This is a genomic window from Frankia sp. Mgl5 (assembly GCF_023242985.1).
GTDB lineage: Bacteria > Actinomycetota > Actinomycetes > Frankiales > Frankiaceae > Parafrankia > Parafrankia soli.
Genome location: NZ_JALKFY010000003.1, coordinates 57,672 through 114,828, shown reverse-complemented (window position 1 = coordinate 114,828; position 57,157 = coordinate 57,672). Strand labels below are relative to the sequence as shown.

At 73.9% G+C, this 57,157-nt stretch carries 52 protein-coding genes (1 of these 52 running past the window's edge); 24 read left to right on the top strand and 28 right to left on the bottom strand.

Annotation, left to right across the window (positions count from 1 at the left end):
- Positions 1-118: 118 nt before the first annotated feature.
- The 3 genes from MXD62_RS02655 to MXD62_RS02645 all read left to right on the top strand — a co-directional run bounded on the left by MXD62_RS02655 (position 119) and on the right by MXD62_RS02645 (position 1,531).
- On the top strand, positions 119-319 hold the full coding sequence (locus tag MXD62_RS02655) for a hypothetical protein (protein WP_248827832.1): 201 nt from the start codon (positions 119-121) through the stop codon (positions 317-319).
- A 179-nt stretch (positions 320-498) separates the two neighbouring features.
- The gene (locus tag MXD62_RS02650) at positions 499-1,146 is read left to right on the top strand and encodes a TetR/AcrR family transcriptional regulator (protein ID WP_248827831.1); all 648 of its coding nucleotides are present in this window, start codon (positions 499-501) and stop codon (positions 1,144-1,146) included.
- Positions 1,147-1,303: 157 nt separating this feature from the next.
- Positions 1,304-1,531 (top strand): DUF3107 domain-containing protein, encoded by a 228-nt coding sequence (locus tag MXD62_RS02645; protein WP_020458563.1) that lies wholly within the window; start codon positions 1,304-1,306, stop codon positions 1,529-1,531.
- Between the two features lie 166 nt (positions 1,532-1,697).
- On the opposite strand, the gene MXD62_RS02640 is transcribed toward MXD62_RS02645, so the two are convergent.
- On the bottom strand, positions 1,698-2,345 hold the full coding sequence (locus MXD62_RS02640) for a ferritin-like fold-containing protein (protein ID WP_368862302.1): 648 nt from the start codon (positions 2,343-2,345) through the stop codon (positions 1,698-1,700).
- Positions 2,346-3,022: 677 nt separating this feature from the next.
- Here MXD62_RS02640 and MXD62_RS02635 point away from each other — a divergent pair.
- Entirely contained in the window at positions 3,023-4,693 is a 1,671-nt protein-coding gene (locus tag MXD62_RS02635; protein WP_248827829.1) for a DEAD/DEAH box helicase, read from the top strand.
- Between the two features lie 44 nt (positions 4,694-4,737).
- Here the strand turns inward: MXD62_RS02635 and MXD62_RS02630 are convergent, their stop codons facing one another.
- Together MXD62_RS02630 and MXD62_RS02625 are read right to left on the bottom strand one after the other, a co-directional pair.
- Complete coding sequence (locus tag MXD62_RS02630; protein ID WP_248827828.1) at positions 4,738-5,154, bottom strand: hypothetical protein; 417 nt, start codon at positions 5,152-5,154, stop codon at positions 4,738-4,740.
- Positions 5,151-6,023, bottom strand: coding sequence for a ParA family protein (locus tag MXD62_RS02625; protein WP_248827884.1), 873 nt, complete (start codon positions 6,021-6,023; stop codon positions 5,151-5,153). The genes MXD62_RS02630 and MXD62_RS02625 overlap by 4 nt, the downstream gene beginning before the upstream one ends.
- 297 nt (positions 6,024-6,320) lie before the next feature.
- Here MXD62_RS02625 and MXD62_RS02620 point away from each other — a divergent pair, with 297 nt between their 5' ends.
- Both MXD62_RS02620 and MXD62_RS02615 read left to right on the top strand, forming a co-directional pair.
- On the top strand, positions 6,321-7,709 hold the full coding sequence (locus tag MXD62_RS02620; RefSeq protein ID WP_248827827.1) for a hemolysin family protein: 1,389 nt from the start codon (positions 6,321-6,323) through the stop codon (positions 7,707-7,709).
- Positions 7,706-8,803, top strand: coding sequence for a hemolysin family protein (locus MXD62_RS02615; protein ID WP_248827826.1), 1,098 nt, complete (start codon positions 7,706-7,708; stop codon positions 8,801-8,803). The genes MXD62_RS02620 and MXD62_RS02615 overlap by 4 nt, the downstream gene beginning before the upstream one ends.
- Before the next feature lie 76 nt (positions 8,804-8,879).
- Here the strand turns inward: MXD62_RS02615 and MXD62_RS02610 are convergent, their stop codons facing one another.
- Positions 8,880-9,293 (bottom strand): antibiotic biosynthesis monooxygenase, encoded by a 414-nt coding sequence (locus MXD62_RS02610; RefSeq protein ID WP_248827825.1) that lies wholly within the window; start codon positions 9,291-9,293, stop codon positions 8,880-8,882.
- Positions 9,294-9,419: 126 nt separating this feature from the next.
- Here MXD62_RS02610 and MXD62_RS02605 point away from each other — a divergent pair, with 126 nt between their 5' ends.
- Entirely contained in the window at positions 9,420-10,136 is a 717-nt protein-coding gene (locus MXD62_RS02605) for a hypothetical protein (RefSeq protein WP_248827824.1), read from the top strand.
- Positions 10,137-10,190: 54 nt separating this feature from the next.
- On the opposite strand, the gene MXD62_RS02600 is transcribed toward MXD62_RS02605, so the two are convergent.
- Positions 10,191-11,399: a pyridoxal phosphate-dependent aminotransferase gene (locus MXD62_RS02600; protein ID WP_248827883.1), complete on the bottom strand. Its 1,209-nt coding sequence runs from the start codon at positions 11,397-11,399 to the stop codon at positions 10,191-10,193.
- A gap of 73 nt (positions 11,400-11,472) precedes the next feature.
- Complete coding sequence (locus MXD62_RS02595) at positions 11,473-12,330, bottom strand: hypothetical protein (RefSeq protein WP_248827823.1); 858 nt, start codon at positions 12,328-12,330, stop codon at positions 11,473-11,475.
- Between the two features lie 337 nt (positions 12,331-12,667).
- Between MXD62_RS02595 and MXD62_RS02590 the strand changes: the two genes are divergently transcribed.
- Both MXD62_RS02590 and MXD62_RS02585 read left to right on the top strand, forming a co-directional pair.
- The gene (locus MXD62_RS02590) at positions 12,668-13,543 is read left to right on the top strand and encodes a helix-turn-helix transcriptional regulator (RefSeq protein WP_248827822.1); all 876 of its coding nucleotides are present in this window, start codon (positions 12,668-12,670) and stop codon (positions 13,541-13,543) included.
- Complete coding sequence (locus MXD62_RS02585) at positions 13,540-13,761, top strand: DUF397 domain-containing protein (protein WP_020458551.1); 222 nt, start codon at positions 13,540-13,542, stop codon at positions 13,759-13,761. Before MXD62_RS02590 ends, MXD62_RS02585 begins: the two co-directional genes overlap by 4 nt.
- 133 nt (positions 13,762-13,894) lie before the next feature.
- Here MXD62_RS02585 and MXD62_RS02580 read toward each other — a convergent pair whose 3' ends face one another.
- Both MXD62_RS02580 and MXD62_RS02575 read right to left on the bottom strand, forming a co-directional pair.
- Complete coding sequence (locus MXD62_RS02580; RefSeq protein WP_071059337.1) at positions 13,895-14,125, bottom strand: DUF397 domain-containing protein; 231 nt, start codon at positions 14,123-14,125, stop codon at positions 13,895-13,897.
- Between the two features lie 175 nt (positions 14,126-14,300).
- On the bottom strand, positions 14,301-15,131 hold the full coding sequence (locus MXD62_RS02575; protein ID WP_248827821.1) for a PD-(D/E)XK nuclease family protein: 831 nt from the start codon (positions 15,129-15,131) through the stop codon (positions 14,301-14,303).
- Between the two features lie 327 nt (positions 15,132-15,458).
- Here MXD62_RS02575 and MXD62_RS02570 point away from each other — a divergent pair, with 327 nt between their 5' ends.
- Positions 15,459-15,818 carry a chorismate mutase gene (locus tag MXD62_RS02570; protein WP_071059336.1) on the top strand — a complete coding sequence of 120 codons (360 nt, stop codon included), beginning with the start codon at positions 15,459-15,461 and terminating at the stop codon, positions 15,816-15,818.
- A gap of 20 nt (positions 15,819-15,838) precedes the next feature.
- Here MXD62_RS02570 and MXD62_RS02565 read toward each other — a convergent pair whose 3' ends face one another.
- The 3 genes from MXD62_RS02565 to MXD62_RS02555 form a co-directional block, all read right to left on the bottom strand.
- Positions 15,839-16,471 (bottom strand): DUF1003 domain-containing protein, encoded by a 633-nt coding sequence (locus tag MXD62_RS02565; protein WP_248827820.1) that lies wholly within the window; start codon positions 16,469-16,471, stop codon positions 15,839-15,841.
- Positions 16,468-17,892: a CBS domain-containing protein gene (locus tag MXD62_RS02560; protein WP_248827819.1), complete on the bottom strand. Its 1,425-nt coding sequence runs from the start codon at positions 17,890-17,892 to the stop codon at positions 16,468-16,470. Before MXD62_RS02560 ends, MXD62_RS02565 begins: the two co-directional genes overlap by 4 nt.
- A gap of 244 nt (positions 17,893-18,136) precedes the next feature.
- On the bottom strand, positions 18,137-19,495 hold the full coding sequence (locus MXD62_RS02555; protein ID WP_248827818.1) for a TerD family protein: 1,359 nt from the start codon (positions 19,493-19,495) through the stop codon (positions 18,137-18,139).
- 64 nt (positions 19,496-19,559) lie between these two features.
- On the opposite strand from MXD62_RS02555, the gene MXD62_RS02550 reads away from it, so the two are divergent.
- A complete protein-coding gene (locus tag MXD62_RS02550; RefSeq protein ID WP_112108117.1) occupies positions 19,560-20,243 on the top strand; it encodes a suppressor of fused domain protein in 684 nt (227 codons plus the stop codon).
- Between the two features lie 54 nt (positions 20,244-20,297).
- On the opposite strand, the gene MXD62_RS02545 is transcribed toward MXD62_RS02550, so the two are convergent.
- The gene (locus MXD62_RS02545) at positions 20,298-21,737 is read right to left on the bottom strand and encodes an aldehyde dehydrogenase family protein (protein ID WP_248827882.1); all 1,440 of its coding nucleotides are present in this window, start codon (positions 21,735-21,737) and stop codon (positions 20,298-20,300) included.
- Positions 21,738-22,487: 750 nt separating this feature from the next.
- On the opposite strand from MXD62_RS02545, the gene gabT reads away from it, so the two are divergent.
- From gabT to ctaD, 3 genes are all read left to right on the top strand, one after another.
- Positions 22,488-23,969 carry a 4-aminobutyrate--2-oxoglutarate transaminase gene (gene gabT, locus MXD62_RS02540; RefSeq protein WP_248827817.1) on the top strand — a complete coding sequence of 494 codons (1,482 nt, stop codon included), beginning with the start codon at positions 22,488-22,490 and terminating at the stop codon, positions 23,967-23,969.
- Positions 23,970-24,430: 461 nt separating this feature from the next.
- Positions 24,431-25,060, top strand: a complete 630-nt coding sequence (locus MXD62_RS02535) for a DUF6758 family protein (protein ID WP_248827816.1) — start codon at positions 24,431-24,433, stop codon at positions 25,058-25,060.
- 231 nt (positions 25,061-25,291) lie between these two features.
- A complete protein-coding gene (ctaD, locus tag MXD62_RS02530; RefSeq protein WP_248827815.1) occupies positions 25,292-26,977 on the top strand; it encodes a cytochrome c oxidase subunit I in 1,686 nt (561 codons plus the stop codon).
- A 38-nt stretch (positions 26,978-27,015) separates the two neighbouring features.
- Here ctaD and MXD62_RS02525 read toward each other — a convergent pair whose 3' ends face one another.
- Positions 27,016-27,966 carry a diacylglycerol kinase family protein gene (locus MXD62_RS02525; protein ID WP_248827814.1) on the bottom strand — a complete coding sequence of 317 codons (951 nt, stop codon included), beginning with the start codon at positions 27,964-27,966 and terminating at the stop codon, positions 27,016-27,018.
- Positions 27,967-28,163: 197 nt separating this feature from the next.
- Positions 28,164-29,792 (bottom strand): alkaline phosphatase, encoded by a 1,629-nt coding sequence (locus MXD62_RS02520; protein ID WP_248827881.1) that lies wholly within the window; start codon positions 29,790-29,792, stop codon positions 28,164-28,166.
- Positions 29,793-30,508: 716 nt separating this feature from the next.
- On the opposite strand from MXD62_RS02520, the gene MXD62_RS02515 reads away from it, so the two are divergent.
- From MXD62_RS02515 to MXD62_RS02505, 3 genes are all read left to right on the top strand, one after another.
- Entirely contained in the window at positions 30,509-33,244 is a 2,736-nt protein-coding gene (locus MXD62_RS02515) for an ATP-binding protein (protein WP_248827813.1), read from the top strand.
- Positions 33,245-33,366: 122 nt separating this feature from the next.
- Entirely contained in the window at positions 33,367-33,759 is a 393-nt protein-coding gene (locus MXD62_RS02510; protein ID WP_248827812.1) for a hypothetical protein, read from the top strand.
- A gap of 114 nt (positions 33,760-33,873) precedes the next feature.
- On the top strand, positions 33,874-34,722 hold the full coding sequence (locus MXD62_RS02505; RefSeq protein ID WP_248827880.1) for a PHP domain-containing protein: 849 nt from the start codon (positions 33,874-33,876) through the stop codon (positions 34,720-34,722).
- A gap of 49 nt (positions 34,723-34,771) precedes the next feature.
- Here MXD62_RS02505 and MXD62_RS02500 read toward each other — a convergent pair whose 3' ends face one another.
- Positions 34,772-35,245, bottom strand: a complete 474-nt coding sequence (locus MXD62_RS02500; protein ID WP_248827811.1) for a MarR family winged helix-turn-helix transcriptional regulator — start codon at positions 35,243-35,245, stop codon at positions 34,772-34,774.
- Positions 35,246-35,839: 594 nt separating this feature from the next.
- Here MXD62_RS02500 and MXD62_RS02495 point away from each other — a divergent pair.
- Complete coding sequence (locus tag MXD62_RS02495; protein ID WP_071059322.1) at positions 35,840-36,982, top strand: Mrp/NBP35 family ATP-binding protein; 1,143 nt, start codon at positions 35,840-35,842, stop codon at positions 36,980-36,982.
- Positions 36,983-37,304: 322 nt separating this feature from the next.
- On the opposite strand, the gene tatB is transcribed toward MXD62_RS02495, so the two are convergent.
- Both tatB and MXD62_RS02485 read right to left on the bottom strand, forming a co-directional pair.
- Entirely contained in the window at positions 37,305-37,841 is a 537-nt protein-coding gene (tatB, locus tag MXD62_RS02490; protein WP_248827879.1) for a Sec-independent protein translocase protein TatB, read from the bottom strand.
- Positions 37,842-38,075: 234 nt separating this feature from the next.
- Positions 38,076-39,140, bottom strand: a complete 1,065-nt coding sequence (locus MXD62_RS02485) for a S1C family serine protease (protein ID WP_248827810.1) — start codon at positions 39,138-39,140, stop codon at positions 38,076-38,078.
- Positions 39,141-39,960: 820 nt separating this feature from the next.
- Between MXD62_RS02485 and MXD62_RS02480 the strand changes: the two genes are divergently transcribed.
- On the top strand, positions 39,961-40,170 hold the full coding sequence (locus MXD62_RS02480) for a hypothetical protein (protein WP_248827809.1): 210 nt from the start codon (positions 39,961-39,963) through the stop codon (positions 40,168-40,170).
- A gap of 1,068 nt (positions 40,171-41,238) precedes the next feature.
- On the opposite strand, the gene MXD62_RS02475 is transcribed toward MXD62_RS02480, so the two are convergent.
- Both MXD62_RS02475 and sigE read right to left on the bottom strand, forming a co-directional pair.
- A complete protein-coding gene (locus MXD62_RS02475; RefSeq protein WP_248827808.1) occupies positions 41,239-42,051 on the bottom strand; it encodes an anti-sigma factor in 813 nt (270 codons plus the stop codon).
- Positions 42,048-42,965: an RNA polymerase sigma factor SigE gene (gene sigE, locus MXD62_RS02470; RefSeq protein WP_308301183.1), complete on the bottom strand. Its 918-nt coding sequence runs from the start codon at positions 42,963-42,965 to the stop codon at positions 42,048-42,050. Before sigE ends, MXD62_RS02475 begins: the two co-directional genes overlap by 4 nt.
- Before the next feature lie 91 nt (positions 42,966-43,056).
- Here sigE and MXD62_RS02465 point away from each other — a divergent pair, with 91 nt between their 5' ends.
- The 3 genes from MXD62_RS02465 to MXD62_RS02455 all read left to right on the top strand — a co-directional run bounded on the left by MXD62_RS02465 (position 43,057) and on the right by MXD62_RS02455 (position 45,795).
- A complete protein-coding gene (locus MXD62_RS02465; RefSeq protein WP_020458528.1) occupies positions 43,057-43,719 on the top strand; it encodes an O-methyltransferase in 663 nt (220 codons plus the stop codon).
- A 353-nt stretch (positions 43,720-44,072) separates the two neighbouring features.
- Positions 44,073-45,335, top strand: coding sequence for a hypothetical protein (locus tag MXD62_RS02460; protein WP_248827806.1), 1,263 nt, complete (start codon positions 44,073-44,075; stop codon positions 45,333-45,335).
- 88 nt (positions 45,336-45,423) lie between these two features.
- Entirely contained in the window at positions 45,424-45,795 is a 372-nt protein-coding gene (locus tag MXD62_RS02455) for a hypothetical protein (RefSeq protein WP_248827805.1), read from the top strand.
- Between the two features lie 69 nt (positions 45,796-45,864).
- Here MXD62_RS02455 and MXD62_RS02450 read toward each other — a convergent pair whose 3' ends face one another.
- The 3 genes from MXD62_RS02450 to MXD62_RS02440 all read right to left on the bottom strand — a co-directional run bounded on the left by MXD62_RS02450 (position 45,865) and on the right by MXD62_RS02440 (position 48,729).
- A complete protein-coding gene (locus MXD62_RS02450) occupies positions 45,865-47,721 on the bottom strand; it encodes a leucyl aminopeptidase (RefSeq protein WP_248827804.1) in 1,857 nt (618 codons plus the stop codon).
- Positions 47,722-47,779: 58 nt separating this feature from the next.
- Complete coding sequence (locus MXD62_RS02445; protein ID WP_006544345.1) at positions 47,780-47,947, bottom strand: DUF3117 domain-containing protein; 168 nt, start codon at positions 47,945-47,947, stop codon at positions 47,780-47,782.
- Positions 47,948-48,120: 173 nt separating this feature from the next.
- Positions 48,121-48,729: a DivIVA domain-containing protein gene (locus MXD62_RS02440; protein ID WP_248827803.1), complete on the bottom strand. Its 609-nt coding sequence runs from the start codon at positions 48,727-48,729 to the stop codon at positions 48,121-48,123.
- Positions 48,730-48,929: 200 nt separating this feature from the next.
- Here MXD62_RS02440 and folP point away from each other — a divergent pair, with 200 nt between their 5' ends.
- Complete coding sequence (gene folP, locus MXD62_RS02435; RefSeq protein WP_368862301.1) at positions 48,930-49,742, top strand: dihydropteroate synthase; 813 nt, start codon at positions 48,930-48,932, stop codon at positions 49,740-49,742.
- A gap of 50 nt (positions 49,743-49,792) precedes the next feature.
- Here the strand turns inward: folP and MXD62_RS02430 are convergent, their stop codons facing one another.
- The 6 genes from MXD62_RS02430 to fdxA all read right to left on the bottom strand — a co-directional run bounded on the left by MXD62_RS02430 (position 49,793) and on the right by fdxA (position 55,781).
- Positions 49,793-50,389 carry a TIGR00730 family Rossman fold protein gene (locus MXD62_RS02430; RefSeq protein WP_248827801.1) on the bottom strand — a complete coding sequence of 199 codons (597 nt, stop codon included), beginning with the start codon at positions 50,387-50,389 and terminating at the stop codon, positions 49,793-49,795.
- Positions 50,386-51,234, bottom strand: a complete 849-nt coding sequence (locus MXD62_RS02425) for a TIGR00730 family Rossman fold protein (RefSeq protein WP_308301184.1) — start codon at positions 51,232-51,234, stop codon at positions 50,386-50,388. The genes MXD62_RS02430 and MXD62_RS02425 overlap by 4 nt, the downstream gene beginning before the upstream one ends.
- Positions 51,235-51,431: 197 nt before the next feature.
- Positions 51,432-52,550, bottom strand: a complete 1,119-nt coding sequence (gene dapE, locus MXD62_RS02420; RefSeq protein ID WP_248827799.1) for a succinyl-diaminopimelate desuccinylase — start codon at positions 52,548-52,550, stop codon at positions 51,432-51,434.
- A gap of 5 nt (positions 52,551-52,555) precedes the next feature.
- A complete protein-coding gene (locus MXD62_RS02415) occupies positions 52,556-53,374 on the bottom strand; it encodes a 2,3,4,5-tetrahydropyridine-2,6-dicarboxylate N-succinyltransferase (protein WP_041253676.1) in 819 nt (272 codons plus the stop codon).
- 113 nt (positions 53,375-53,487) lie between these two features.
- Entirely contained in the window at positions 53,488-55,398 is a 1,911-nt protein-coding gene (gene dapC, locus MXD62_RS02410) for a succinyldiaminopimelate transaminase (protein ID WP_248827798.1), read from the bottom strand.
- Between the two features lie 59 nt (positions 55,399-55,457).
- Positions 55,458-55,781 carry a ferredoxin gene (gene fdxA, locus MXD62_RS02405; RefSeq protein ID WP_018502185.1) on the bottom strand — a complete coding sequence of 108 codons (324 nt, stop codon included), beginning with the start codon at positions 55,779-55,781 and terminating at the stop codon, positions 55,458-55,460.
- A gap of 558 nt (positions 55,782-56,339) precedes the next feature.
- Between fdxA and MXD62_RS02400 the strand changes: the two genes are divergently transcribed.
- A protein-coding gene (locus MXD62_RS02400) for a transglutaminase-like domain-containing protein (RefSeq protein WP_248827797.1) crosses the window boundary here: on the top strand, positions 56,340-57,157 show its 5' portion. The gene runs 199 nt beyond the window's last position; only the first 818 of its 1,017 coding nucleotides appear in the window; it begins with the start codon at positions 56,340-56,342; its stop codon lies beyond the right edge, outside the window.

Genomic DNA, 57,157 nt, shown 5'->3' with positions numbered 1-57,157 from the left:
GTCGACGGGAATCGACGCGGTCGGTGGGGGTATCGGTGACACGCACCACCGGAAGACACCGAACACCGGAAGACACCGACCAGCCCAAGAGACCGACCAACGCCGAGGGAGACACCCGATGAGGTCACCGACCGACCCCCCGCTGGACGTCCCGGACGCCGACGCCGCCGAGCAGTGCCGGGAGCTTCGCCCGTCGGGGACGACGCAGGCGGGGCTCGTCGAGGGCGCTCAGGGCACCCAGGCCCGCGAGGTCGACGAGTTCGACGCCGTCGAGCAGAGCATCGTGGTCGACCAGGACGACGAGGAGGAATACAGGTAGGCCCCGGTCGGAGCCGGCATCCGGGGGGGCGGCCGACCATCGCGGGTACTGTTGGCCACATGTCTGCGCGGCCGCGCACCGACGGCTCGCGCCTGATCGACCTAGCGCCTGATCGACCTAGCGTCTGATCGACCTAGCGTCTGATCGACGATGCCGGTGACCGACGGGGAGGTACGCCGGTGACAGCCGAGCCCGCGGCGCCGCAGTCGCGGCCGGGCCGAACTCCTCGGCTCCCCCGCACAGCGCGCCGCTTCCAGCTGCTTGGGGCCGCCCGCGAGGTGTTCGTCGCCCAGGGTTACCACGCGGCCGCGATGGACGAGATCGCCGAGCGGGCCGGGGTGAGCAAGCCGGTGCTCTACCAGCACTTCCCCGGCAAGCTCGACCTCTATCTCGCGCTGCTCGACGAGCACTCCGAGAAGCTGGTCTCGGCCGTGCGCGCGGCGCTCGCCTCGACCGCGGACAACCACATCCGGATCGAACGCTCGATCCGGGCGTACTTCGACTTCGTCGCCGACCCCAGCGGCGCGCACCAGCTCGTCCTGGAGTCCGACCTGCGCAGTGAGCCGGCCGTCCGGCAGCGGGTGGAGAACACCTCGGCGCAGTGCGTGCGCGCGATCGCCGCCACCATCGTCGCGGACACCGGGCTCCCCCAGGAGGAGGCCGACCTGCTGGCGATGGGGCTGGTCGGGCTGGCCGAGTCGGGCGCGCGCTGGTGGCTGCTGCGCGACGGACGGGTGTCGAAGGAACGTGCCGTGGAGTCGCTGGTCGAGCTCGCCTGGCGTGGCATCGCCGGCTACCCACAGCAGCCCGCCACCGAGGCGCCCTGACCCGGCCGCCGGCGCGGACGTGTGCCGGCAGCGAACAGCGCTCCACAGCACCCGAACGACGGCCCGCAGGCCATAGTGTGGGCGCTGATCGTCCGTCGGCGGCGGTGGCCGTCGCGGAGAAGTGCCCCTGGAAACTCGACCACGCGGAGGTTATCGAGTGGAGGTCAAGATCGGGATCAAGCACGTCGGTCGTGAGCTGGTACTGGAGAGCACCCAGTCACCGGACACGGTCGCCGCGCTGATCAGCGAGGCGGTCGACGGCAAGACCGGACTTCTCACCCTCGTGGACGAGAAGGGGCGTCGGGTCGTCGTACCCGTCGACGCGCTCGCCTACGTCGAGATCGCGGAGTCCGAATCGCGTCGGGTCGGCTTCGGCACCGCCTGACAGACCAGCACCGCCTGACAGACCAGCAGACCGGCGCGGCGTCGGTCCCTCGAGGTGAGATGTGCCCTCACCGTCACACCTCACCTCGACGGCCGGCGTCCGCATCCGGGCGGCCCCATCCCGGCAGGCCGGTCAGGTCCCCGCTCCCGCGCTGGTCAGGTCTCCCCTAGGCGGAGAGGCCGAGCGCCGACATCCGCCGGCCGTGCGCGGCCATGATGCGGTTGAAGATGCCGGCGATCTCCTGCAGGTCCCCGACGCCGGCGAGCAGGCCGGTCAGCGCGTCCCGGTCCACCGCGACCCGCTGGGCCTGTGTCAGCGCCTCCCCCACGAGCCGGCGCGCCCACAGCGCGAGCCGGCCCGCCACCACCGGGTTGGTCGCGATGGCGGCCCGCACCCGCTCGACGGCGAACGCCGCGTGGCCGGTGTCGGCGAGCACGCTGAGCACCAGGGCACGCGCCTGCGGAGCGAGCCGGCCGGCGATCTCCCGGTAGAAGTCCGCCGCGATGTTGTCTCCCACGTACGCCTTGACCAGGCTCTCCAGCCAGTCCGACGGCGCGGTCAGGTTGTGGAACGCGGTCAGCGCCGGCACGAACGGCCCCATGGCCTGCTCCAGGTCGATCCCGAGCCGGGTCAGCTCGCGCTCGATGGCCTCGAAGTGCGCGAACTCGGCCGCGGCCATCCGGCCGAGCGCGATCTTGTCCGCGAGCGTGGGGGACATACGGGCGTCCGTCGCCATCCGCTCGAAGGCGGTCAGCTCGCCGTACGCGAGCAGGCCGAGCAGGTCGACGAGCGCCGGGTCGGCGGTGCCGGGCACGGCGAGCGCGGGGTCCGCGGCGACCGGCGCGCCGGTCGCCTCAGTTGCGTCGGTCACATCGGTCGCATCGATCGCCCCGTTCACATCGGCGGGAAGGGTTCCGGTCCGGGTCTGCGAGGTCTGCGCCACAGCGCGATTCTGGCACCCCGCGACCCGCGCACCGCGGCACGAGCCCGGCCCGGCGCCCGGCGCCACGGCTCGGCAACCACACCCCAACAACGTCGAGCGCCCTGGTAGCGGCTCCGGCGGCGGCCCGGAGTGCGGCGCCGCCCGGCGCCCGCGCCGACGCGCACCGGCACCTGTGAGCCCCTCGACGAACCCCTTGGACGTCAGCGTTCGCGGAGGCTGTGGGCGAGAACGTTGCAATATCACACCCGCTCGGGGCGAGACACGGGTTATCCTGGGCCTAGCCGGTGGTCATCACACCACCCAGCCATCAGGCCGCTGATCGACTGGCGCCGCCCCGACACCGGGCCGCAGGCGCCGCGCGGCACATCGCGAGCGGGTTCAGCGTAGGACACCGCTCAGAGCAGACCAGGAGCGTCCCGCTGTCCGTCACAAGCACACAAACGCCCGACAACGAACCCATCAGCGACGGCTCTGACACCACGAGCCCGGCCGAGACCCCGAGTCTGGCCGACACCCCGAGTCTGGCCCCCACCTTCGCCGAGATCGGCGTGCGGGCCGAGACAGTCGCCGCCCTGGCGGAGGTCGGCATCATCCGGCCGTTCGCCATCCAGGAGCTCACCCTCCCCCTCGCCCTCGAGCGCACCGACATCATCGGGCAGGCGCGGACGGGTACCGGCAAGACCCTCGCCTTCGGCATCCCCATCGTCCAGGTCGTCACGGCGCCGGACGAGGGCGCGGACGGCCGCCCGCAGGCGCTCGTCGTCGTCCCCACCCGTGAGTTGTGCGTGCAGGTCACCGCGGACATCGCCCGCGCCGGCCTCGGCCGCGGGCTGCGCGTGCTGTCGGTGTACGGCGGCCGCGCCTACGAACCCCAGCTCAGCGCGCTGCGCGCCGGCGTCGACATCGTCGTCGGCACGCCCGGGCGCCTGCTCGACCTCGCCCGCCAGAAGGCACTCGACCTCGCGGGCGTGCGCGCCCTCGTGCTCGACGAGGCAGACGAGATGCTCGACCTCGGCTTCCTGCCCGACGTCGAGCGCATCCTCGCGTTCCTGCCGGAGCAGCGGCACACGATGCTGTTCTCCGCGACGATGCCCGGGCCCGTCATCTCACTCGCCCGCAGGTTCATGACCCGTCCGGTGCACGTCCGCGCGGAGCAGCCCGACGAGGGCCGCACCGTCCCGAACACGCAGCAGCACGTCTTCCGCGCGCACGCGATGGACAAGATGGAGGTGCTCGCCCGCGTCCTGCAGGCCGAGACCCGCGGGCTGGCGATGGTGTTCGTCCGCACCCGGCGTACCGCCGACAAGGTCGCCGAGGACCTGGCGCGCCGTGGCTTCGCCGCGGCGCCGGTGCACGGCGACCTCGGCCAGGGCCAGCGTGAGCAGGCGCTGCGTGCGTTCCGCGCCGGCAAGGTGGACGTGCTGGTCGCCACCGATGTCGCCGCGCGCGGCATCGACGTCGGCGGCGTCACCCACGTCGTGAACTATCAGTGCCCGGAGGACGAGCACGCCTACCTGCACCGGATCGGCCGGACCGGCCGCGCCGGCGGCAGCGGTGTCGCGGTCACCTTCGTCGACTGGGACGACCTGCCCCGGTGGACGCTGGTCAACCGGGCGCTGGCGCTCCCGTTCGAGGAGCCGCTGGAGACCTACTCCACCTCGACGCACCTGTTCGAGCTGCTGGGCATCCCGGCCGGGGTGAAGGGCACGCTGCCGCACTCGGAGCGGACCCGGGCCGGCCTGGCCGCCGAGGAGATCGAGGACCTCGGCGAGAAGGGCCGCGGCGCCCGCCGCCGCACCCGCGAGCGGGAGGACGAGCGTCCCGCCCGCCCGGCCCGTGCCCGGGTCCGGCAGCGCACCCGGGGTGCCGGGGCGGCCGCGGCTGCCACGGGCCTCACCGTCGCCGACGGCTCGCAGGCCGACGGCCCGGCGCTCGACGGCCAGGCCGGCCTCGACGACGGCCTCACCGGCACCGTGGACGTGCCCGTCGCGCCGGTCCGCGCCATCAGTGGCGACACAGCCCGCGGCGACGCCGTCCTGAGCGAGTCCGGCGAGGACACCGCCACCGACCCGACGGCCGAGCCCGCCCGACGCCGGCGGCGTAGGCGCGGCGGCCGGGGGCGCGGCACGGGCACCGTGCGCGACACCGACGTGGAGTCGATGGACGACGACGCGGCCGGTCCCGGCGCCGACCACACTCCCCGGGCCGAGTCGGCCTGACCCGCCAGGGCCCGCGCGGCATGCTTCGGCGTGCCGCGCGCTGGTCACGGGTGGGACCGCAGCGTGAGCCGCACCCAGCTCGGCCGCCCGCAGGCGGGGCAGCGCAGCAGCGACGGGTGCCTTAGCGGCAGCGGGAGATGCACACTCGGCGTCAGCACCCACAGCGCCCGCCGCAGGCCGATCGTGCTCGTCCGGCCGCAGCGGGAGCAGGTGACCGCGAGGCTCGTGCCGCGCGGGCCGGGCGGGCGCACCCCGCTGTAAAGGGCCCGCTTGCCGTGCGCGTCCCGGCCGATCGACGTCGTCGGCCGGCCGGGGGAGCCGGGGCCGCCGACCGGCGCCGGCCCGGACGGCCGGCCACCCGCCGGCTCCGGCCCGGCCAGTCCGGAGGCGCTGCGCAGGCCGCCTTTCGCCGTCCCACGGTGGCGGAGCCGGTCGAAGCCCGCGGACGCGCCCGCGCTCACACCGCCGCGCCCGAGACGGCGGTGTCCGGCCCGACGGCAGCAGAAGCGGCGGGAGCGGCGGGAGCGGCGGGAGCGGCGGGAGCGGCGGGAGCGGCGGGAGCGGCGGAAGGTACCGGCACGCCCGCGATCGCCCGGGCGTGCGTGCGGTACGCCTCCGCTCCCTTGGAGCGGCCGGCGGTGGTGAGAATCGACCGCCCCAGGCCCGGCGCCTCGGCGAACCGCACCGACCGCACCACCGGCGGCTCGAGGATCTTCACCTCATAGCGGGAGGCGACGTCCACGACCACGGCCCGGCTGTGCGCCGTGCGCCCGTCGAACAGCGTGGGCAGGACCCCGCGAACCCGCAACCGCGGGTTCGTCAGCCGCTGCACGTCCGCGACGGTGTCGAGGAGCTGACCTACCCCGCGGTGCGAGAGCGTCTCGCACTGCATCGGGATGACGACCTCGTCCGCCGCGGTCAGGCCGTTGATGGTCAGCACGCCGAGCGAGGGCGGGCAGTCGACGAGCACGAAGTCGTACCCGGCGACGATCTCGACGAGGGCCAGCCGCAGCGCGTGCTCGCGCCCGGTGCGCGAGAGCAGGATGGCCTCGCAGCCGGCGAGTTCGATGGTGGCGGGCAGCAGGTCGCTGCCGTCGGGAGTGGACCGGATCACGATGCCCGCGGGCAGCCGTCCGAGCAGCACGTCGTGGACGGACAGCTCGAGAGAGTCCGGGTCGAGTCCGAGGGAGAACGTCAGGCAGGCCTGCGGGTCCAGGTCGACGAGCAGGACGCGGCGGCCGAGCTCGCACAGCGCGGCGCCGAGGCTGGCCACCGAGGTCGTCTTGGCGACGCCGCCCTTCTGGTTGGCGACAGCGAGAACCCGGGCCACGCCGAGCAGTGTGCCTACTTTGCCCGGCTGATCAAAACACCCTGCGTGACCGAGTCGCGCGCCGACGGTGACCTTCGGGGCGAACCCCCGCAAGCGGGGCGGCACCTTCGTCCACCGAAGTCGACATGTCCGCCAGCCGGCGGTGCCCGGGCCGTGTTCTGGGCGTGTCGCGCGGGCAGGGCGTACCCGGGGCGAGGCGACCCGCGTTGTACCGCGCGCGGCCGCCCGACCAGCCGGACCATGGACCGGATACGCCGGGCACCAGTGCGGCCGCGCCGACCAGAAGGAGTCACCTGAATGCTCGAGGCCGCCGGTTACCTGCTCGTGGCCGTCCTGCTGATCGCCGGTAACGCGCTCTTCGTCGCCGCCGAATTCGCGCTCGTCGCCGTCGAGCCGCACCAGGTCGAGGAGGCGGCGAACGCGGGCGACCGCCGCGCCGGAATCGTCCTGCGGGCGGTGCGCTCGCTGTCGTTCCAGCTCTCGGGCGCGCAGCTCGGCATTACGGTGACCTCGCTGGTCGTGGGCTACATCGCCGAGCCCGCCGTCGCCACGCTGCTCGAACCGCTACTGGACGTCGCCCACATCCCACCGTCGCCGCGCGATGTCACCGCGATCGCGCTGGGGCTGGTAGTGGCCACCGTGACGCAGATGGTCTTCGGTGAGCTCGTCCCGAAGAACTGGGCGATCTCCGAGCCGGTGCGGGTCGCCCGGGCGGTCGCGCCGGCACAGGTCATGTTCTCGCGGGTGTTCCGGCCGCTGATCACCGTCCTGAACGGTTCGGCGAACGCCCTGCTGCGGGCGATGGGTGTGGAGCCCCAGGACGAGCTGCGCAGCGGCCGGTCGTCGGACGAGCTGAGCTCGATCGTGGCATCCTCGGCCGAGCACGGCACCCTGCCCGTCACCACCGCGGCCCTGCTGAGCAGGTCGCTGCGCTTCGGCGACCGGCGGGCGTCCGACGTGATGACCCCGCGGGTGCGGACGGTCTTCGCCGGGGCGGGCACCTCGCTGGCGGAACTGCTGCGCCTCGCCGAGCGCACCGGGCACTCGCGCTTCCCCGTCCTGCTCGAGGACGACGAGATCGGCGAGGACGGGTACGGCGTGGTCGGCGTCGTCCACGTCAAGGACGCGTTCGGAGTCCCGGCGCCGGAGCGGGCGCGGCGGACGGTGCCGGAGATCATGGTCGAGCCGCTGCTGGTGCCCGCGTCGCTGCACTGCGAGGTCCTGCTGCGCCGGCTGCGGCGCGGCGGCCTCCAGCTCGCCGTCGTCATCGACGAGTACGGCGGCACGGACGGCATCGTGACGATGGAGGACCTCGTCGAGGAGCTCGTCGGCGATGTCGACGACGAGCACGACCGCCCGGCACTGCCCGACGCGGTGGCCCTCGGCGCCGGCCAGTGGATGTTGTCCGGGCTGCTCCGCCTCGACGAGGTAAGCGAGGCGACCGGGGCCCGCCTGCCCGCCGGCCCCTACGAGACCATCGGCGGGCTCGTCCTGGCCCGCCTCGGTCGGCTGGGAAGGCCGCATGACGTCGTACAGGTCGAGGGCCATGAGCTCGTTGTGGCCTCGGTCGACGGCCACCGGATCGACCGGGTGCGCCTCAGCCCCACGGAAGTTACGGACGGGACACCCGCCCGGGCGGACGCACCCGGGCACGCTGGCACGTCCGAGCGGGCGGGCGACCGATGAACCTGCTGGCTGTTCTCGCCGGCGTGCTCCTGCTCGCCGGGAACGCTTTCTTCGTCGGCGCCGAGTTCGCGCTGATCTCGGCCCGCCGCGACCGGGTCGAGCCGATGGTGGAGGACGGCGACAAGCGGGCGGCGGCCGTCCTGTCGCACATGGAGCACCTCTCCCCCATGCTCGCCGCCACCCAGCTCGGCATCACCGTGTGCTCGCTGGCCCTGGGCGCGGTCGCCGAGCCGGCGGTCGCCCACCTCCTCGAGGCCGGGCTCGAGACGGCGAACGTCCCCGTCGGCGCCCAGCACGCCATCGCCTTCGTGATCGCGCTGTGCATCGTGGTGTCGCTGCACATGGTGCTGGGCGAGATGGTCCCGAAGAACCTCTCGATCGCCGGCCCGGAGCGCGCGGCGCTCTGGCTGGGCCCACCGCTGTTCGCGTTCGCCCGGTTCACCCGGCCGTTCATCGCCTTCCTGAACCACTTCGCGAACGCGGTGCTGCGGCTGCTGCGGGTCACCCCGTCCGACGAGCTGACCTCCGCCTACACCCCGGAGGAACTGAGGGCGCTGATCGGGCAGTCCCGGCAGGAGGGCCTGCTGCCCGCCGGTGAGCACGAGCTGCTCACGCACGCGCTCGAACTGTCCGGACGGACCGTCCGCTCAGTGATGATCCCGCTGCCGGAGATCGTCACCGTGCCGTGGACGGTCACCGCCGCCCAGCTGGAGGAGGCCGTGGCCGAAACGGGCTACTCCCGGTTCCCCGTCCGCGCCCCGGGCCAGGACGCCGGTGGCGAGCCAGGCGGTGGCGTGGGGCCCGTAGCGGAGCTGGCCGGCTTCCTGCACGCCAAGGACGTCCTCGGTGTTCCCGAGCAGGAGCGCGACGAGCCGCTGCCGCACCGCCGGCTGCGCCGGATGGCCGAGATCGGAGTCGACCTGCACCTGGACGAGGCGCTCCGCCTCATGCAGCGCACCAACAGCCATCTGGGCCGGGCGGTGGACGCGGCCGGCACCACCCTGGGCGTCGTCGCCATGGAGGACGTCGTCGAGGAGTTCGTCGGCGAGGTGGAGGACGCGAGCCATCGCGAGACGGCCGACCCCCGACCGTGAACGGCCGGTCCCGCGGGAACGCGGCGCGCCGGGGGCGCGGCCGCGGCCCCACGGGACCGAGCGGCGGGACGAGCGGTCAGCCGGCAGCCGGCGCGGCGGTCTGGATGACCTCGAACGACCAGAGCGTGGCGCCGGACGCGGCCGGCCCACCCGGAGCACCGTGCCCACCCGGAGCGGCGTGGCCGGCGGGAGCGGCGCCCGAACCGCCGGGCTGGCCGCCGGGCTGGCCCTGGCCGGACGACGCCTCCACGCCGGCCGCCCGGTGGCCCTCACTGAACGCCATCGAGGACTGCCACTTCTGGAAGTCCTCCTCGCTGCGCCACCGGGTGTAGACGAGGTAGGTGTCGGTTCCCTCGAGCGGGCGCAGGAGCTCGAACCACTCGAACCCGTCCGCCTTCTCGACCATCCCGGCCCGCCCGGCGAACCGCGACTCCAGGGTCTCCCGCATCGCCGGGGGGACCGTGAGGACATTGATCTTCACGACGCTCATGACCGTCACGGTAGTGCGCCGTGCCGCGCCGTGACACGGTCGATCCCCACGTGTGGCGCATGGCCAGGGCCAGGGCCAGGGCCTCGGCGCCATCCCCCACCCGGACGGGTACTACAGTCGGCGAGCGTGTCCCGACTTCCCCGGCTGGCCGTGGTCATCGACGCCGGTTCCGGTCCCGGCGCACCGCCCCCCGGTGCCGGCACAGCCGCGCTCATCGCCCTGGTGGACGGCGGACTGGACGGCATCGGCGTGATCGCGGGTGACCCGTCCTCCCCACCGGTCCGGGAGGCCGCCCGCACGCTCGGCGAGTTCGGCATGGCCGACCGCCTCACCATCGTCCCCGGCCCACTGGTGCTACGCACCGGCCCGGACGGCGGTCGCCCGTTCGCACTGGACATCCCCGACCCAGCCGATGTTGGCCTGGGGCTCGCCCGCCAGGACGCGGTCGTGTTCGTCGGCGCTCCGCCGCCAGCCGTCCCGCCGGCAGGCGATGAAGGCGAGCCGGGCCAGGTGAGCGCCCCGCGGTCCTGGAGTGAGGAGTACTTCTTCGCCGGGGTGTTCCACCAGGAGGTGGAGGGGCTGTACCGGGTCTCGGCCGAACCTGAGCTGGCCGCCGCGCAGGGCCGCTGGATCGGTGAGTACCTGCGCGGGCGCTACCTGCTGCCCTCCCGCCCGGCGATGGTGAGCGCGTCGGGACGGTCCGCCGGCGGACCGCCGGCGGACCGCGCCGGACAGTTGCGCCGCCGCCTGTACCTGCGCGCGCTCACCCGGGAGGTGCGCCGGGGACACGCCCGCGCCGCGTCCGCCGGCTACCCGCTGCCGGTGCCAGCCCACCGGGACTGACGCGGACCAGTGCCGCACCTGCGAGGGGCCGGAGTGGCACGGGCTTGATCCGTGTTACGGGTGGGCCGCCCGGGTGCGCTCGAGCAGTCGCAGGCGGTCCGTCGCCGCCCGCAGCGTCCCCAGCCGCTTCGGGAAACCGAACCGGACGATGTGCCGGCCGTCGGCCGGATCGGCGTAGAAGGACGATCCCGGGACGGCCGCGACCCCGAGCTCGCTCACCAGCCGCCGCGCGAAGGCGACGTCGTCGCCGGCCGGATCCAGGTCGGTGGTGTCGCACATCACGTAGTAGGCGCCGTCCGGTGGACGGAGGGCGAACCCGGTGTTCTCCAGCGCGCCGCACAGGAGGTCACGGCGCACCCGGTACTCCTGCGCGAGCCCGGCGTAGTACTCGGGCGGCAGTCCCATCGCGGCGACGCCGGCGGCCTGCAGCGGCGCGGCGGCGCCGACGGTGAGGAAGTCGTGCACCTTGCGGATCGCCTCGGTGTAGGGAGCGGGGGCGACGGTCCACCCGACCCTCCAGCCGGTGACCGCGTACGTCTTCGACAGCGCGTTCACGGTGACCGTGCGGTCCTCCAGGCCTGGGACGGTCGCCGGGGGGATGTGCCCGCCCGGCCCCAGGTAGTGGATGTGTTCGTAGATCTCGTCGGTGAACACCAGGATGTCGTGCCGCTGGCAGAGCTCCGCGATGAGAGCGAGCTCGTCGGCGCTGAACACCTTGCCGGTCGGGTTGTGCGGGGTGTTGACGACGATCGCGCGGGTCCGGTCCGAGCAGGCCGCGCGCAGCTCCGCCGGGTCGATGGACCAGTCCGGGCCGTGCAGGCGCACCAGGCGGGGGACCGCGCCGGACAGGATCGAGTCGGGGCCGTAGTTCTCGTAGAACGGCTCGAAGAACACGACCTCCTCGCCGGGGTCGACCAGCGCCAGCATCGCGGCGATCATCGCCTCGGTGGAACCGCAGGTCACGCAGATCTCGGTGTCCGGGTCGACGGTCCAGCCGGGATAGGTGCGGCCGATCTTCGCGGCGATCGCGGCCCGGAAGTCGGCCGCTCCCCAGGTGATCGCGTACTGGTTGACGTCGGCGTCGATGGCCGCCTTCGCGGCTTCCTTCAGCTCGGTCGGGCAGGCGAAGTCCGGGAAGCCCTGCGCCAGGTTCACCGCCCCGTGCCGCAGCGCGAGCCTGGTCATGTCCCGGATCACGGACTCGGTGAAGGTCTGCGCCCTCCCCGAGATCCGCACCGCCGGGCCGGACGCCCCGGCGGTCACGTCCCGCTCGCGGCCCACCCGCGGCGGCTGGTCTGTCGTCTCCTCGGCCACGGACACATGATGGCGCGCGGTCTCAGCGCGCGGCGCCCTCGGCCACGCCGCGCAGCGCTGAGGCCGCGGCCGCCTGCGCCGGCCAGCTGGCCTGGCCGACGGGCGGCGGCACGGACGGCGACACAAGCGACGTCGCCCCGGTCCCCACCCTCCTTCCCGCCCCTGACGCGGCCATGGCCGCGGCCGCCGCGGGGAAGAAGGCCGCGCCGAGCGGGAACGCCGGGTCGGACAGGATTGCCGGGTCGAGCGCGATAGCTGTGCCGGGCATGACAGCCGAGCCGAGCGACGCGGCCGGACCGGGCGAGAAAGCCGAGCCGGACGAGAAAGCCGGACCGAGCGAGAAAGCCGGACCGGGCGGGGAACCGTCGGGGCTGGAGTGCGGGCCGGCCCCGGCCGTCCCCGGGCGCGCCGGGTCGGGCGCGGGGGCGCCGGGCGGCGGGCACACGCGGAACTCGGAGTGCCGCCGCCACACGGTGAGTTGACACAGACCCGGCTCCACCGTCCAGGTGCGCCGGTCGAGATGGTCCTCGATGCGGACAGGCAGCCTGGTCACCGGCTCGGCGGCGCGCCAGTGACTCCAGGCGTGCGCGGCCTCCCAGCTCGCGAAGACGCCGACAAACCGGCCGTCGCCGTCGAAGACCTGGAAGCGACTGGCCTCCGCGGCGGTGCCACCGACGCCGGCGTGAGCGCCTCCCGCGGTCCCACCAGCGTGGATCTCCTCCCGGGCGGGGCCGCTGTGGCCGCCCGCGAACGCGGCTCCGGCCGGAGCCGGACCGTTCGGGCTCGCGGCGCGCGAGCTCGGATCACCCACCATCACGATCACCCCGTCCGATGGTTCGCCACCCGCCACGATCACCGGCGAGCCCGACACCCAAAGCAAGATACCGGACACTTAGTGTCAGACAGGGGCACGAGCGGCGCACATGCATTCACGATGATTGTGCATCCATTGTTCCCGCCCTCCGTCCACTTATGCTGAGATCATGACTCTCAGGCTACATTGCCACGCGAAAAGTAATATTTAGCGAACCTATTTTAGTGAATACAAGCGCCATGTAGTGGCCCGGCTGCGAAAGCGGGCGTCCCGCCCCGTGCGCACGCCGCCGGCCGAACGGTCCGGCGAACAGGCGGTCGCAACGTGGACAGTGGTCGCGAACGGTAACCGCGCGCGGCGACGACACGCACCGCACCCACGCAAACAGTGACAGAGAGGCACCATGTCCGAGCACACCAGCGGGGGAAGCCCCACAGTGCGCCGCCGGCGGCTCGGCGCCGAGCTCCGCCGACTTCGGGAACAGGCCGGCCTGTCGGCGGACGACGCCGCGCGCCATCTCGAATGCTCACCCTCGAAGATCAGCCGGGTCGAGACCGGGCGGACACCCGCTCGCCTTCGCGATGTGCGCGACCTGCTTGACCTGTACAAGCTGCAGGACACGCCCCGGCGGCAAGCGCTGCTCGACCTGGTGCGCCAGTCGAAGGAACAGGGGTGGTGGCAGTCCTTCGGCGACGCGGTGCCGGAGTGGCTGGAGACCCTGATCGGCCTCGAGGGGGACGCGCAGGCCATCCTCACCTACGAGTCGGCACTCGTCCCCGGCCTGCTGCAGACCGAGGAGTACACCCGGGCACTGGCCATGGACTTCGACCGTGACGGCTCGCCGTCCGAGGCCGAGCGGACGGTCGCGTTCAAGCGGGAGCGCCAGAAGCGGCTGAGCCAGAGCGGCTGGCCGCAGGTCCGGGTGATCCTCGACGAGGCGGTGCTGCGCCGGCCGGTCGGCGGGCCGGACGTGCTGCGCGGCCAGTTGGAGCACCTGCTGGCCGAGGCGGACCGCGGCCGGGTCACCATCCAGGTGATCCCTTTCGAAGCCGGCGGCTACCAGGCCCAGGGCTTTCCGTTCACCCTCTTCGAGTTCCCGGACGCCCGAGACCAACCCGTGGTCTATCTCGAAGAACTTGCCGGCGCGATGTACTTGGAAAAGGCGCACGAGGTTCAGCGCTATAAGGTCGCCTTCGAGAAACTGCGGGCCTGCGCTCTCGGTCCTGACGAGGCAGGCGCCATGATCACGCGCATAGTCGAGAAGGTGAAACAGGAGTGAAGGCTTACACGGGCGGCATCGCTGCAGGCGACGTCGAGACCCTCCATTGGCGGACCAGCAGCTACAGCCAGCCGCGTGGCAACTGTGTTGAATGGGCGCCCGGAACCGGCTCGGCATACGTACGCGACTCCAAGGACCGCGCCGGCGGAACACTGGAGTTCTCCGAGCAGTCCTGGTCGTCGTTCGTCAGCGCTGTCCGCACCGGAACGCTGAACTGACCGCACGGACATCCCGCGGGATCGCCGCGCGGTGATCCCGGATTCGGTCGGAGGGACCGGCACCAATCTGTCCGGTTGGCGCCGGTCCCTCCTGCTGTTCAAAGGACAGGCCCTGAGTCAGACAGGCCCAGTGTCAGGACGTCAGATCGAACTCGCCGTCGGTGAGCCCCGCGGTGAAGGCGCCCCACTCGTCGTCGGTGAACAGCAGGACGGGCCCGACCGGCTGGTCGGAGTCCCGCATGGCCATGCCGCCGGGGATCCTCGCCACCTCCACCCGGTTGGCCTCGCCGCCGTCGGCCTGGGCGGAGCGCCACGAGGCGGTGGCGAGATCGTGCTCGGAGAGGGCTAGTTTGCGCGGCACCATTACGGCTCCCGAACTGGTCAGAGCGGATGGGACGCACGGCCGTCAGGGCAGGCGACAGCCCTGCCCCAGCCGCGCCACCCCCATCGGAAAGCTTAGAAGCCACAGCCCCGGGCCAGCACGCAGAGACTACGGCGAGTCACCAAGATTGCAGCAAACTGCCAGCCTCCGGCCTGCTCTACTCGGCCAACGCCGCCCAGGGCTCCCGGTCAGGTGAGACCGCCCGCCCCTGCGGGCAGTGCCGCCGGAAGTCACACCAGGAGCACAGCGGCCCGGGGCTGGGTGGGAAGGCGGCGTCCCCGTCCGCGCCGGCGCGCAGCCGTTCGGTCGCCTCGGCCGCGTCCCGCGCGACGGACTCGGCGCGCCGCACGTGCCGGGCCGTCGACTCCTCGGTGTGCTCGGCGACGGCGACCGTTCCGGTCGGGAGATGGTGCAGCTCGACCCGCCGGCACGGCCGGCGCAGCATCCGCCCCGCGGCCAGGGCGTAGAGGGCCAGGGCCGAGGACCCGCGCGCGTCATCATCCGTCGGCGCCCGCCGCCCGGTCTTGTAGTCGACCACAACGAGCTCACCGCCGCGCTCGTCCAGGCGGTCGACCCGGCCATGGAAGGCCAGCATGTCTGTCCGGGTGGCTACCTGGCGTTCCACCGCCCGGGGCTCCGCAGCCGGGTCGATACCGGCGGTGTAGGCCTCGACCATCCCCGCGGCCCGCTCCCGCCAGGCCGCGGACTGCGCACCGTCGCGGAAGCCGTCCTCGACCCAGCTGGTGCGCAGCAGCGTCCCGGCCCGCTCGGGGGTGCGCGCCGGCAGGGGGACGTCCCACCAGCGGTGCAGCGCGTTGTGCACGCTGACGCCGACCGAGGTGTGCGCCCACGGCGGCCCCTTCGGCGGCGCCGGCCGGTCAAGGTAGGTCATCCGGTACCGGCGCGGGCAGTCCTCGAAACTCGCCAGACGTGACGGGGTGCAGGAGAACAAGCGGCGGGGCATCTCGGCCAGCTCCATCTGGTCCATTCGGCGATCATCTCACCGCGCCGGCTCGCGCCTGGCCTCACATCCGCCCGTTCTGGACTCCGCGGCCCCCGCGGTGGCATGCTCGACACATGGAGTGCGGTGGGCCACACGTGCGCACGGCTCAGCCGGCGAGGGTCGCGCGGCTGGCCGGGGTCGCGCGGCCGTGTCTCGGCCTGGTCGGCCTTCTTCCACCGCGACCCTTTTACGGGGGCCGGGTTCGGTCCCCGCTCGGCCGCTGATCCCACGCGGCTCCGCGCCAGACCACAGCCCGGCAACACCCGGGCCCCTCGTGGCGCGGGCTGCCGGGCCCGACCGAAGGGCCCACCTGTGACGAACGCCGTCGACGCCGCTTCCGGCTCCGCCGCTTCCAGCTCGGCCGCCGCACCCGCCGACGCCCAGGCCGCCATCCCCCAGCCCGGCACCGACCCGTCCGCGCCGCTGACGATCGCCTCCATCGACGAGGGACGTCAGCTGATCGACGACATCGACGCCAAGCTGCGGGCGCTCGTGGCGGCCCGCAAGGAGCTGTCCCGGCAGGTCCAGGCTCTGCGCGCAGAGGAGGGCGGGCCGCGCATCCAGCACGGACGGGAGAACGAGATCATCGCCAGCTGGGCGGACGGCCTCGGCCCCCGCGGCGTCGAGATCGCCGTCGCCGTGCTGACCCTCTGCCGCGGCAACCTCCCCTAGCCTCAGGGCGGCGGGTCACCTCAGGGCGGCGGGTCACCGCCGGGCGGTCGGGCTGGCGGGCTCGAGTGGTTGGCGCCGGCAGACCCGACCGCTCCGTTCGGCACGGTGCCCAGGTCCTCGCGCCGGCGCCGGCGGTCCCGCCTGTCCCGCCGGCCGCTGTCGGCGCGGGTGCCGCCGTCGAGGTCCGCGAGCAGCATCTTCAGCTCGGCCCGGAGGAAGTCCCGGGTGGCGAGGTCGCCGATGGAGACCCGCATCGCGGCCAGCTCGCGGGCCAGGTACTCCGTGTCGTCCCGGATGCGCACCGAGGCCTCGCGGTCCTGCGCGAGGTTCGCGCGGTCCCGGTCGTCCTGCCGGTTCTGCGCCAGCAGAATCAGCGGCGCTGCATACGCGGCCTGCAACGACAGCGCCAGCGTCAGGAAGATGAACGGGTAGTTGTCGAACCGCAGCGACGGCGGCGCCGCGAAGTTGTAGACCAGCCACAGCACGACCACCACGGTCTGCGCGGCGATGAACCGCGCGGTGCCCAGGAACCGCGCGATCCGCTCGGCGGCGCGGCCGAACGCGTCCGGCTCGTAGCTCGGCCGGATGTGCGCCCGGCGCGACGCCCGCGGCTGGTCGAGCCGCTCCCCCCGGCGCCGCAGCAGCCCGCTCATGTGGCCGCGGGAGCGGTACCCACCTCACCGCGCCCGCCCGGCTCCGGGTCGCCGGCCGGCGGAGCGCTCATCGCCCCCGGCGGCATCTCCTCCTCGCCGTCCGGGTTGGGCTGGCTCTCCCGCCAGTCGGACGGCAGCAGGTGGTCCAGCACGTCGTCCACGGTCACCACCCCCACCAGCCGTCCCGCGTCGTCGAGGACGGGCGCCGCCACCAGGTTGTACGAGGCCAGGTGGCGCGTCACCTCGGGCAGAGGGGTATCCGGCCGCAGCGGGGTGATGTCGACGTCGATCACCCCGCCGACCAGGGTGCTCGGGGGCTCGCGCAGCAGCCGCTGGAAGTGCGCGAGGCCCAGGTACCGCCCCGTCGGCGTCTCGTAAGGGGGGCGCACGACGTACACCTGGGCGGCCAGCGCCGGCGAGAGCTCCGGCTCGCGGACGCGGGCCAACGCCTCGGCGACGGTCGCGTTCGGGGCGAGCACCACCGGTTCGCTGGTCATCATGCCGCCCGCGGTGTCGTCCGCGTAGACGAGCAGGCGGCGCACGGGTGCCGCCTCCTCGGGTTCCATCAGGCGCAGCAGCCGCTCGGCCTCGTCGGCGGGCAGCTCCCCCAGCAGGTCGGCAGCGTCGTCGGGGCCCATCGCCTCGAGCACGTCCGCGGCGCGCTCGGCGGCGAGGCCACCGAGCAGCTCGACCTGCTCGTCCTCGGGGAGCTCCTCGAGGACGTCCGCGAGCCGCTCGTCGTCGAGCGCGGCGGCGACCTCGGCGCGGCGCTTGCGGGACAGGTCGTGCAGCAGCGAGGCGAGGTCGGCGGGCCGCAGCTTCTCGAACGCGGCGAGCAGGTTCGCCGCGCCCTGGCCCTCCTCCGGCAGCGAGAAGCCGGTCACCTCGTCCCAGCCGACGGTGCGGACCTCGCCACGCCGGCCCCGGCCGACCCGCACCGCCACCTGGTCGAGGACCCAGTCGCCGGTGCGGGTGGGCTCGATCGCCGCGTCGACGACGGTCACCTCACGGCCGGGCGGGCTCGCGGCGCCGGAATCGGCCGGGGCTCCCCCGCCGCCCGCGGCGCCCTGGCCGCGGGCGGTCGAGTCGGCGTGGGGCTGCAGGAGCGTGACCCGGCGGTCGAGCAGCTCGGCGAGCACGCGCGTCTCGTTCGGCCGCTGCGCGAAGCGGCGCCAGCTCAGCCGGGCGGACGACAGCACCACCGCCCCGGACTCGACGCCCGTCACCCGGGAGATCGGCACGAAGATCGGCCGGCGCTGCACCTCGACGGCCAGCCCGAGCACGCGCGGCGGCTCGTGCCCCAGGCGCAGCGTGACGATCACATCGTGGACCCGGCCGACCTGGTCGCCGTTCGGGTCGAGCACCAGCAGCCCCGCGAGGCGACGGCAGTACACCCGGGCCGGCCCCGGCCGGGCGGTCATCGGACGGCCTCGGCCGGGACGGCCCGGGTGGTGGTCGGCGGAACCGGGACGGGGGCAGCGCGGAGGGTCAGCGGAGCAGGAAGGGCCGGAGGGGTCACGGGCGGAGGCTACCCGCGCGCCGGCCGGCCGCAACCAGCGAGGACAGTCAGCGGCGCCACACCGGCATCACACCGTGCCGTTACCGGGCCTGGCACCACACCGGCACTTCGCCGGTACTGCCGCCGGGCCCGGCGGCAGTACCGGTTCAGAGGTACTGGCGGGACGGCCCGACCATCGCGCGCACGGTGCGCCCGTCGTGGAACTCACCGATCGCGGTCATCACCCAGGTCGGCGCCCCCGGCTCCCGCTGGAGACGGCACATCACCAGTCCCGTCGCCGGCTTCGACTCGGACAGGTCGAACCGCACCAGCTCCTGGTTGGTCTGGTCGTCGACGAGCCGGCAGAAGGCATTGCGGATGTCGGTGAAGGACTGCCCCTGGAAGCTGTTCACCGTGAAGATCAGGCTGACGACGTTCTGCGGCAGCGCGCCGAGATCGACGAAGATGGTCTCGTCGTCGCCCTCGCCCTGGCCGGTGAGGTTGTCCCCCGAGTGGCGGACGGCGCCACGCGCCCCCTTCTTCGACATGAACCAGACCTTGTCGACGTCCTTCCCGCGGTCGTCGAACAGGATGCAGGACGCGTCGAGGTCGATGGAGCGGCCCTGCTGCGCGGGATCCCAGCCGAGACCCATCCGGACCCGGACCAGCGGCGGGGCGCCGGTCTTGACCAGGGACACGCTCTGGCCCTTGCGCAGCGAGACCCGGCCCTTGTCCAGGTTCACCCGGCCGGGCACCGCGCCGGCGGGAGCACCCGGGCCGGGCGGGCCGGCGGGCGGCGGACCCCACTGCTGACCGGGCGGCGGACCCCACTGCTGGCCCGGCGGCGGGCCCCACTGCTGCGGGTTCGGCGGCGGCGGCGCCTGCGGCGGCGCGCCGGGCGGCGGACCCCACTGCTGACCGGGCGGGGGCGAGACGACCTGCGTCGGGGCGTCGTACTGCGACGGTGGCGGGGCCCCCGTTCCGGCTCCGGGGCCCGCGGATGCCGGTGCCGCCGCGGTGTTCCCGGAGCCCGGGTCGTCGACGGTGATCCCGAAGTCGGTGGCGATCCCGGCCAGGCCGGAGGCGTAGCCCTGGCCGACGGCACGCACCTTCCAGCTCCCGGCACGGCGGTACAGCTCGACCAGCACGAGGGCCGTCTCGCTGCTCATCCCGGCCGGGTCGAACCGGACGACCTCCTGGCCGCGCGCGTCCCGCACGACCACGGCCAGGCCGCGCACGCCGGCGAAGGTCGGCGGGCCGGCGCCGTCCAGGCTGCCCGTGACCACGACCTTGTCGATGTCGGGCGGCACCGCGGTGAGCGTGAACTCCAGCGCCGACGGCGGCGCGAGGCGCACCCCCGGACCGGCCGGCTGGTTGAAGAAGACGAAGTCGGCGTCCCCCCGCACCTTGCCGGACGGGGTGACCAGCAACGCGGCGATGTCGAGCGGGGTGGACGAAGACACCTCGACCCGCACATCCGTCGTCGGAAGCGGGGCGTTCGCGCCCTTGCTTAGCACCTGTGCCATGTGGGCCCTCCCATCCGCCGTCACAACGAACTGCCGCGGCGTGGCGATCCTACGATCGACCGCTATGAGCGCAACCGACGATCCCACCCACGACGACGATCCGGTGCACGACGATCCTGTACATGACAGCCCGGTGGACGTCGGACCCGACGAGGTGCTGCGGCGCGTCGAACACCACCTGACCGGCTGGTTCGGCCCGGACACCGGGCGGGCCGGAGTCACCTTCCTCGGCACCGACCCGATCGAGATCCTCCGCTTCGGCCCCGACCCCGACGGCGTCGTCCGCTATGTGACCCTCGGGATGGCCCGCGAGCCGATGACGCCGCCGGAGGCCACCGTGCGTGACCCGGCCGGCCCGCGGGCCGAGCTCGTCCTCTCGCTGCGCGGGCACCGTGAGGGCACGGCCCGGGTGCTCGCCGTGCTGGCCGCGGTGCCGGTCGTCGAGGGACGTCCGATGATCGCCGGCGCCGGGCTCGATCTCGGCGAACCGCTGTGGGACGGTGCGCGGTTCACCGCCGTCCTGATCGGTGAACCGGGCGGGCTGGTTCCCGACCTGGAGCTCGCGGCCGGGGACGCCGCCCGCGCGGCGAGCGCGCCGGCGCCCGTCCGCTTCCTGCCGCTGTTCCCGATGACCCCCAACGAGGCCGCCTACAAGCGCGTGCACGGCGCGACGGCGATGCGCCAGCGCTGGCTGGACGCCGGCACGGACCTCCGGGACCCCGACCGCGCCGAGGTCGGCCTGGGCTGAGCTCCGCGGCGGCCGGGTACCTCGGGCGGCCGGGTACCTCGGCGGCCGGGTGCCTCAGAGCTCGACGCCGGCCAGCACCATCACCCGTTCGACGGTGAGGTCGGCCATCGCCGAGCTGACGCCCTCCCGACCGAGCCCGGAGCCCTTCACCCCGCCGTAGGGCATCTGGTCGGCGCGGTACGACGGGACGTCCCCGATGATCACGCCGCCGACGGCCAGGGTGCGGTGGGCCCGGAAGGCCGTGGCGAGATCGTGGGTGAACACGCCGGCCTGCAGACCGTAGGAGCTGTCGTTGACGCGGGCGAGGCCGTCGTCGAGGCCGTCGACCGGCTCGAGTACCAGTACGGGGCCGAACACCTCCTCGCGTACCACCGCCGCGTCCCGCGGTACGCCGGTGAGCACGGTGGGCGCGAACGCCGTCCCCTGCCGGGTTCCCCCGCACAGCACAGTCGCGCCGCGGGCGACGGCCTCCGCCACCCAGGCCGCGACCCGCTCCGCCGCGGCGGTGTCGATCAGCGGGCCGACGTCGGTGGCGGGGTCGGCCGGATCCCCGCCACGCAGCTCGAGGACGGCCGTCACGATCTCCTTGCGGGCCCGGCCGAACAGCGAGCGGTCGACGAACACCCGCTGCACGGCCACGCAGGACTGGCCCGCCTGATAGTTCGAGAACAGCGCGATCCGGCGGGCGGCATGGCGCAGATCGGCGGGGCTGGAGTAGTCCGCAGCGATCAGTACCGCCGCGTTCCCGCCCAGTTCGAGCACGACGTGCTTGCGCGGGACGGCGTCCCGGATCGCCCAGCCGACCTGGCCCGACCCGGTGAAGGACACCACCGGCAGCCGTGGGTCGGCGACCAGGGCGGGCATTCGGTCGTCGGCGACCGGCAGCACCGACCAGGCGCCCTCGGGCAGATCCGTGTCGGCGAGCAGCTCACCGAGCAGCAGCGCGGACAGCGGCGTGCGCGGCGCGGGCTTCACCAGGATCGGCGCGCCCGCAGCGATCGCGGGCGCCACCTTGTGCGCGACCAGGTTGAGCGGAAAGTTGAACGGCGTGATGCCCAGCACCGGTCCGATCGGAAACCGTCTGGTCAGCGCGATCCGCCCCTCACCGGTCGGGTCGGTGTCGAGCCGGTCGAGGTCGCCGGCGAAGCGCCTGGCCTCCTCGGCACCCCACCGGAAGGTCGAGGACGCCCGCGCCACCTCGGCCCGCGCCCAGGTGAGAGGCTTGCCGGACTCGCTGGTGATCAGGCTGGCGATCTCGTCCCCGCGCCGGGCGATCGCGCGCGACACGCTGCTGAGCGCACCGGCTCTGACATGGGCGGGAAGCGCGGCGCAGACGGGCGCCGCGCGGACGGCTGCGGCCAGCGCGTCCTCGACGTCGACGTCATCCGGCCGGGCGACCGTGCCGACCAGCCGCCCGTCGAACGGGCTGCGGACCTCGAACGCCTCCGCCGCCGAGCGCCGCTGACCCGCCACCCAGAACCGCGTCGCCGACACCCCGCCCCCACCGCCCGAGCCCCCACCGGAGCCGCCACCGCCCGGGCCCGGGCCCGAAGCCCTGGCGGCGACCCGGATACCCGTGGCCGGGGCCGGCGGACCGACGATCCGCGGCCCGGTACCCGTACCGGCGCTGGCACTCGTGCCACTGGCGTCCGTGGCGATGCTGACGCTTGTGGCAGGGCTGACGCTTGTGGCAGGGCTGGCACTGGCACTCGCGTTCGTGCCGGGGCCGGCGTTCGTGCCGGGGCCGGCGCTCGTGGCGGCGTTGGTCGCCGTTCCCGCGCTGGTGCCGGCGCCCGCGCCGGACCACCCCGGACGGCCGTCGTCGATCACAGGACCACCTTCTCCTCACCGACGGCGGTGGACGTCCCGGGCGTCCTCCCGGCCCGGCGCCCGTCCCGCGTGATCAGCGGAATCATCGTGACCCCTCCCGGCCCTCGCGCGGCCGAACCGGACGCGGACGCGCGGATGCCCCGCCCTGCCTCAACCCACAGAACAACAAGTGTCCACGACGGGAACACCGCCACTCATTCGGGACCTCACCGACGACGCGCCGTAACCCCACGCCGAGACAACCAGGCGTTCCGTATCCGTCCGGTGGCCCCGGCGGCTCGGCGCGAACCGGTCGGACGGGCGTCGCCGGGCGTCGCCGGGCGCGCCGGTTTGCGTCCCGCCAGCGGGGCGTGTGTTGTCGGGGCCAGCGCTCAGGCGAACCGCGGACAGCGACGGATCGGGGCGGGAGAGATCATGAGTGAGACCGGCCAGGCTCAGTTGCCTCCGCGGGGCGGGCCCGGACTGCCGCAGGTCCGCCGGCTGGTCACCGCGATACCCGGGCCGCGCTCGGTGGAGCTGGCGAAACGCCGGTCCCAGGCGGTGGCCCGCGGGGTCGGCGAAACCCTGCCCGTCTACGTCGCGGCGGCCGGCGGCGGCGTGCTGGTGGACGTCGACGGGAACTCGCTGATCGACTTCGGTTCCGGCATCGCGGTGGTGAGCGTCGGCAACGCCGCCGACGCTGTCGTGGAGAACGTGCGCGAGCAGGTCGGGCTCTTCACCCACACCTGTTTCATGGTGACGCCCTACGAGGGCTACGTCACCGTTTGTGAGGAGCTCGCCCGGCTCACCCCGGGCCGGCACGAGAAACGGTCCGCCCTGTTCAACTCGGGCGCCGAGGCGGTCGAGAACGCGGTGAAAATCGCCCGGGCCCACACCGGACGGTCCGCCGTCGTGGCGTTCGCGCACGCCTACCACGGCCGGACGAACCTGACGATGGCGCTGACCGCGAAGTCGATGCCCTACAAGCACCACTTCGGGCCGTTCGCCCCGGAGATCTACCGGATGCCGATGGCCTACCCCTACCGCTGGCCGGGCGGCCCCGCCGCATGCGGCGAACAGGCCGCGGCCCAGGTGGTGGAGACGATCACCACGGAGATCGGCGCGGAGAACGTCGCCGCGCTCGTCATCGAACCGATCCAGGGCGAGGGCGGCTTCATCGTCCCCGGCACCGGCTTCCTGACCCGACTGGCCGAGTTCTGCGCGCAGACCGGGATCGTGTTCGTCGCCGACGAGGTGCAGACGGGCTTCGCCCGCACCGGCGACATGTTCGCCTGCGAGCACGAGGGCATCGTTCCGGATCTGATCGTCACCGCGAAGGGCATCGCCGGTGGCCTGCCGCTCGCCGCGGTCACCGGACGCGCGGGAATCATGGACTCACCCCACGTCGGCGGCCTCGGCGGGACCTACGGCGGCAACCCGCTCGCCTGCGCCGCCGCGCTCGGCGCGATCGCCACCATCGAGCGCGGGGACCTCACCGCCCGCGCCCGCCACATCGAGCGGATCGCGATGCCCCGCCTGCTCGCCCTACGCGACCGCTACCCGTTCATCGGGGACGTCCGTGGGCGCGGCGCCATGCTCGCCCTCGAGCTCGTCGCCGACCCGACCGAGGGAACGCCACCCGACCAGCCCGCGCCCGCGCCCGCGCCCGCGCCCGACCGGATGGTGACGGTGGCCGCCGCGGCAGAGGCCCACCGCCGCGGGCTCGTCCTGCTCACCGCGGGCACCTGGGGCAACGTGCTGCGCCTGCTGCCCCCACTCGTGATCCCCGACAACCTCCTCCTCGAGGGCCTGGACATCCTGGACGAGGTCTTCGCCGACATCGCCAGGCACCGCCCCCGCCCCCGGCTCCAGCCCGAGCCCGAGCCCGAGCCCGACAGTCTGCCGCCGACCCACTGACGTCCCCCGCAGGTGGCCTGACGGGCGTCGGATGCGGCCGGTCGCCGGGATGCCGGCGGCGACTGCTGTGTCACGGCCTGGCGCGACGTCCCCGCCATCGCCTGGGCGGGTCGACCGACATCTGCCACCGAGGTGGACAAGTCCCGTGGGCCGAGCATCAGAACAGGGTTGGCTGGGCATCAATCGTCCACCAGCCGCACGTGGAGGCGGAGGATGACTGTGGCTCCCAATGTCGTAGCTCGCACCATCGGTCGCCAGGAGACCGAATCGCCCGGGAAGGGGTCACCCCTGGAAGGCCCCCCCGGGAGATCCCCCAGGAAGATCCCCGGCAACGGATCGCTCAGGAACAGGTCCCCCAGGAACGAGTCAGTCGGGAACAGGTCGCTCAGGGAGAGGTCCTCCGGGGACGGGCCGCCCGGGGACGGGGGGTCGCCCGGCCCCGCGTCGCCCGGCGGCGAGCGGTGACCGCCCCGCCGGTGTGCCCGGCCTGCCTCGGCGGCCTGGCGCCGCCGGACCTGTGGAGTGACAGGTGGCGGTGTGAGTCGCACGGCGATGTCGAACCGTTCCACGAGGCACGGTCCTCGCGGGAGCAGGTGCTGCGGAACCTGGGGCGGACCAGTCAGGTGCCGGTCTGGCTGCCCTCCCCGATGCCGGTCCACTGGTTTGTGAGCGGCGTGGGCTGGGCGGGTGACGAGCGGACCGGCGCGCACGCGACCGCGTTCGCCGCGAGCGGGCCGTCGCCGGTTGGCGGGCCGGCCGAGATGGTGCTGGTGGCCGAGATACCTCGGGTGGGCCTGGGCAGCCGGCTGGCCGGGCTGGCGGTGCCGGACCCGGAGCGCCTCGACGAGGTGCCCGAGGCCAAGATCGAGGCGGCGGGGCACCCGACGGCGCTCTGGCCCATTGCCGCACCCCCCGATCGGGCGGCGTTTGTCGGGGAGGCGCTGGGCGTCTGGCTGTGGTGCGTGCTGTGGCCGGCGGACGCGGCGCTGCTGCTGCTCGAGCACCTCGTCATGGAGGACCTGCGGGACGATCCGCGGCTGGTCGACCAGTTGCTGTTCGGCGCGGCGGGCTCGCACCTGTCGATCCGCTGACCTCGCGCCGACGCCCCGGCAGGCCGTTGCCCGTGACGTGCCGGGGCGCCGGGCAGCAGGGCGTCTGGAATCCGGGTCTGACGCCGGCGAGTCGGGGAGTCGGGGAGTCGGGGAGTCGGAGCGCGGAAGCAACATCGGCCGGCGCTGGCCTCGAAATCGAGCATGCGGCGCCTTTCATCGCGCTACGATTCTGGCTCCCGCCCGTTCGACAGGTCAGAACCGGGAGCCGGAGTGACTATTCTGCGCGAGCCGTCCGGCCACGCCGTCGAACACGCGGAAGCCGGACACTCCCGGCCACGCACGAACATGCTGGGATATCTCCGCACCACCTCGCACAAGGATATCGCCGTCCTGTACGCGGTGACGTCGTTCGGGTTCTTCATCCTCGCCGGGATCCTGGCCATGATGATGCGTGCCGAGCTGGCACGGCCGGGTCTGCAGTACTTCTCGAACGAGCAGTACAACCAGCTTTTCACCCTGCACGGCACGCTCATGCTGCTGATGTTCGCGACGCCGCTGGCGTTCGCCTTCGCGAACTTCCTCATACCGCTGCAGATCGGGTCGCCGGACGTCGCGTTCCCCCGACTCAACGCCCTTTCGTACTGGTTCTTCCTGTTCGGCGGGCTGATGGTCGTCGCCGGCTTCCTCGCCCCGGACGGCGCCGCGGACTTCGGCTGGTTCGCCTACGCCCCGCTGAACAGCAAGACGTTCAGCCCGTCGGTCGGGGCGGACATGTGGATCCTGGGCCTCGCCGTCTCCGGGCTCGGGACGATCCTCGGCGCGGTCAACATGATCACCACGATACTCACCCTGCGCGGCCCCGGTATGACGATGTTCCGCCTGCCGATCTTCTGCTGGACGTTCCTCGTGACGTCCGTGCTGGTGATCGTCGCGTTCCCGGTGCTGGCTGGGGCCCTGCTGTCGCTGGAGGCCGACCGGCGCTTCGGCGCCCACGTGTTCGACTCGGAGAACGGCGGCGCCATCCTCTGGCAGCACCTGTTCTGGTTCTTCGGGCATCCCGAGGTCTACATCATCGCCCTGCCGTTCTTCGGCATCATCAGCGAGATCATCCCGGTCTTCTCCCGGAAGCCGGTCTTCGGCTACAAGGGCCTGGTGTTCGCCACCATCGCCATCGGCGCCCTGTCGATCGTGGTCTGGGCACACCACATGTTCGTCACCGGCGCGGTACTGCTGCCCTTCTTCGCCGTGATGTCGTTCCTGATCGCCGTCCCGACCGGTATCAAGTTCTTCAACTGGATCGGGACGATGTGGCGGGGCAACCTGAGCTTCGAGACCCCGATGATGTTCTGCCTCGGGTTCCTCGTGACGTTCCTCCTCGGTGGGCTGACCGGGGTGATGCTCGCGAGCCCGCCGATCGACTTCCACGTCAGCGACAGCTACTTCGTGGTCGCCCACTTCCACTACGTGGTGTTCGGGACGGTCGTCTTCGCGGCGTTCGCCGGCACGTACTTCTGGTTCCCCAAGCTGACCGGCCGGATGATGAACGACCGGCTCGGCAGGATCCACTTCTGGACCGTCTTCCTGGGCTTCCACCTGACGTTCCTGGTGCAGCACTACCTGGGCATGCAGGGGATGCCCAGGCGGTACGCCGACTACGGGCCGGACGACGGATTCACCACGTTGAACACGATATCGACCGCCGGCAGCTTCCTGCTCGGGGTCTCGACACTGCCGTTCATGTACAACGTGTGGAATTCCTACCGCCGCGGCCGGCTAGCCGTCGTCGATGACCCGTGGGGGTACGGGAACTCCCTCGAGTGGGCGACGTCCTCCCCGCCGCCCCGGCACAACTTCCACCAGCTGCCGCGCATCCGTTCCGAGCGCCCCGCGTTCGACCTGCACTACCCGGAGGTCGCCGGCGTCACCGACTACCACGCCACCCCCGAACTGCGCTAGCCGTCGCCCGCCGCCCGCAGCCCACGGGCACGGGCAGGTCAGGCCTGGGGCGGCGTGAGCAGGCGCAGGGCCCCGGGCCGGACGACGATCTCGGCCGGGAGGTCGGCGATCGGGTCGCCGTCCGCGTAGACCTGGAACGGGCGGTCCGCGTCCACGACGAGCCGCTCGCCCCGCCGCACCTGGACGTAGGGGACCTCGACGTGCCGGCCGGAGAAGATGCGCGGGAACAACCGAAGGAAGGTGAACCGCCCGGTGCGCGCGACCAGGACGATCTCCAACCGGCCGTCGGCGATGTCGGCGTCCGGGGCGAACTTCATCCCGCCGCCGTAGTACGGACCGTTCGCCGCGCCGACCGTCCACCCGACGTGCTCCAGTGGCGGCTCGCCGTCGATGGTCACGGTGAACCGGGCCGGTTTCCAGGCCGCCACCCCGCGCAACGCCGCGTAGGTGTAGACGCTCTGGCCGGACAGCCAGGTCGTCCGGTTCGCGATCACCTGGACGTCGGAGTCGAACCCGAGGCTGGCGATCCCGACGAACGGCACCCCGTTCACCTCCGGCAGGTCCACCCTGCGCTCCACGGCCGCGACGAGCGCGGTCGCGGCGAGTGCCGGATCGCGCGGGATGCCCAGTCCTCGCGCGAAGTCGTTGCCCCGGCCGCCGGGCAGCACCGCGAGCACGCCGCCCGACCGGGCGACGGCGCCCGCCACCCTGCCGACCAGGCCGTCACCACCCAGCGCGACGGCCACCCGCCCCGCCGCGACGGCCGAGCGGGCTAGTTCCTCGGCGTGCTCGAGGCTTTTCGTCGTCTCGACGGAGACGTCCTCGGCCCAGCGGGCGAGCGCCGCGCGGACGCCGTCGAGGACCTTCGCCGCCCGGCCGCCGCCAGCCTTCGGGTTGACCACGACGGTGAGCCTCGAACGGTCCACCGCCGCGTCGGGCACCTCGGCCCGCTCCGCGGTGCTGCTGCTGGCCGTGCCCGGCTCGGTCATCCGTCGTTCCCTCCCCCGCCGACGCCCTGCCGGCCGCGGCAAAGCCTACGGCCACCAGCCGTCCGCGACCCCACCGCCGGCCCCGGCTGATCCGTGGCGGCCAGCTGGCGCCGCCCCGGCGCCGGACCCCCGGCGCTGGACCTGATGCCGGACCTGGCGCCTGACCTCAGGAGCCGCTGTTCGTCGCCGGTGCAGGCTCAGGCCTCCTGCGCGCCGGGCTTCCCGGCCTCGACGACCCAGGTCGCGTCGGTCGACGCGGGGGCGTCCCGCTTCGCGATCGTCTCGACGACCCGCATGTCGGCGCGCCACTCGTCGGGTGTCACGGTGACGCGGGTGTAGCCCCGGAGGTCACCGCGGAAATAGCGCACGTGCGGGTTGAGCCGCGCGTTGTTCTCCCGGACGAAATCCTCGCTGATGAGGAAGAAGCCCGAGCTGATGGACGTACAGACGAACTCGGTCGCGATCACCGGGGTCTCCGGGCGGTCGAAGTCGACCCGCAGGTCGTTCACCCAGGCGCAGTGGATGTCCCCGGCGAGCAGCACCGGGTTGGCGACCCGGGTGTCGCGCACGGCCGAGAGCAGGCGCGTCCGGTAGGGCACGTAACCGTCGTTCTGGTCGAGGTTGGTGAGCACCTCGGAACCGGGCAGCTGGCCGTGCAGCTGGGCGGCCATCGTCTGCTGGGCGATGACGTTCCAGCGCGACCGGGAGGTGCGCAGGCCATCGACGAGCCAGGCCTCCTGGGCGGTGCCGGACATGGTCCCGGCGGTGTTGTCGTCGCCCAGCCGGACGGCGCCGATCCCGTCCGGCGGTGACCCGGGCTGCGGGGTCCGGTACTGGCGGGTGTCCATCACGTTGAGCGTCAGCAGGTCACCGAAGGTGAGCCGGCGGTAGATCCGCAGATCCGGCGAACCCGGGTCGAGCTCGGCGCGGATTGGCATGTGCTCGTAGTACGCCTGGTAGGCCGCGGCCCGCTGCCGGGCGAAGACCTGCGGGTCCTGGTGCCGGGGGCCGGTGTCGCCACTCTCGTCGACCAGGCCGGCGTAGTTGTTCTCGACCTCGTGGTCGTCCCACGCGACGACCCACGGGGCCACGTGGTGAGCGGCCTGCAGCGCGGGGTCGGACTTGTACTGCCCGTAGCGGTTGCGGTAGTCGGCGAGAGTCTGGAGCTGGTCGAGCCCCGGCTTCTCGGGGGTGGTGTGCCGGCGGTCGGGGTACCTGCTGTCGGGGTCGTACTCGTAGATGTAGTCCCCGACGTGCAGGACGAGGTCCGGGCGGTCGCCGGCGATCGCGTCGAAGGCGGGCCAGTACCCGTTCTGGAAGTCCTGGCAGCTCGCGAGCGCGAAGGACAGCTCACCGCCGGGCGAACCCGGCGCGGCCGCGGTACGGGTCCGCCCGACCGGGCTGAGGACGTCGCCCGCCCGGAACCGGTAGTAGTAGTCCCGCCCGGGCTCCAGACCGCGGACGTCCACATGGACCGAATGGGCGAAGGACGTCGTGGCGAGCTGGGTGCCGGCACGGACGACGTCCGCGAACTTCTCGTCCCGGGCGACCTGCCAGTCGACCTCGACGTCGCGCCTGGGCATGCCCCCGCCGGCCATCGGTTCCGGCGCCAGCCGCGTCCAGAGGATCACCCCGTCGGGCAGCGGGTCGCCGCTGGCCACGCCGAGCGAGAAGACCCCGTCGCGGATCCCCGGGATGGGGGTCGGCGCGCGCAGGGTCGGCGCGGGGGACGGCGCCGGCCCGGAACCACCACCGCAGCCGCCGACGACCACCGCGGCCAGGCCGCCGATCCCACCGAGGAGCACCGCCCGCCGGCCCGGCCGCATGGGCGCGGGCACGGGTGAGTATTCGTCCCGCGTCACGGCCCTGATCACACCACAGTGGGGTGAACGGGGGGCGACGATCGGCCGACCATTCCGGCCGATCTGGCAGATAAACGCTTACAGCCAGTTTCGCGAAGATTGATCTACTGCGCGGTGTGTCATGTCCGGTTCGGGTGTTCCGCGGAGCATCGCGGTCGGCTGTGGTTTGTGGTGACCACGGCCCGCGGGGGCTCGGGTGTTCCGCGGGACACCGCGATCAACTGTGATTCGTGGTGGCCTCCCCCTCGGGCAGGCGGTCCGCGCGGAGCCCCGCCCCTGCCTCCGGCGCCGGCGCCGGCGCCGGGGGGGCCGGGGGGCCGGAGGGGCCGGAGGGGCCGGAAGCGATAAGTATTCGCGCTAGCCCGGCCGCTATGCACGCGGCAGCCGAGGAACCGCGGCGGTTGAGTGACAGCCAGGACTCCCTCACCCGCCACACATCGCCCGGCGGCGGGAGCCAGCGTGCATAACAGCTTGTGTCGCGTTGCACAGAAGGGTATGAATTGGGCATTTCGGGTGGCCTGTGGGGGCATGGGTGTCGTGGGCGGTCAGGGGGTGGTCAGCGGCGAGGGCGGAAACTCGGATGATCCTTCCGAAGCGATCCGTTAAGACGACCAGCCCGATCGGTCCAGTCACACAGGGTCTAACATTTCGCCCCGCCCGTTCCCGACCGGAAGAACAGGATGGCCCCCGACTCGGTACTCGACCTGCTCGCCGTGCAGATGGCACAGGACATCCTGCCGGCGCGGGTCCGTGACCTGCTCCTGGCCGCCCTGGACGGCGACGTCCCGCTCGCCGCGGAGTTGGCCCGGCGAGGCGGAACCGCCGGTCCCGGCGAGCCGCCCACCACGAACGAGCCGCCCACCACGAACGAGGCACGCACCACCGGCGGGCCCAGCACGACCGGTGGGCCCAGCACGACCGGCAGGCCCAGCACCGCCGGCGAGCCGGCCGTCCACCTGGAGTCGATCGGCGTCCAGGGGTTCCGCGGGATCGGGCCGCTCGCGGTGCTCCCCCTGCGCCCCGGGCCGGGCCTGACCCTCGTCACGGGGCGTAACGGCTCAGGCAAGTCGAGTTTTGCGGAGGCCGCCGAGATCGCGCTGACGGGCGACACCCGCCGCTGGTCCCGGCGGGCGGCCGTCTGGCGCGGCGGCTGGCGCAACCTGCACAGCACCGGGCCCGCGCGCGTCGAGATCACCTGCACGGTGGAAGGCCTCCCCGGGCCGGTCACCGTGACCCGGACCTGGCCCGAGGGCACCAGTCTGGACGACGGCGTCGGCGAGATCCGCGCCACGGACGACGGGCCGTGGTCACCGTCCGGGTGGGACTGGGCGCTGTCCGCCTACCGGCCGTTCCTGTCCTACGCCGAGCTGGGCGATCTGCTCGGCGGACGTCCCAGCGCGATGTTCGATGCGCTGCACGCGATCCTCGGGCTGGACGAGATGGTCGACACGGCGCGGCGCCTGAGCGCGGCGCGCAGCCGGTTCACCGAGGCCGCGCGCCGCTCGCGGGAGGAGCACACCGCCCTGCTCGCGGCGCTGCGGCACAGCACGGACCCGCGGGCCGTCGAGGCCGCCGACGCACTGCGCGACGCCGAATGTCCCGATCTCGGCCGGGCCTGGGCCGTCGCGGCGGGCCTGCCGGCGCCGAACACTGCGCCGCCCGCGAAGCCGGCGGCACCGCGGGAACCGGCGGGGCTGCGGGAACCGGCGGGGCTGCGGGAACTGCTGGGGCTGCGGGTGCCGGCGGAGTCCGACGTCCGGGAGCTCGCCGTGCGGCTGCGCGCGCTCGCGGCCGAGGAGACGAGGCTGGCGGCGACGGCGGCCGGCGACGCGGCCCGCCTCACCGACCTGCTGGCCGCCGCGCTCGACCACCACGAGCACCAGAACGCCGTCCACGCGGGTGATCCGTCATCTGAGGGTCCCGAGGACGGCGCTCGAGGCCAGGGTGGGAGCGGGAGCCGGCCGTGCCCGGTCTGCGGGGTCGGGCGGCTCGACGAGCGGTGGTGGCACGCGACACGGGCGGAGGTCACCCGCCAGCGGGAGCGGGCCGCGGCCGTGCTGGTCGTGCGCGCCGACCTCACCGCCGTGCTGGCCGACGTCGCGCTGCTGCTCGCACCCGCCCCTGAGCCGCTGACCACCCCTGAGCCGCTGGCTCCCTCCGGGCCCCCGGCTCCCTCCGGGCCGCTGACCGCCCCCGGGCCCTTGGCCACCTCCGGGCCGCTGACCGCCGATGGGAGCACGGGCGTGCTGGCCGCGCTGGCCGCGGCCGCGGGCGTGGCCTGGCGCCGGTGGGCACGGCTGCGCGACGACTCCGACCCGCTGGCCGTCGCGGACGGGCTGGAGTCCGCCCACCCTCCGCTGCTGCGGGCGGTCGAGGCTCTGCGGGCGGCCGCCCGCGACGAGCTCGACCGCGCCGACGCCGACTGGCGTCCGCTCGCCGCCCGGGTCACCACCTGGGTCGGGGCGGCGCGGGCGGTCGATGCCGACGCCGACGCGCTGGCCGACGTCCGACAGGCTCTTGACTGGCTGCGGGAGGCGACCCAGCGGCTGCGGGACGAGCGGATGCGGCCCTTCGCGCAGCGGTCGGCCCAGATCTGGTCGATGCTGCGCCAGGAGAGCAACGTCGACCTGGGCCCGGTGCGCCTCACCGGCAGTGCCAACCAGCGGCGCGTCGACCTCGACGTCACCGTCGATGGGGTGGACGGCGCCGCGCTCGGCGTGATGAGTCAGGGCGAGCTGCACGCGCTGGGGCTGGCGCTGTTCCTGCCCCGCGCGACCAGCGACGCGAGCCCGTTCCGTTTCCTCGTCATCGACGACCCGGTGCAGTCGATGGACCCGGCGAAGGTCGACGGGCTGGCCCGCGTACTCGCCCAGGTTGCCGAGACTCGGCAGGTCGTCGTCCTCACCCATGATGATCGGCTGGCCGACGCGGTGCGCCGGCTGCGGCTGCCGGCGACGGTGCTCGACGTGGTCCGTCGCGAGGGGTCGCTGGTGCGGCTGCGCGGGAACCTCGATCCGGTCGGGCGCCATCTCGCGGACGCGCGGGCGCTCGCCCGGACCGGTGACCTGCCCCGCGACCTGGCGATGATGCTCGTCCCGGCGATGTGCCGCTCGGCGGTGGAGACGGCGTGCAACGAGGTGGTCCGGCGGCGCCGGCTCGGTGCGGGGGCGCGCCACGCCGAGGTCGAGGCGGCGCTCGCGGCGGCGCACTCGGTGAGCGAGAAGGCCGCCCTGGCCCTGTTCGACGACGCGCGCCGGGCCCGCGGCGTCCTGCGCCGCCTCGACGGCCACGCGCCGTGGGCCGCCGACACGTTCCGGGCCGTCCGGGACGGCGTGCACGTCGGGTACGACGGCAACCTGCTGAGCCTGGTCCGCGACACCGGCCGGCTCACGGACCACATCCGGACCCTGGCTTGACCCGCGGCCGGCGGCCGGCGTCGCCGCGGTCACCTTCGCCTTCGCGGTCACCTTCGCCGCCGCAGTCGGCGTCGCCGTCGCCGTCGCCGTCGCCGTCGCCGGACCTGCGACTGGACCCCGCGGTGGCGCTCGCCGAGGCCGACCGCCTGCTACGGCGGGAGACCCCGGCGGCGGACGGGTCGTGGCCGCGGCTGTGCGCCTGGCTGCTGCGGCTCGCCGTGGAGCAGGCCGTCGACGAGGTGTGGCGGGCGCACGGCCGGCCGGAGCTCGTCCGGCTCTCGATGCGGGCCCAGCTGCTGGTGCTGCCGAGTTTCACCGATCCGGGTGCCGCGGACGAGGCCGGCGCCGCCTGGTACGCGCTGTCACGGGCCGGCCATCAGCATTCCTACGAGCTGGCTCCCACCGCCGCCGAGCTGCGCCGCTGGCACCAGGACCTCTGCTCGCTCCTGCCCAGGCTGATCGCGGGGCGCGCACAGGCCGTCACGCCGGCGGAGGGTGGCCGGACGGGCGGATAGTGTGGGCCGGATCGGCTCAAGGAGGTCGCGCTGCCCACAACTCCCGCCCCGGCCTCTGGTCCCGCCCCGACCCCCGGCCCGACGTCCGGCCTGGTCCCCGGCCCGTCCTCCGGAATCGACCTGCACACCCATTCGACCGCGTCGGACGGGTCGGCCAGCCCGGCGGAGCTCGTCCGGCTCGCCGCCGCGACGGGCCTCGAGGTGCTCGCGCTGACCGACCACGACACCACCGGCGGGATCGACCGGGCCGCGGCGGCGCTACCTGCCGGTATGACGCTGGTGCCCGGTGCGGAGATCTCCTGCCGGGTCGCGGTGAACGGGCACCAGATCTCGATGCACGTCCTGGCCTACCTGTTCGACCGGGCCGAGCCCCGGTTCGCCGCCGTCCGGGCCCGGCTGCGGGAGGAGCGGGCCACGCACGCCCGCCGGATGGTGGAGCGGCTCGCCGCGGCCGGTCACCCGGTGCGCTGGGAGCGGGTCCAGGAGCTGGCCCGGGGCACCGTCGGACGTCCGCACGTGGCGGCCGCGCTGGTGGAGGCGGGACTGGTACCCGACGTGAACAGCGCGTTCAGCCGCGAGTGGATCGGCGCGGGTGGGCGCTTCTGGGCCGAGAAGGTCCAGCCGGACGTCCACGAGACGCTGCGGCTGATCCGGGACGCCGGGGGCGTGAGTGTGTTCGCGCACCCGTTCGCCACCTCCCGCGGCGAGACCGTCGGGCCCGACATCATCGCCGCCATGGCCCGGGACGGGCTGACCGGCGTCGAGGTGGACCACCCGGATCACACACCGTGGGCCCGGGCCCGGCTGCGGGAGATCGCCGCCGATCTCGGTCTGGTGACCACCGGCTCGAGCGACTTCCACGGCGACCGCGATCGGCGGGGCCTCGGGTCGGAGACGACATCCAGGGACAGCTACGAGGCGCTGGTCGCGAAGGCCAGCGGGTCCAGCCCGATCCGGGCTTAGCGAACCCGGCGACGGGGCCGGCGGCCGTCCACCGCGGGGCGGCGGGCGGTCAGACGCCGGAGCCGCAGCCGGTGCCGGGCGCGGGCGTGGGTTCGGGACCGCCGAGCCGGCTCAGCAGATCCCCGAGGAGATCCTGCTCCTGCGGGGTGAAATGGTTGAGAACGTGCCGCACCACCCCTCGGAGGTGGGTTCCCGAGGCGTCCCTCAGCCGCTTCAGTCCCGCGTCGGTGAGCGCCGCCAGCGTGCCGCGGGCGTCCGACGGGCAGGAGCGGCGTTCCACCAGGCCCTCCCGCTCCAGGCGGTCGACCAGCCGGGTCAGCCCACTGCGGGACAGCAGCACCTTCTGCGCCAGCTCGCTCATCCGGAGCTGGTACCCGGGTGCCTCGGCAAGCTGCACGAGGACGTCGTAGGAGGCGAGCGGGAGCTGGTGCGCGGCCTCGAGCTCGGTTTCCAGGAGCCGCGTGGCGTGCGCGTGCGCCCGCAGGAGCTGCCGCCAGGCTCGCATGCCGCGGGCGTCCACCATCCATCTCGGCTCGGCCGGCCCAGATCCAGCCGGCCCAGATCCAGCCAGCTCAGGCCCAACCAGCTCAGGCCCAGCCAGCTCAGGCCCAACCAGCTCAGGCTGGGCCCGCCCGGGCTCGGATCTCCCGGGTTCGGCCACCTTCTGCTCGGCCACGGTCGAATTCTCCCGCCCCACGTGGATCAGAGTACGACGGTCGGTACGGTCCCGCCCGGATCTCAGGCGCCGTCAAGGGCCGACCGCACCACTGTGCCCGGCTGTACCCATGCGCCCGGCCGAACGTGCCACCCTGGTCCCCGCATTCCCGCACGCCGGGCACCGCCTGCCCCACCGTGTTCCGCCCCCCACTGCCGGACCGGCCCAGCCGCCCACGCGCGGGCTATCGTGGAAAGAGGTCGCGCCCGGTACACGACCTGCACGCGATCTGCGCAACGTGACCCGTCCACTCGCCCGTCCCGGCGGTACACACCCCGGCGGGCCGATCCCGAACACGACTGCGCCGGACCCGTCGAGCACGGTCCGGCACCCGAGCCCCCCGCTATGCCACATCCGAGGTCGGCCACGACCGAGGATGTCGACCCGCGACCGAGGTTTCCCTTGCCACCAGCCCTGCCTTCGTCCGACGCCATCCAGTCCGCCCTCGCGACCGTGCTGGACCCGGAGATCGGACGGCCGATCACCGAACTGGACATGGTGGATTCGGTCCACGTTCGCGACGACGGATCTGTCGATGTGGTCGTCCTGTTGACCGTCTCCGGCTGCCCGATGCGGGATGAGATCACATCCCGGGTCACCCGCGCCGTCAGTGGTGTGGACGGCGCCCGGGACGTACGGGTGACCCTCGAGGTGATGACCGCCGAGCAGCGGACGGCCCTGCACGAGAAGCTGCGGGGCGGCACCCCGCAGCGGGTCATCCCCTTCGCGCAGCCCGGGTCGATGACCAGGGTCTACGGGGTGGCCAGCGGCAAGGGCGGCGTCGGCAAGTCGTCGGTCACCGTCAACCTGGCGGCCGCGATGGCCCGGTCGGGGCTCGCCGTCGGCGTCCTCGACGCGGACATCTACGGCCACTCCGTCCCCCGGATGCTGGGCATCGACCGCGCACCCACGCAGGTCGAAAAGATGATCATGCCACCGCAGGCCCACGGCGTGAAGGTCATCTCGACCGGCATGTTCACCCGCGGCAACCAGCCCGTCACCTGGCGCGGCCCGATGCTGCACCGAGCCCTCGAGCAGTTCCTCTCGGACGTCTTCTGGGGCGACCTCGACGTCCTGCTCCTCGACCTGCCGCCCGGCACCGGGGACATCGCGATCTCCCTGGCCCAGCTGGTTCCCTCGTCCGAGCTGCTGCTGGTGACCACACCCCAGCTCGCCGCGACCGAGGTCGCCGAGCGCGCCGGGACGATCGCCGTCCAGACCCACCAGAACGTCGTCGGCGTGGTCGAGAACATGGCCTACATGCCGTGCCCGCACTGCGGCGAGCGCGTCGACGTGTTCGGCGAGGGCGGCGGCGCGGCCGTCGCCGAGCGGCTGACCAGGGTGCTCGGCCATGAGGTGCCGCTGCTCGCCCAGGTCCCGGTGGACGTCCGCCTCCGGCAGGGCGGCGACTCCGGCAAGCCGCTGGTCCTCTCCGACCCCGACTCCGAGGCCGGGAAGGCGCTGCGCGCCGTCGCCGAGCGGCTGACCTTCCGCTCCCGCGGCCTGTCCGGCCGCTCGCTGGACATCAGCCCCGCCCGCCGCTAGACGCTGCGGCGGGCGGGAGCATGCCGGCCGGCTGCACCAACGCTGGCTCGGCTGAAGCAAAGCCGACCCGACCGGACCGAGACGTTCCCCGCGCGGTGGAGACCCGCCACGCGGGGAACGCGACCGGGGACCGGATACGAGAAAGCCGCCGGGCAGGGGCTCGGCGGCTTTCTCGACGGAACGGATACCCAGGTCATCCCGCCCCCGTCAGGACGGCCTTCGCGGCGACACGAACTGGGCGGACGCACAAGGCCCCGCCGGTTACCAGCGGGGTCCTGCGGAGACTGGCGCATCCGGCGCCTGGCGACTGGCGCCCGGGATGTCAGGTCGTGTCGGGGTCGAACGGGGGCGGGGTCGACGTCGACTCGGCCCGCTCCACACGCGCGGGCGCGGGCGGCGGCGAGCTGGCCGCGACAGCCGTGCCGCCAGCCGGGCTCGGCTTGGTCAGCGACGGCCGGCTCGCCGGCTTCGCGACCGCCTTGGCCGCCGTGCTGCTCTCGGTGCCGGCCGGCAGGTGGGCCTTGGTCAGCGCGGGCGTGGCCGGCGGCTCGTCCTCACCCAGCAGCGAGTCGAACGACGTGCGCTTGCCCGGGTAGGCCGGGAACAGCGAGTCGTCGTCGCCCTCGAAGAGGTGCTTGCGGACGAAGGTCTTGGGATGCAGGTCCCGCAGGTCGAGGTCGGCCAGCTCGGGGCCCAGCTCGGACCGCAGGTCGTTGCGCATGCCGTTCGCCATCTGGCGGAACTGGCGCAGCATCCGGCCCGCGTCGCGGGCGGCCCTGGGCAGCCGATCGGGCCCGAAGACGAACAGCCCGATCAGGAGCAGTACGACTACCTCGCCCCACCCGACGCCGTTGAACACAACGGTCAGAGTACCCCGCCTGCCACCGCCGGCGAAGGGCTCGAACATGACGAACAGGTGTCCTGAGCGCCACTGCGACCTGGGCCGCCGGCCGCGTCGTCCGGGCGCGCGCACCCGACCAGGAGGTTCCGCCCCGGGACAGGCCTGCGTCCAGGCGCCTGGCCACCCCACCGATGTGCCACCGCGTGCCCCGCCGCGCAGGCACGGGGCCGGGGCGGCACGGCCGGAGCGGTATCAGCCGGGCGACTGTTCCTGGAGGACCACCCGCGCCGTGCTCTCCACTCCGTTGCGCTGGAAGGTCACGGTCACCGTGTCGCCGACGTGGTGCAGCCGGGTGGCCGCGGTGAGATCGTTCGTGCTGGTGACGACCGTGTCGTCGACCCGGGTGATGATGTCGCCCGGCAGCAGCCCGGCCGCGGCCGCGGGGCCCGCCGGCTCGACGTCACGGATGATCGCGCCCGGGGTGGTGCCGCGCGCCCGGGCCTCGGCGGCGGTGACCGTAGCGGCCGACACTCCGGTGTAGGGGTGGGTGGCCCGCCCGGTGCGGATGATCTCGTCCGCCACCGACGCGGCGTAGTCGATGGGGATCGCGAACCCGACGCCGACGCTGCCCGACGGCGCCTGCCCGCCCGGCGCCGTCGCGATCGCCGTGTTCAGGCCGACGACCTGGCCACGGGCGTCGAGCAGCGGGCCACCGGAGTTCCCGGGATTGATCGCCGCGTCGATCTGGATCGCTCCGATGATCACGGACGCCCCGCCGCCCTCGGCGGGCACGGTCGGGTTCCGGTCGAGCGCGCTGACGATCCCCGTGGTGACCGTCCCCGAGAGTCCGAAGGGCGCACCGATCGCGATCACCGGAGCGCCGGCGACCAGCGAACCGGACCGTCCCAGCGTCGCCGCCGGCAGGCCGGAGGCCCCGGGGATGCGCAGCACCGCAAGATCCGAGGAGGCGTCCCGTCCGACGATCTCGGCGAGCACGGGCTCGGTGCCATCACTCATAGTGATCATTACCTGGCCACCCGCGTTCGCCGCCGGCGCGATGACATGGTTGTTGGTGAGTACGTAACCCTCAGACCGAATGATCACCCCGGAGCCGTTCCCGCCCTCGGCCCCCGCCGTCACGTCGATGGTCACAACGGACGGCAGCACTCGCGCGACGACCCCGGCCACCGAGCCGGGGTCGATGACCGTCGGCGCGGCCTCGGCGGACGCCGTCGGCGACGAGGTCCCCTCGGAGTCACCCAGCATCAGGCTCGTCACCCACCCACCGGTCGCTCCCCCCAGCAGTCCGGCGATCACAGCAGTTATCACGAGCGCCCGCCGGCCGTGGCGGATCTTCGGAGCGGCCGCGCGGTGGTGCGTCGCCGCGCTCGCGGCTCTCGCCGCGTCGGCCGTTGCTCTGGCCGCATCGGTCGTGGACGCACCAGACGTCGACCCCCCTGCCGCGGAGGCGGGTGCCGATTTCCCGGCGCCCGACGTCCCAGCCGCCGAGGTCGCTGGGGCAGATGGGGCGGATGGGGCGGGCGTGGCCGAGGAGGGCGCAGACCTACCGGAGGGCGCAAGCTCCGAGGGTGGCGGCGTGGGCGGGCGCGGGGCGCGCCGCGGCCCCACCAGATCCACCAGCGGGTCGGCCAACGGCCGGCCGGCAACGCGCTGGTCGGCGTCCCGCGAGGTCGTCTCACGGAGGCCCTCCCGCGCGACGCTCCCCCGGGCACCGTCCCTGGAGACGGCCTCACGGCTGGTCTCCCGCGAGACCGGTGCCCGACCCGTCTCCCGCGAGACCGCCTCCCGGCTGGCCTCCCGCGGAACACTCCCCCGGGTGCCCTCCCGCGAGACCGCCTCCCGGCTGCTCTCCCGTGGGACGGCCTCCCGCGAAGCCGACGGCAGCGGGCCCTGCGGTGGCGGAACCGAAGGCCGCGAGCTCTCCCGCGCAACCGCTGGCCGTGGCTGCGCCGTCACACGCGCCTTCGCGGCGGTGCCCGGATCGGAGCCTCCCCGGGCAGCCGGCGTGCCAGGGGCCGATCCCGCTCCTGGCGCGGGCCCCGTGCCGGAAGCGGCGCCCGTGCCCTGAACGCCACGCCCACCACCGTCACGCTTCGGCGCGCCCGCGCGGGACTCGGTGTCACGCCGACCCGGATCGCCGGTAGGCGACGCGATCGGCGTGCGGGCCACGCTTTCGGGGCCCACGGAGCCAGTCCGCGCGGCGGCGCCCCGGCTGGACGAGCCGTTCCCGGTGGCGTCCCGGGTGGTGGAGCCATTCCGTGCGGTGGCGTCCCGGCTGGCGGCGCCGTTCCGTGCGGTGGCGTCCCGGCTGGCGGCGCCGTTCTGAGAGGACGAGCCATTCCGCCCGGCAGCATCCCGGGTAGCGGAACCGTTCTGAGAAGACGAGCCGTTCTGGGCGGCACGGCCTTCCCGGACGAGCGGAGTCTTCGCGGCAGCGGCACCATCCGACGCCCCCGGCGGGACGGCGCCCTGCCGGCCCGCCGGCCCCTTCGGCGCGGCGGCTGCCTCCCGTGCGGCCGTAGCCCGACTGGACGCCTCCCGGCTGGGTGCCTCCCGATCGGCTGGTTCCCGGCCGGATGTCGCGCGAGCGGCCGGGCCCCGTGGGCCGGCACCGTCCCGTTCCCCGCCAACGCGCCTGGTCGTCTCGTCGCGTGTGCCGCCGGTGGCCCCGGCGTTACCCGTCGTGGACGAGCTCCCCGTGCTGGACGGGCGGCCTGTGGTCGGCGCGCTCCCGCGTGTGGTGGCCCGGACCGGCTCGACGAAGGGTGGCCGTTCCGCCGCCGACGCCGGCCGGCGCGGCGCGTCCGCCCGGGCTTCGGGGCCGGGACGACGCTCCGTCGCGGGGCGGCGTTCCGTCGCGGGGCGGCGTTCCGGCCCGTGCAGCGGCAGGGACGCCGGGACCGGTCGGCTCACACCTCCTGACGACGGGACGGTGCCCTCCGCCGCCCGCGAGCGGGGTGCGGGCACGGGCACTGACGAGGCTTTTGCCTTGTCCGTGCCAGGACGGGCATCGGTGGTCTGGTCGTCGCCGGTGGTGTCCACATGCCCTCCCCGATGTGCTCGGCTCGCGGCGCTGCGGACCGTCGGCGGCTCATGCACCACCGCGGCCCGCGAGACCGAGCGGACAACACGGTAGAGGTTCACGGAGCGGCACAGGAGGGCCACCAGACACCAAATCCGCCGGCACAGGCCGCCGAGACCACTCATCGTGAGGGAGTCGGCGCGTTCACGCACTCTGCGGTTACCCACCTGCCCTTTTCGGCAGTGAAAAAGCCCGGTGGACGACCTTCGCGTTAGCCCGATCGGGCCATCAAATGATCACCCATGGCGCCGCGGGGGAACGATCGCGGCGCCACGGAGGGCTCGAGGAGGGCCCGTCGAGAGCTGTCGGGAGCTAGGGACGCCGCGGGAAGGACACCGAGGCGATCATCTGGACCGAGCGGGGAACACCGGCCGCCGGTGCCTTCGCCGGGATCACGGTCGCGACCGTGGGGACCGAGCCCTGGTCGGGCCGCCGGGGCGCCGCGCGCCCGTCCGCGAGCGCCGCGCCGCTGACCGCGAGGAGCATGAACGCGGCCGACCCGACGAGTGTCCGCCGCATCCGGCCGTGCCGGCGCGGCCGGGGGGTTGTGATCGCCGGGCGGCCATGCCCGGCGGCGCGTACGGCGACCTCGGCGCCGGCCAGAGCCGCGCCGGGCGCACCGCACCCCTGTGAGCTGGAAGCGAGGCGAGCGGACCCGGCCGGGACCCGGGACGACGCGGCCCCCGGTGGACGTTTGACCAGCAAGGCTGATCGGCCCGCGGAGGCTCCTGGCCGGGACGGCGACCCGCCCGGTCGAGCGGGGCGGCCGGTGCGGACCAGGCCCGCCTGGCGCGCCGGCGAGGCGGCCGGACGGACCGACCTGCGCGGAGCGGATCCCTCGGCGACGAAACCGCTGGCCATCGCGGGCATCCTGCGCGGGGCGGGCGGCGCGGGCCGCGCGACCTGGTACTCGCGAGCACCGAGGCTGAGCAGGGTCGAGGTCAACGTGCTGGGGAGGGTGGGAGTCGCCAGGGCGGAGAGCCGGGCCTTGAGCCTGCGCTGCTCGGCTACCTCCGCCTGACAGTCGGGGCAGCACGCGAGGTGTGCCAGCGCGCGATCCCTCTCGTCGTGGCTGAGCTGCCCGTCGACCAGGGGGGTGAGGCGCTCACCGAGATGGCTGCTCACGCCCGCCGCTCCCGAGGAGCACCGCCCTCGGCTCCGACGGCACTGCTCACCGGACCTCGGCGGCGGTCGGTCCGGCGACCACGGCGCCCCGACCTGTCCGGTTCGGCCGTGGCGGCGTCGACCGCGAGCTGGCTCTCACCCGGACTCGTGGCGCCCACCGGCGGCCGTTCCCAGGAACCGCTGGTCTCCGCCTGGGCCGGGGACGGCCCCGTGGCCGGGCCCACCGCGGCGTTCGAGACTCCGTCGTCGCCCGCCATCGCCATCCCGCGTGGGGCGCGGTCGGCGAGCGCGGCGCGCAGCATCGCCCGCCCCCGGGAGATCCGGCTGCGGACGGTGCCGAGCTTGACCCCGAGCGTCTGTGCGATCTCCTCGTAGGAGAGCTGCTCGATGTCGCACAGCACGACCGCGGCACGGAAGTCCGGCGGCAGCGCGGCGAGAGCGGCCTCGACGTCGGCGTCCAGATGGCTCTCGGCGTAGACGGCCTCCGGGCTCGCCTCACGGCCGGCCAGGCGCTCGGTGTCCTCCGGCAGGGCGTCAAACCTGATCTTCTGCTGGCGGCGCATCCGGTCCAGGAACAGGTTGGTCGTGATGCGGTGCAGCCACCCCTCGAAGGTGCCGGGGGTGTAGTCGGCCAGCGAGCGGAACACCCGGACGAAGACGTCCTGGGTGAGGTCCTCGGCGTCGTGCGCGTTGCCCGTCAGGCGATAGGCAAGGCGGTACACCCGGTTGCCGTGCTCCCTGACCACGTCCTCCCAGGACGGAGGCACCCAACCAGCTACTTCTGGGGTGGCGGCCGTGTCGGGGACGGCCGAACCAGCCCCGAGCTCCTGCGCCGCCACAGCCGCCTCTCGGTCGGTTCGCGACGAACGTACCCGACGCGCCGGCCAGGGAGCGGCGAATCCCGCTGCGGACACCGATGTTTCTCCCCTCGACCCAGTCGACACGGGCGCACTGACAAGACGAACGTTCCTGTCTTGTCTCCCGTTCCCGTAGGCTGCGGATGTCATGCCGGACATCGACATCGCCGCACGGGAATCTGCCGTCGCCTACGCCGAGGGCTTCCTCGTGGAAGACCCCGTTCTTCGTGCTGCCCGCGCCCGCGCCGAGGAGGTCGGGATCGCCCCGGTCAGCCCCGGCGCCGGGGCGGTGCTCCGCTTCCTCGCCGCGTCCGTCGGCGCCCGCGCAGTCGTCGAGATCGGCACGGGTACCGGTGTGTCCGGAACGTGGCTCCTCCGCGGGATGCGTCCTGACGGAACCCTGACCACGATCGACGTCGAGGCCGAGCACCTGCGGCTCGCCCGCCGCATCTACGCCGACGCCGGGATGGCCCCCGGCCGCTCCCGGCTGATCACCGGGCGGGCCCTCGAGGTGCTTCCCCGGCTCACCGACGGCGCCTACGACCTGGTGTTCTGCGACGCCGACCGGCGGGAGAGCACCGAGTACCTGACCCAGGCGCTCCGCCTGCTCCGTCCCGGCGGGATCGTGGCGTTCACCGGAATCCTCGCGGGCGGGCAGACCGGCGACCCGGCCACCCGCGTCCAGGATTCCGTGGCCGTCCGGGAACTGGCGACCGCCGTCCGGGACGACGTTCGCCTCACCCAGATGCTGCTCACGACCGGGGACGGTCTACTGGTGGCGGTCGTGGCGAAGTCCTCCCCCGTCGGCTGATCGCCCCGCCGACGGCACCGAGATCGGTGCATTCGACCGGTATTACCGATTAGTCTCTGTGGGCCGGGCGCTATGCCCGTGCCGTCGGCAGTGCGTCCCAGTCCCTGCCCACACGGATCCTGCCCAACCGGACGACCCGCGTGCCGACGAGCACTGGCCGAGCGATGGCCGCCAGGCCGCTCCGGGCGTCCAAGAGGGACGTCCGAAGTAGACCTGCGCGGCCCAGAACGCCCGGCGGTACGGCATCCCGACGCGACGAGCGCGGGGCGCCGCCACGCCGACCGGCGCGAGCCGTTCGGTGACGGTCGAGGCCGGGAGTGGACGTCGTGCGGAGTGACGTGGCGCGGAGTGAGGTGGATCGTCGTCGTTTCGACGACGACTTCGGCTACCGCGGCTCCGCGTACCACGATGCCAACTACGACGATGCCAGGTACGACGGCGCCGGGTACGACGATCCCGAGTTCCGCGGCCCCGGGTATCCGAGCCCTGAGCCCCGCGACTCCGGCCGCCACGATCCCGGCCGCCACGACCCTGGCTATCGCGACGCGGGCTACGACGACCGCGACTATCGCGACCCCGGGTACCCCGGCTCCGGCTCCGGCTCCGGCTCCGGCCCGCGCCGTCCCGCCCCTCGCCCCGACGACACCGGGCACCGGCCCGGCAGCTCGTACCGGGATGACACCGGGGGCCGGGCCGACAGCGGGTACCGGGGCGGTTCCGGTCCCGACGGGCCCGGGCGGCGGGACGACGGCACCCGGCAGCGCGGCCAGTCCGGTCGGGCTGATCGGGCTGATCGGGCTGATCGCACCGACCCGACCGGCCGAAGCGGCTACCCCGACCGATCCGGCGGACCCGCCCGCCCCGGCTACCCCGACCGATCCGATGATGCCCTGCGTGCCACCCATCCGGGCCGCGACCGACACCCCGGCGGCCACGGCGCGCGGCCGGGGTTTCCGGCCGCGGGCGGCTTCGCGCAGCGGCCGCCCGCACCGCCGCAGTCACCACCACCGCCGCGCCGGGAGAACTGGCTCGGCTGGGTGGCGTTCCTGCTCGGAATCGCGGTGCTCTCCGGCGCGGCCGGCTACACGCTGAACCGGGTGACCAGCGGGTCGGGTACCCCCGCCGCGGGCCAGACCACCGGCGAGCAGCCCTCGGGCACGACCGGCCCTGCGGCCGGCGGCTCGGGGCAGGGCACGGGGCCGACAGCCGAGCAGGTCGCGATCCTGCTCGCCAACCAGGGCCTGCCGCTGCGGACGAGGGTCGTCTACACGGCGCAGAACGACCCCGACCGCCTCCTGGGACGTCCCGGCGGGTATTCCAGCCGGCTCGCCTTCACCGACGAACGCATCAGCGCCAGCGAGATCGCGGGCGCGCCGGCGGACGCCATCGAGCGCGGCGGTGCCATCGAGGTCTTCGCCGATCCCACCGCCGCAGCGGGCCGCGGCGCCGCACTGCGCGCACCCGTCGGCGGTGACCTCCCCAAGGAGTACACCTACGTGCGCGGGACGGTCGTGCTGCGGCTCTCGCTGATCCTTCCGGAGGAGATGGCCGCCGGGTACGAGACCGCCCTCGCCGCGGTTGCCGGGCAGCCGTCGCAGCCCGGGCAGCCGTCCTAGTGCGTCCTGGCGTCGCGGTGTCCGGCGCGTGGCCGGCGGCGGCTCGGTCGACGTTTGCGTAGGTGCCCTGGAGGGGGAGTCGTATGGCATGAACATCCGGGAGTTCTACGACGCCGATCCCCGCCGCCGGGCATCCGAGGAGATCACATTCGGGGACGGCTGGACCACGGCGGACGACGAACACTCGACCTACCGGCTGAACTGGGTGGTCGACACCGGTGAGGTCTACTCGGTGCGCGAGCCGCACCCCGGCGGCATCCTGGCCCGCTACCTCGATCAGCTCCGCGTGGACCAGGCCGACGTGGACGAGCTCCTCGTGGATGTCCTCGCCGACACCGACCGGTACGCCGTCGAGGCCGCGCTCGCCGGCTGGCCCGCGGTCATGCCGGAGAAGGACAGCCTGAGCTGGGCCCGGCGCCAGCTCACGGCACTGGGCTCCGCCAGTCCCTCCGGCCGCTGACGGCCTGCTGACGCGCGTCCGGAGGCCTGCGGCAGGGCCGGCCAGCCGCAGGCCTCCGGACGCGCTCCGTCAGGTGGGCTGTTCGCCTGCCGGGGCTCCGGCGAGGTAGGCGATCAGGGTGCGCACTCCCCACCCGGTACCGCCGCGGCTGATCTCGCCGTCGTCGGAGTCCGCGCGGGCCGTGCCGGCGATGTCGAAGTGCGCCCAGGGCAGACCCACGGTGAACTCCCTGAGGAACAGCGCGGCGGTGATCGACCCGCCGTTGACGTCCAGCGCACGGCCGATGTTCGCCAGGTCGGCGACCGGCGAGTCGATGGCCGGCCGGTACTCCTCGGTCAGCGGCAGCCGCCAGACCCGCTCCCCCGCGCGGCCGGCCGCGTCGGCGAGCTCGCCGGCCAGCGTGTCGTCGGAGGAGAACAGGCCAGCGGTGCGCCGACCGAGCGCGACGGTGATCGCGCCGGTGAGCGTGGCCAGGTCGACGATCTGGTCGGGGGCGAGGGTGGCGGCGGCATAGGCCAGACCGTCGGCGAGCACCAACCGGCCCTCGGCGTCGGTGTTGAGTACCTCGACCGTCGTTCCGCCCCAGCAGGTGATCACGTCTCCGGGCCGGACGGCGGACGCGCCGATCATGTTCTCGGCGAGGCAGAGCAGCGCGGTGACCTTGCCGGGAACTTCCAGCTCGGCCAGCGTGACCATGGCGCCGAGCACGGCAGCCGCGCCGGACATGTCGGTCTTCATGCTGGCCATGGAGACCGACGGCTTGAGCGACAGCCCGCCGGAGTCGAAGGTGATCCCCTTGCCGACCAGCACCCGGTGGCCGGGAGTCCTCCCGCCGGCCGTGGACGGGCCGTCGTAGGTCAACGTCACCAGACAGGGCGGGCGCGGAGAGCCCCCGCCCACCGCGACCAGCCCACCGAAGCCCTGGCTGACCAGGTCGGAGTGGTCGAGCACGGTGACGCCCAGGCCGGCCCGGGACGCGGCTCGCACCGCCTGGTCCGCCAGCCAGCGTGGCGTCTTCACGAGGCTCGGCATGTTGATCAGATCACGGGCGAGGCACACGCCGTCCGCCACGGCGCGCGCCCGGCGCACCGCCTCGATCAGCGCCGGGTTCTCGGCGCGCTCCGTACGCAGAACGAGGATCCGCTCGGCTCGCGGACCGGCCGGCGGCTCGTCGGGAGCGGACTCGGCCGACTCCGCGGACTCGGTACCCGCCTCGTGGGTCGTACCGGTGACGGCGTCCTCCGGGGTGGCACCGGTGACGGCGTCTGCCGGGCGGTAGGAGCCCAGCACGAAGCCCTCGACGAACGCGTAGATCTGCTCGGCGTCGGGTTCGGCGACGACGAAGGGCCGCCCACGCGTTCCCCCGCGCCGGGCGAGAGCCGCGCCGGCCGAACGCCAGTCGGCGGTCCCACCGGCGCCCACGCCGAGCAGGAACAACCGCCACGGCCGCTCGGAGCGCGACAGCGGCACGACGAGGACACCGCCCGCGTCGCCCCGGAAGGCCTCGTTCTCGATCAGGCGGTCCGGGTCCGCGCCGACGCGCGCGCAGGCGCTCCGGCCCTGCTCGCCGACGACCGCGGCACCATCGACACTGGTGACCACGACGGCGAGCACGGAACAGTCCCAGCCGACCGCGGCGCCGGCCGTGCCCTCGGCGGCAGACCCCTCACCGGCGGCACCGGCGGCACCGGCAGTACCGACCGCTCCGGCACTACCGGGCGAGCCGGCGACACCGGGCGCGCCAACGGAGCCGGCCGGCGGCGCCGGTTCGCCCGGCGCCCCGCCGGTATCGTCCCGGACCGGCGGCTCGCCCGGCTCGGGCCCACCAACTGACGGCGGGTGCTCGGTGGATGTGAGGATGACGAGGGGGGCGCGGTACCTCGAGTCGATGAGGTCGGCGTCCTGGGTGGGAGCGGCGGTCGTCACGCGGACGCCTCCGCCCCGCGGACCCGTCCGCCGGGCCGGGGGTAGGTGACCACCGAGCCTAACCGACCGCGATCTTGAGAGCGTCTCCCAGCGCGCTCGCCTCGTCGGCTGTGAGTTCGACGACGAGTCGGCCGCCCCCTTCGAGCGGGACGCGCATGACAATGCCGCGCCCCTCCTTGGTGACCTCGAGCGGACCGTCACCCGTCCGCGGCTTCATGGCCGCCATCGGTGCACCTCTTCCTGCCGTCGGACCTGCGTCTGACGACGATTATCCCGGAGACCGACCCGCAAACCGAAACACGTCCCTGCGGGGAATCACAACGGTCACGGAGAGGTAGTGGTTTCGGTGGCCCGAGAGGGACTCTGACGGCTCCGAACGAGGGACTCTGGTGTGATTCACTACGGTTCCCCACGCCCGTTTTCCCCGGACGGCGAGGCCTCGGGGCCGTGAGTGTCCCCCCGTGTGGCATCCGCCCGCTCCGGGGCAGGCCGTTCCGGATCAAGCTTTTCCAGATCATGCCGGGTCGAATCATGCTGCGCGGCAGGGTCCCGCGCCGCCTCGGTCCCGGCGGACTCCGCCTGGACGTCGCCGGGCCGGACCGCGTCGGCGTCGGCGTCAAGGCCGGAGGCTGGGCCGGGGTGCGCGTCGTCGTCGCCGACGCCGAGATGCGCGAACTCCGCGAGCCGGACGAGCTCGTCGTCCCGGCGGGCGAGCTCCTCGTCACGCCAGGCGATCTCGTAGGCGAGGCGGGCCAGAACGGCGTCGACCTCGGCCATCCGGTAGCCGCGGGCCGCCATGCCGAACCGGACGTCCGCCACGTCGTCGGCCGCCACGGAACGCGCGCCGAGGCCGGTGTGCGGTCCGTCGGGCACGGCCGGCGCCATCCGGTCGAACCGGCCGACGGCCAGCGCGGCGACGGCGAAGACGACCACCGCGACAAGCACGATCTCCACTGCGAGCACCACGCCGTCGATCGTGCCATGCCCGGGTGGGCCGAGCGGATCCACCCGCCGCCCCCGGGGCGATCCCGCCGGCCCGCGGTCTCTGGCAGGGTTGCGGGGTGCCCGCCGACGCCTTCCCGACCAGCGAGCCCCGCCCGACCAGCGAGCCCCGCCCGACCGACGCACCCGGCCCGGTGGCTGGGCCGGTGCAGGCGCGGCCGTTGCGCCTGGGGTCGCGGGTGTTCGCGCCGTCCGAGCTGGTCGTGATGGCGATCGTCAACCGCACGCCGGACTCCTTCTTCGACCGCGGGGCCACCTACGGCGAGGCCGAGGCGCTCGCCGCCGTCGACGCGGCGGTGGACGCCGGAGCCGGGATCATCGACATCGGCGGGGTCAAGGCGGCCCCGGGCGAAGAAGTCGACGCGGCCGAGGAGCTGCGCCGCATCGGCGGGTTCGTCTCGGCGGTGCGGGCCCGCCACCCGGAGGTCGTGATCAGCGTCGACACCTGGCGCGCCGAGGTCGGACGGGTCGTCGCCGGCGAGGGCGCCGACCTGCTCAACGACGCCTGGGGCGGGGTCGACCCGGAGCTGGCCGAGGTCGCCGCCGAGTTCGGCACCGGGCTGGTCTGCACCCACGCCGGCCACCTGCCGCCGCGGACCCGTCCGCACCGGATCGCCTACGACGACGTGGTCGCCGACATCGCCGCCACGACGACAGCGCTGGCCGAACGGGCGGTGTCGCTGGGCGCCCGGCCGGACGGGGTGCTCATCGACCCAGGGCACGACTTCGGCAAGAACAGCCGGCACTCGCTGGAGTCGACCCGCCGCCTGCCGGAACTGGTCGCGACCGGGTGGCCGGTGCTGGTCGCGATGTCCAACAAGGACTTCGTCGGTGAGGTCCTCGACGCGCCCGTGGACGAGCGGCTGGAGGGCACGCTCGCGGCGACCTCCGTGGCGGCCTGGCTGGGAGCCCGGGTCTTCCGCGCGCACCAGGTCGCCGCCACCTGGCGCACGCTGCGCATGGTCTCCGCGCTGCGCGGGGACGTCGACCTGCGGATCGCCCGCCGCGGCGTGGTCTGAGCCGGGCCGGACCAACCACCGCCAGGCGCGCCGGCCTGGGCCGGCGTGCGTTACTCGCCTTCGGCGACCTCGCCCTGTGTGGGCACCCGGGCGGCGCCGCGGCCCGCGCCGGCGCCCGCCTCGAGGATGTCGAAGGCCTCGGGCACGCTGGTCGCCCAGATCAGGATGTCGCGGGCCGGCGGGCGGACGAAGCCGCGGCCGACCAGGTCCTCGACGAGCATGCGCAGGTGCGCGTACACGCCGTCGTGATCCAGGATGACGACCGGTTTGGCGTGCAGGCCGAGCACCGCGGCCACCCAGATCTCGAGCAGTTCCTCGAGGGTGCCGAGCCCGCCAGGCAGGGTCAGGAACCCGTCTGCGCGGTCGTCCATGATGGCCTTGCGCTCGCGCATCGTGGCGGTGACGATCAGCTCGTCGGAGTCGGTGTCCCCGACCTCCATCGCCAGCAGCGCCTCGGGGATCACGCCGACCGTGTGCGCGCCGCCGGCCCGCGCGGCCCGGGCGAGGGCGCCCATGCACGACACCGAGCCGCCGCCCGAGACCAGCACATGCCCGCGCCGGGCGAGCTCCGTGCCGACCTCCGCGGCCAGCAGCACGAACGCGGGATCGATGTGGTCCGAGGACGAGCAGTACACACAGACGTTCACAAGGGCGCCCCACCGGCCGCGGCGGGCCCGCCGACCTCGCCGACCTCGGCGGCGGTCTCGTCGCCGGAGGTGCCCGCGGCGGGCGGGCCGGCACGGCCGGTCCCCTCGAGGATCAGGCGCACGGCCTCGTCGACGTCGTCGGTCATGGTCACCAGGTCGAGGTCGCCCGGCTTGATCCGGGCGGAGCCGAGGACGGTCGAGCGCAGCCACTCCAGCAGGCCCGACCAGTAGGCCGTGCCCATGAGCACCACCGGGAACCGGGTCACCTTGCCCGTCTGCAGCAGGGTGAGGGCCTCGAAGAGCTCGTCGAGGGTGCCGAACCCGCCCGGCATGATGACGAAGGCCTCGGCGTACTTCACGAACATCGTCTTGCGGACGAAGAAGTACCGGAAGCTGACGCCCAGATCGACCCAGTCGTTGAGATCCTGCTCGAAGGGCAGCTCGATGCCGAGGCCGACCGAGAGCCCGCCGGCCTCCTGCGCCCCCCGGTTGACCGCCTCCATCGCGCCCGGCCCGCCGCCGGTGATCACCGCGTAGCCGGCGTCGGCCAGCGCGGCGCCGAGCCGGCGTCCCAGCTCGTACTCGGGTTCGTCCCGGCCGACCCGGGCCGACCCGAAGACCGTGACGGCCGGGGGCAGGTCCGCCAGCAGCCCGAAGCCCTCGACGAACTCGCTCTGAATACGCAGGACGCGCCACGGGTCACTGTGGACGAACGAGCCCGGGCTGCGGGTGTCGAGCAGGCGTTGGTCGGTGGTGGAGTGCTCCACCTGCCCGCGGCGCGCCGTGACCGGGCCGCGGCGCTGCTCGGGCGGCGGCCCGCCACCCCGCCGGGTACGCCGGGACACCGCGGCCGCGGGAGCAACCGCGGGCCCGGGCGCGACGGCGGGAACGGGCGGGGGGACGTCCGCCGGACCATCACCGGCTGGGCGCGCGACCGCCGTCGGAACGATCGGCTGGGACGTCGATCCGCCGCCCGGCGGATCAGGGTGGGCGGGCCGAGTCACGTCCGCACCATACGCAGATCCGCCCGGACGCCCGAAGCTCAGGGCGTGCCGCGGCCGGCCAGGTAGGAGCCGAGCACGCGCTCCGTCTCCTCGATCACCGCCACCTCGACGTACTCGTCGCGGGTGTGCGCCAGGTTCGGGTCGCCGGGACCGTAGTTGAGCGCCGGTATGCCCAGCTCGGCGAACCGCGCCACGTCGGTCCACCCGTACTTGGCCACCGGGGCCCGCCCGGTGGCCGCCACGAAGGCCGCCGCGGCCGGGGCGGACAGCCCGGGCGGGGCCCCGCCGGCGCTGTCGTCGAGCACCAGGTCGTAGCCGTCCAGCACCTCGGCCACGTGGGCCAGCGCGGCCTTCGGGTCCCGGTCGGGGGCGAAGCGGAAGTTCACCGTGACCCGGCAGCTGTCCGGGATCACGTTGCCGGCCACGCCGCCGTCGATCCGGACCGCCGAGAGGCCCTCCCGGTAGGTGCAGCCGTCCAGCGTGACGGACCGCGGCCGGTACCGGGCCAGCCGGGTCAGCAGCTCCCCGGCCTGGTGGATGGCGTTCTCCCCGAGCCAGGAGCGGGCCGAGTGCGCGCGGCGGCCCGGCACCGTGGCCACGACCCGCAGCGTGCCCTGGCAGCCCGCCTCGATCTCGCCGGAGGTGGGCTCCATGAGGATCGCCAGATCCGCCTGGAGCCAGTCGCGGTGCCGCTCGGCGAGCCGGCGCAGCCCGTTACGGGCGGCCGCGACCTCCTCGTTGTCGTAGAAGACCCAGGTGACGTCGTGCCGCGCGGCCGGCCCGGCACCCGTGCCAGCGCCAGCGCTCGCCCCCGGCGCCGAGGCGCCGAGGAGCGCCGCCAGGCGCAGCATCACGGCCACCCCGGCCTTCATGTCGGACGTCCCGCAGCCGTACAGGCGGGAGCCGTCGAGGCGGGCCGGGAGGTTGTCGGCGATCGGCACCGTGTCGAGGTGACCGGCCAGCAGCACCCGGGTGGGCAGGCCGTGGCCGGTCCGCGCGAGCACCGCGTCGCCGTCCCGCAGGATCTCCAGGCCGCCGAGGGAGCGCAGCGCCTCCTCGACGGCCGTCGCGAGCGTGCCCTCGTCGCCGCTGACCGACGGCACGTCCACGAGGACACGCGTCAGATCACCGACGGGCAGCGCCAGATCGAGGCCCATGACGGTCAGGAGGCCACGCCGTGCTCACGCAGGATGTCGTTCAGCGCGAGCTTGTCGTGGATCTCACCCTCGTCCAGAGTGCGCAGGACGAGGATGCAGGGCATGGCGAACTCGCCGGCCGGGAAGGAGCGGACCCGGCTGGAGCCGACGGCCACCGCGCGCTCCGGGATCTCCCCGCGCGGGTACTCCTCCCCCGTCACCGCGTCGAAGACGTGGGTGGACGCCGTCAGGATCGCCCCGGCGCCGAGCTTCGCGCCGCGCCGGACCCGGGCGCCCTCGACCACCATGCAGCGGCTGCCGACGAACGCGTCGTCCTCGACGACCACCGGCACCGCGCTCGGCGGCTCGAGCACGCCGCCCAGGCCGACCCCGCCGGAGAGGTGGACATTGCGCCCGACCTGGGCGCACGAGCCGACCGTCGCCCAGGTGTCGACGAGGGTCCCGGCACCGACGTAGCCGCCGATGTTGGTGTAGCTGGGCATGAGCACGGCACCGGGCTCGACGTGGGCGCCCCAGCGGACGATCGCGCCCGGCACCACCCGCACGCCGTCGAACCGGGTCTTGAGCGGGACGCGGTCGTGGAAGTGGAAGTCCCCGGCGGCCGACTCGACCATCGGCAGAACCTTGAACGACAGCAGGATCGCCCGCTTGGCCCGCTCGTCGACGACGACGCTGCCGTCCGCGGCGACCTGGGCGACCCGGGCCTCACCGGCGTCGATCGCGTCGACCGCGCCCACGATGACCTTGCGGGCCTGGGTGTCCTCCGGCGTCAGCTCGCCGCGACGCTCCCACAGGTCGTCGATGGCCCGGTCCAGGGGAGACACGACTTCTCCGGACGTGACACCCGCGTCCGATGGGCTGGGGTTTGCTCCGCTCACGCTGCTCACGGATAAGACCCTACGGGTCTCGGGGTGAGCGGCGCTCGCGGCCGCGGCGGTCAGCGGACGTCGGGCTCCGAGCCCCAGCCCGGCGTGTTCCGGTCTCCCTGCTCGCCACCACCGGGCCGCGGGACGGCCATCTGCCCGGTCTGGTACGGCGGCACCGGCATCTGCCCGGTCTCGTACGGCGGGACCGGCAGCTGGCCCGTCTGGTACGGAGGCACCGGCAGCTGGCCCGTCTGGTACGGCGGGACCGGCATCTGCCCGGTCTCATACGGCGGGACCGGCGTCTGGCCGGTCTCGTACGGCGGGACCGGCAGCTGGCCCGTCTGGTACGGAGGCACGGCCATCTGCCCGGTCTGGTAAGGCGGCGGCTGCTGCGGCGGCGCGCTGCCGCCGTTCTCATACGAGGGGACGGGCAGCTGACCCGTCTGGTACGGCGGTGGCGTGCCCTGCCCGGCGGCACCCTCACCGGCGCCGGAGTACGACCCCGACCGGCGGTGGGCACCCTGGGCGTCCCGGTAGGGATCTCCGGGCTGCCCCGAGCGGACGTCCCGGCCTCCCCGGAAGTCCTGGGACTGCCGGTATTCCTCAGGCTGCCGGTATTCCTGGGCCGAGCCGAAGTCCTGGGTGGGGCGGTAGTCCTGGGACGGCCGGGCGCCCGGATCGGGCTGGCTCGCCCGGTACCGGTCGAACGAACCGACGGAGTTCTGGTCGGCCCGCGCCGGCTCACCCGCTCCGTACCCGGCCGGCCGGCCGGAGGACCAGCCCTGGTCACCGCCGCGGCCCGCACCCACCGGATGCGGCCCCGAAGCCGCGGGGCCGGGCGGCCCGGCGGGCGGGTAGCCGGCCGGCTGCTGGCCCCAGCCCGCCGCGGCCTGCGCGCCGCTCGGGACGCCTGCCGCGGGGAGCATGGTCATGCGCTCCGGAACGGTGGCGATCTGGGCGTCCGGGGCGGTCAGCGCGACCCGCACGTGCCGCCGGCCGGACTCGCCGTAGAAGCTCCCCGGCGCGACCAGGACACCCACGCTGGACAGCGCGTCCACCGTGGCCCAGCAGTCCTCGCCGCGGGTGGCCCACAAATAGAGACCGGCCTCGCTGTGGTCGATCGTGAAGCCCGCGACGGCGAGCGCCGCGGCGAGCACCGCCCGCCGGTTGGCGTAGCGGGCGCGCTGGTCGGCGACGTGCATGTCGTCCGCGAGCGCGGCCGTCGTCGCCGCCTGCACCGGCGACGGCATCATCAGCCCCGCGTGCTTGCGGAGCTGGAGCAGCCCGTCGACGAGCTCGGGGTCACCGGTGACGAACCCGGCCCGGTACCCGGCCAGGTTCGAGCGCTTGGACAACGAGTGGACGGCGAGCAGGCCCTCGTGGGAGCCGCCGCAGACGTCCGGGTGGAGCACCGAGACCGCGCGGGCCTCCCAGCCCAGCTCGATGTAGCACTCGTCGCTGGCGACGATCACGCCGCGCTCACGCGCCCAGGTGACCACTGCGCGCATCTCGTCCACCGACAGGACACGCCCCGTCGGGTTGCCGGGCGAGTTCAGCCAGACGAGGGCGACGCCCTCGGCGGGGCCGACGACCGGCTCGCAGCGCGCGAGCAGCGCGCCGACCTCGTAGGTCGGGTAGGCCGGGGTGGGCACCCAGACGCGGTCCCCGGGCTCCAGGCCGAGCTGCGAGGGCAGCTGGGCGACCAGCTCCTTCGTGCCCAGCACCGGCAGCACCGCGGACGGCTCCACCAGCACGCCGAGCCGGCGGGCCAGCCAGCCGGCGGCCGCCTCGCGAAGATCAGGTGTACCTGCGGTGAGCGGGTACCCCGGAGAGTCCGCGGCACCGGCGAGGGCATGGCGCACCACCGCCGGCGTCGCGTCGACCGGGGTACCCACCGACAGGTCCACCAGCCCGTACGGATGCGACCGCGCCTTCTCCTTGTACGAGACCAGGTGGTCCCACGGGAAGTCGGGCAGCCGCACCCGCGACCGCCCCGGCGATCTGATCGTCCGGGACGGTCTGGCCGACTCCCCTGAACCGGTCAGGACTCGCCCTGGGGAGCCAGCGCGGAGATGGTGGGCGGGTCGAAGTCGAGGGCGCCGACCTTGGAGGCGCCGCCGGGCGAGCCGAGCTCCTCGAAGAACGACGCGTTCGTGTCGGTGAAGGTCTTCCACTGGTCGGGGACGTCGTCCTCGTAGTAGATCGCCTCAACCGGGCAGACGGGCTCACAGGCACCACAGTCGACGCACTCGTCAGGCTGGATGTAGAGCATCCGTCCGCCTTCGTAGATGCAGTCGACCGGGCACTCCTCGATGCAAGCCCTGTCCTTCACATCAACACAGGGCTCCGCGATGACGTAGGTCACCGGACGTTCCTCCTCGAGCTCACGGGCGACTGATTCCTTAGTATCGACCTGGACAGTTCGGTGTCGACAACAAGGGCGTGCACTAGTGGTGTATGTCGTCCACATCACTCCGGCCGACATCGGCTCCCGGGTCGTGATCCGGCGCCGTATCTCTGGTCCGCTCCCCCTGAGCGATGTTCTGGGCACGCTTGAGTCCTGGTCGGAAGGCGAACTCCGCCTCCGCCGCACCGACGGTACGACAGTGAGTGTGCCCGAGGAATCCCTCGTAGCGGCGCGTGTCGTGCCCTTGACACCCCGGCGGGCCAATCCTCGGCCCCCCGGTCGGGCGACACCATTGGACCAGCCCGGAACGCCCCCTCGCCACGACATTGCGGAACGCAACGATCAGATCACGGAATCAGATCGCCCCGCCGGTCTCCGCACGGACGGCCAGGTCGACGCCGACGCGGATGGAGAGTACCCGGACGCCGGTGACGACGATACCGGGGACAATGGCGGCGACCGGGACGCGAGTGGCGCCGACCCGGGCGGCGCCGACCCGAGTGTGGAGGTCCAGCGGTGAGCGCCCACAGCAGGCGGATGTTCGCCACCGTCGTCCGCCGCGAACCCGTCGACCTGGCACTCGCGTGCCATCTGATCGCCGCCGAGGCCGGCCCGGAGACGAACCCGGCCGAGACGACCCGTGCCCTCGACGCCCTGGCCACCGACACCGCCGCCCTCCTCGCGGCCCGCCGGGCCGCTCCGCGGGGCCGTGGCGCGGCTGGTGCCGGCACCGACACCGGTGCCGCTTCCGGGGCCGGGGCCGCCTCTGAGGCCGTTTCCGGGGCCGGGGCCACCTCCGGGGCGGTTCCCGGGGCCGCCTCCGGGACACCGGCGGAGCGGGGCACCGCGGCCGACGCGGGCACCGACGCAGGCGGGGGCACGCTGACTGGGCTCGACCTGCGCGCCGCCGCCGAGGCGCTGCGGGAGTCCCTCGGCGAGCGGGCCGGGTTCGCCGGGCACGAGTCCGACTACGACGACGTTCGGGCCTCGCTGCTGCCCGAGGTCATCAGCCGGCGCCGCGGCCTGCCGATCCTGCTGTCCATCGTGTGGATCGAGGTCGCGCGCAGAATCGGCGTCCCCGCCTACGCCGTCGGGCTGCCCGGCCACGTGATCGTCGCGGTGGGCGCGCCCCATGAGAACGTCCTCGTCGACCCGTACGCCGGGGGGGAGATCATGACGGTGCACGACGCGGCGGCACGGGTGCGCGCGGCCGGCGCGGCGTTCACCCGGGCCCAGCTCGCCCCGATGACCCCGGACGACCTGCTCACCAGGGTCCTGAGCAACATCCGGGTGCTCGCGGCACGCACCGACGTCCCACGCACCAGGCTGTGGGC

Bases quoted from the DNA above. Each gene is read 5' to 3' on its own strand.
- MXD62_RS02610 (WP_248827825.1), bottom strand. From the start codon at position 9,293: ATGAGCGTCGTGAAGATCAATGTCCTCACGGTCCCCCCGGCGATGCGG.
- MXD62_RS02515 (WP_248827813.1), top strand. From the start codon at position 30,509: ATGGCCCCCGACTCGGTACTCGACCTGCTCGCCGTGCAGATGGCACAG.
- folP (WP_368862301.1), top strand. From the start codon at position 48,930: ATGGCGATCGTCAACCGCACGCCGGACTCCTTCTTCGACCGCGGGGCC.
- MXD62_RS02615 (WP_248827826.1), top strand. From the start codon at position 7,706: ATGAACCTGCTGGCTGTTCTCGCCGGCGTGCTCCTGCTCGCCGGGAAC.
- MXD62_RS02500 (WP_248827811.1), bottom strand. From the start codon at position 35,245: ATGGTGGACGCCCGCGGCATGCGAGCCTGGCGGCAGCTCCTGCGGGCG.
- MXD62_RS02555 (WP_248827818.1), bottom strand. From the start codon at position 19,495: ATGGCACAGGTGCTAAGCAAGGGCGCGAACGCCCCGCTTCCGACGACG.
- MXD62_RS02520 (WP_248827881.1), bottom strand. From the start codon at position 29,792: ATGCGGCCGGGCCGGCGGGCGGTGCTCCTCGGTGGGATCGGCGGCCTG.
- MXD62_RS02590 (WP_248827822.1), top strand. From the start codon at position 12,668: ATGTCCGAGCACACCAGCGGGGGAAGCCCCACAGTGCGCCGCCGGCGG.
- MXD62_RS02580 (WP_071059337.1), bottom strand. From the start codon at position 14,125: ATGGTGCCGCGCAAACTAGCCCTCTCCGAGCACGATCTCGCCACCGCC.
- gabT (WP_248827817.1), top strand. From the start codon at position 22,488: ATGAGTGAGACCGGCCAGGCTCAGTTGCCTCCGCGGGGCGGGCCCGGA.
- MXD62_RS02655 (WP_248827832.1), top strand. From the start codon at position 119: ATGAGGTCACCGACCGACCCCCCGCTGGACGTCCCGGACGCCGACGCC.
- MXD62_RS02620 (WP_248827827.1), top strand. From the start codon at position 6,321: ATGCTCGAGGCCGCCGGTTACCTGCTCGTGGCCGTCCTGCTGATCGCC.
- MXD62_RS02445 (WP_006544345.1), bottom strand. From the start codon at position 47,947: ATGGCGGCCATGAAGCCGCGGACGGGTGACGGTCCGCTCGAGGTCACC.
- MXD62_RS02465 (WP_020458528.1), top strand. From the start codon at position 43,057: ATGCCGGACATCGACATCGCCGCACGGGAATCTGCCGTCGCCTACGCC.
- MXD62_RS02550 (WP_112108117.1), top strand. From the start codon at position 19,560: ATGAGCGCAACCGACGATCCCACCCACGACGACGATCCGGTGCACGAC.
- MXD62_RS02560 (WP_248827819.1), bottom strand. From the start codon at position 17,892: ATGACCGCCCGGCCGGGGCCGGCCCGGGTGTACTGCCGTCGCCTCGCG.
- MXD62_RS02525 (WP_248827814.1), bottom strand. From the start codon at position 27,966: ATGACCGAGCCGGGCACGGCCAGCAGCAGCACCGCGGAGCGGGCCGAG.
- MXD62_RS02565 (WP_248827820.1), bottom strand. From the start codon at position 16,471: ATGAGCGGGCTGCTGCGGCGCCGGGGGGAGCGGCTCGACCAGCCGCGG.
- dapE (WP_248827799.1), bottom strand. From the start codon at position 52,550: ATGGGCCTCGATCTGGCGCTGCCCGTCGGTGATCTGACGCGTGTCCTC.
- MXD62_RS02575 (WP_248827821.1), bottom strand. From the start codon at position 15,131: ATGGACCAGATGGAGCTGGCCGAGATGCCCCGCCGCTTGTTCTCCTGC.
- MXD62_RS02455 (WP_248827805.1), top strand. From the start codon at position 45,424: ATGAACATCCGGGAGTTCTACGACGCCGATCCCCGCCGCCGGGCATCC.